Here is a 57,526-nt window from a genome sequence, read left to right as displayed (position 1 = left end):
TCTCACCTAATTCTTTCAATGTGATATCCTGATACTCCACTCGTAAATGTGCAATTTCTTGCAACCTGTCAGGTAACTGTTCCAAACCAATGGTCGATTTGATCAGTTTAATATTTTCGACTTGGCGTTGAGCTGCAGTGATGGTCTTGTTCAGATTCGCAGTTTCACAGTTCACCAACCGATTTACGCTATTGCGCATATCACGGACAATCCGGATGTCTTCAAAACGCATGAGCGCCACATGTGCACCAATGATACTCAAGAAGTCCGCAATTTTTTCCGCTTCTTTCAAATAAGCAACGAATCCCTTTTTACGTTCAATCGATTTCGCATTAAGCTGATAATCGTTCATGATTTCCACTAACGCATCGGAGTGTTCTGCGTACATCGAGAAGACTTCCAGGTGATACGAAGAGGTCTCCGGGTTATTCACCGATCCTCCTGCAAGGAATGCCCCACGTAGATAAGCCCGCTTGCAACAATCATTCGGAATAATTGTCTCTGAGATCGTCTGATTGGACTGAAATGTATTCGTTAATATGTCCAAATCATCTAATAGCTGACGAGCCCCTTCCCGGATTCTACATATATAGACATTGTTTTTCTTGAGACGCATTTTACGGCGTACGAGCAATTCAACTTTATAGTTGTAAAGCTTTTTCAAGTTTGAATAGAGTCTTCTTGCTATAGCTGCATTTTCTGTTTGAACGTCCAAGCTAATGGTCTTATTGGAAAATGAGAGGACACCATTCATGCGGATGAACGCTGCAACTTCTGCTTTTGTACAGCAATCCTCCGCTTCGATTTGTGTCAATTCCTTTTTTGTTTCTGATGCGAAAGACATGAACTCTCCCCTTTCCCGGTGACGATCACGTCTGTTTTGTTTTAGATTCGTCTGTTATGTAAGTTACGAACCATTGTGCTACTTTTTCTGCATCATGCAACACCCGCTCATTTTCTGCGAGTGCAATGTCTTCTTGCCAAATTTGAGGCACTAACTTTTGCAATTCTTCAAGATCCCGTTCAACGGGCCATGAGGTGACGGTCTGCCCTGCTTCAGTTAGAAGTGGCATGATGTCTGTCTTATTCAGCAATACGGCATCTAAAAACGGTTTTCCGACATGATCATATAGCGCAGCAACATGCTCAGAAGCCGTATACCGATACGTTTCACCTTTTTGCGTTGTTAAATTTCCTACGTACACTTTACTCGCTTCACTTTTAAGAACGGCATCCCGAATATCTTGTACAAGCAAGGAAGGTAAAATACTCGTATACAAACTTCCCGGTCCAATGATGATTAAATCTGCCTGCTGGATCGCAACCAATGTCTCTGGTAAAGGCTTAGCATCTTGTGGGGATAAATAGACTTGACGTATTTTACGCGCATACATCGGAATTTTAGACTCTCCTGTTACGATTGTTCCATCATCTAGCTCTGCATGCAACTTAATTCGTTGATTTGCAGCTGGAAGTACTTTGCCCTTAATATTCAGGACTTGTCCTGTTTTCTTAACAGCACTGGCAAAATCACCTGTAATATCTGTCATGGCTGCAAGCATTAAGTTACCTAGTGAATGTCCGTGAAGATCGTCTTTTGTTGTAAAACGGTACTGGAAAAGCTGCTCGATGAGAGGTTCAACATCTGAAAGCGCTGCCATCACCTTTCGGACATCACCGGGAGGCGGGATATCATACTGATCCAACAACCTCCCTGAACTTCCACCATCATCTGCAACTGTTACGACTGCGGTTAAATCGACTGGGTACTTCTTCAACCCTCGGAGTAATGTCGACAAACCGGTACCGCCTCCAAACACCACAATCTTTTTGCGGTTTTTGGATGTTGTCATAGCGTCAGCCCTTTCTCTTTTCGATATGCTGGTGTGTTACATACGTTGTATAGTCATCTTTAAAAAGATTCCCAAAGTATTCGGCTAGGGTGACTGAACGGTGTTGTCCACCTGTACAACCAAATGCAATTACAACTTGCGATTTACCTTCGTTCTTATATTGCGGGATTAAAAACTGAAAAAGATCGGACAGTTTCGTTATCAAGGTTTGTGTATCGTCCCACTTCAGAACGTACTCGTAGACATCCTTGTCGAGGCCAGTCTGAGGACGCATCGATTCTATATAATAAGGATTCGGTAAAAAACGAACGTCAAAAACGACATCTGCATCAATCGGCATTCCATGTTTGAATCCGAACGATATAAAATTCAAAGTGAAGTTCTCACCTTCACCTACTGAGAACTCAGCAATAATTTTATCTCTAAGTTGTTTCGGTTTCATGCTTGATGTATTAAAGATTGAACGTGCACGACCCTTCACATCACTTAGAAGGCCTCGTTCTTTTTGAATTCCCGTTAACGGCTGTCGCCCATTTGCAAGTGGGTGAGATCTACGCGTTTCTTTATAGCGGCTTACTAGTGTTTCATCATCCGCTTCAAGAAATAGAATTCGTGTCGATACATTTTCCATTCGAGTCAAGTTATCTATCGCGTCAAGTAGAGCATCAAATAGTCCGCCACCACGAGTATCGATGACAGCAGCTATTCTCGATTTTTTATCCGCAGATTTCATCATCAAGTCGAGAAATGTAACAAGTAATTCCGGTGGTAAATTATCAATGCAATAGTAGCCCATATCCTCAAAACTTTGCATCGCTACGGACTTACCCGCACCCGACATACCTGTAATAATGACAAGTTCGAGTTCTTCAAAATGTGCGTCAATCTCCATCGGTTCAATCACCTTCCATAGACTTTTGAATTTTTTCGTCAAGTAGCTCAAATTCCTCTGTATACGTGAAAGTTCCATATTGAATACCTGGGCTTGAACTTGCAAATAGCAAGTTTGTCCGATCGCCTTCTGCCATAGGAAGAGTATTCAGTGCTTCTGTCGGATGCCATTCAAGTTCTCCTTCAATCGTTTGTGTTAGAGGAGTTCCTGTTAAGTCTTGAGCGACAAACGTATACAACATCCATTCATCCACGACTTCTTCACCATTACGTATGACCATGGTGAACACACCTTTAAGATAAGGATCTATAGGTTTTGCCCCGGTTTCTTCTGTAAATTCACGAACTGCGGTTTCCATGATCGATTCACCCGCATCCATCTTTCCACCAGGAGCCACATACCATCCTCTACGTGGCTTTTTCAATAATAAGGTTTTGCCATCTTTTACGACGAGCAGGTTTACAATTCTTTGCATAAGCGTTCCTCACTTCTCTTTTGTTCACATAGTAATAAGTATAATCGATTTCCTTGAAAAGCGACACAAAAAGAAGCTGCCAGCATGGTACACTCCGGCAGCCTAAAAGTTTATTAAAAATAGGGGGTCGTTCAACACTCTTAGTATAACCGAACACTATTTCAGTAGCGTTACAGAATTGTTAAAGGTTCGTTAAGAAAAGATTAGATACTCAAACTTGAGCTTCAAGGGAACCGGTCAATTCTTCTACATACTTTTGACAAGATTGTGCAGCAATACTTCCGTCACCTGTTGCGGTAACCACTTGACGAAGTAGTTTTTCACGTACATCCCCAGCTGCGAATACCCCAGGAATTTCCGTTTCCATCACTTCGTTCGTTTTAATGTAACCATTTGCATCTAAGATACCAAGATTTTTGAAAGGTGCAGTGATTGGATCGAGTCCGATGTAGATGAACATACCTTGAGTTTTAAACTCTTGTTCAGCACCATCTTCTGTAGATACCAATGTGACTGAATCGATTTTTCCATCTTTACCGTGCACTTCTTTAACGGTTGAATTCCAGATGAAGTCAATCTTGTCATTGGCAAATGCGCGTTGTTGAAGAATTTTCTGCGCACGCAACTCCCCACGTCTGTGGATGATTGTAACTTTGCTTGCGAAACGAGTAAGGTACGTCCCCTCTTCAACTGCAGAATCGCCGCCACCGATGACGATAATTTCTTTATTTTTAAAGAAAGCACCGTCACAAACCGCACAGTAACTAACTCCTCGGCCTGTTAACTCCGTTTCACCGGGAATGCCCATTTTACGGTATTCCGCACCTGTTGTAATAATGATCGAGCGCGCTTTATACTCTTTTGAACCCGCAATTAATGTTTTATATTCTTTTCCATCAATAATCTCTTTAACATCACCATAAGCATATTCCGCTCCGAATCGTTTTGCGTGATCGAACATCTTAGTAGATAACTCAGGTCCAAGAATCGACTCGAATCCTGGGTAGTTTTCAATTTCTTCAGTGCTTGCCATTTGGCCGCCTGGGACTCCTCGTTCTAACATGAGAGTCGACATATTAGAGCGTGCCGTATATACTGCGGCTGTCATACCAGCAGGTCCTGCTCCAATAATAATTACGTCATAAATTGTTTCAGCTGACATTCTAGTTCCTCCTCTTATTAACTACTTCCGTTCAAATCGTATAAGGTTTCTGACTTTTCTTCAACTTTTCTGCCTACTATTCACGAAGGGAATTAACCACTTTTCACGAGAAATTGGGAAGGAATTCGAACAACTCACCCACATATTTAGTAAGAGTGGGTGTGCTTATTTCATACAATGCGGCAAGTTTTGTTTTGGTGACCCCTTTACTACGGGAAGAGTGGAACATATAGTCTGCGGCTGCAGCAATCGCTTTTGGGTTTTTAAAGGGGTAGTTTTTCGTAATGCCGATTTCAAATAACGTAAACCACATTTGAAATAGATGAGTCCCTTCCTCATCAAGCGGTTTGTGCTTGGCATATAACAGCTCACTCGCTTGCATAGCGCGATTGAACGCTTGATCTGCTACTGACTTTTCAACAAGCTGATAATCCAAACTTGAAGCGAGAACTAGTTTCTCAAGATCCTCCAACTTTTCAACATCGATATAAGCAGGGTGTGCTACGATTTCTTGTTTATGAATGGACTTTCCTAATAGGAAAAAGCCGAACATCTTCTCACTAACATACTCATTGCCTATTTTGTCGAGCAAAAATTGCTTGTCCTGCGTAAAAATAGAAGTATCGATTTGCTTATCCGCATTCTCGTCAGCCCACGGTTCCAGCCCAGCCTTCGAAGGGTCGATTTCTATCAGTCGGCTAAATGCCGTTTCAGCCTGCTGGCGATGTCCTGAAAAGAACGCAGCATGGGCTAGCCAAAAGAAGAATCCAGAATCCCCTTCAAAACCTTTCTTTTGTATGCTTCGTAACCAGTAGTAGGCTTCTTTATGATTTCCAATAAGAGCAAATGTAGCTCCTAATTTGTAGCGATTTTCAAACTGATACGGTCGTATTTTTACGAGCAAGTCAACGAGGGGCAGTAGTTTCTCCTGATCGCCTTCATAATAGTAGAAAACCGCAAGATTACATAAGGCATGGACATTCCCTTTGTCTTTTCGAAGCACATCATACAATAGTTCTCGTGCATCAGACGTTTCGCCTCTATAAAAATAAGCGAGTGCCAGGTTGTTAAAAGAAGACCAAGATTCCGGATAATCCACCACAATGTCTTCAAGAACGGAAACCGCTTTGTCAAACTCTCCGGTTTCCATTAAACGTCTTGACTTTTCTTGTAACAAGTGAAGTTCTTCGTCCGCTGGTTGGTCGTCTGCTAAAAACGCTGCTTCTTGCTCTGCAAATTCAATAATCTCTTTTGCCTCTTCAGAAAGTTCCCCTTCAGGTGCTACATCCATATATTTTTCTGCAAATAACTTTGCTTCACGTAATAATCCTAGATGTGCATGAATTTCTGCAAGGTAGAAGATCACATCGCCATCTGTCGGTTCCAATTCGTACGCTTGAATAAGTAGATCCAGCGCTTCTTCAAAACGCCCTTCTTCCATTACCATAATTCCATATTGCATGACGATCTGGTGGTCTTTAGGATTAAGTTCCACCGCTCGTTTCAAATACTTCAGAGCTTCCGGAAATTGTTCTTTCTTAATTTCTGCAAGCGCTCGTTCATAATAAAAATCACCGTCTGGGACAAATGAAATAATCTTATTGTTTTTGTATTGCTCGTTTTTATCCAAACAGATTCCTCCGAAAAAACAAGAAGGAACGAGGAAAACGCTCCTTCTTGCAATATGTCTACAGTATACCATAACTTCTTTTGTACAACGTTAAACCTTAGGTTGGTTTTCTTTGCGTTCTGCAACCTGTTCAGCTGTGTAAATGATACGCACAGGATTCCCACCTGCAAACGCACCCGCAGGGATATCCCGATTCACCAGTGAAGCTGCAGAAACGACCGCTCCATCACCTATTGTAACACCCGGTAAGATTGTGGAGTTTGCACCGATCATGACTTCGTCTCCAATATCGACATTCCCGATCCGGTATTCATCGATTAAGTATTCGTGGGCTAGAATAGTGGAATTGAACCCTATAATAGAGTTCTTGCCGACTCGAATGCGTTCTGGAAACATGACATCAGGAAAGACCATGAGAGCAAATGCAGTATGCTGACCGACTTCCATCCGCAGAAATGTTTTATATAGCCAGTTCTTCGCTTTAAAGAATGGAATATAACGAGCAATTTGAATGACTAGGAAATTTTTCGCCACTTTAAAAAAAGACACGGATGTGTATAAGTTCCAAAGTGAATTCCCTTCCCCTTTTACCATAAAACGCTCCGTCTTCCTCATTTTACAGCCACACCTACGAGTTCGTAGAGATCTGAAATGTGGGTCAACATGTAGTCTGGGTTAAAAGTAGAAAGAAATTCAGGACCTTTCAGAGACCAGGCAACAGCAGCTGTTCGGACCCCAGCATTTTTACCGCCTTCGATGTCGTGGAAGTTATCGCCAACCATCAGTACTTCTTCTTTTGAAGCATTCAACCGGTCCATCGCAAGTAAAAGGGGTTCAGGATTCGGTTTTGGACGTTGTACATCGTCTAATCCGATAACCGTGTCAAATAAGTGTGTGATACCGAGCAAATTTAATCCTCTATGCACCATATCATTTCGTTTCGTTGACACAATTGCCATCCGGATCCCCTTGTCTGCTAATTGGGTCAATACTTCCGTAACCCCATCAAACTCGGCAGCTAACTGATCATGGTTCGCCATGTTCCATTCCCGATATTCTTGAATCATCCCTTCCGTCCTGGAAGGATCCATCCCATTAAACGTATCTGTTAAAGTCGGTCCTAAAAAAGGCAAAATCTCTTTACGTGTATATTGCCCCGGGTAATGTTTGCCGAGCACTCCCTCAAAAGATTGGATGATCAGTTCATTGGTATCGAGTAAAGTACCGTCCAAATCGAACAGAATTGTTGTAATTGGCTTATCCATTGGCAACAGTAGCCTCCTTTTCCAGCTTCTCATTCAGCTTATGTCTCCAGAAAAACGCAACTGCTATCGTCAACACAAACGCGGTTATGATGCGGATTAGGAGCAGTGGCCAGACTGGAATTCCTAGTGGGATGAATAATAACGTATCTTCTATGACTGCGTGACATGCTACAAGGAAGATGAACGATAGTGTGGCATCCCGGTTACTAACACCGTCTTCTTGAACCGCTTGGATCATCACCCCTGCACCATAAGCAAGACCAATGACCAAGCCAGCCACCAAAGTTAGGGATGCGTTCGGCTGGACACCGATTAGTTTCGTGACAGGTGAAAATTTCGAAGAAAACTTCTCCAGATAGTTTTGATCTTTCAAAAATTGTACAACGAGCATCAGAGGGATGACAATGAGTGCGAGTTGCAGAACTCCGAAAGATGCTTTCTGCAGTCCCAATAAAAAAATATCGACCCAGCCGTTAGGTACAACAGTTGACTCAGGTGAAATTCCATATTGCGCAATCTCTCCACCACCTCGCCAAACGAGATTGATGACTATGCCTGATAGTGCCGCTAAACCGAAGCGTACCACCAAGACAATCCAGAGTTTGACGCCCACTTTCAAAGCAACCCCCGTTTCGATGAACAGGTTGTGTGCAAAACTAAGCATGACCGCGAGGATAAATACTTCTTTCACCGTCAAATCGAGTGACAAGATTCCGGCGATTCCTGCATACAAGTTCAATGCATTTCCGAGGACTAGCGGGATTGCAGCCTCTCCACTCAATCCAAAAAGATTCATGAATGGAGAAATCAGCTTAACAATCCAAGGCAATATCGGAGTATGTTGTAAAATCACTACAAGAATCGTGATGGGGAAAATGATTTTCCCCAGCGACCAAGTAGTTTTCAATCCAGCACCTAACCCATTTTTGAGCGTGGACATACTGTCATTAGTTGTCATTGTACCTCACATCCGTTTTCATGATGAACCTACGATAAATGAGTATTCCAAGAGCTATGAGCACCCCTAAAATCGAAACGACTTGCGCTGCTCGAAGTCCTCCTCCGTACAGGCTATCCGTTCTCATCCCTTCAATGAAGAACCGTCCAACTGAATACCAAATGATGTAGAAGCAAAAAATTTCGCCACGTCTCAAGTTCACTCGTCGCAACAACAAAATGAGTGCAAGCCCTACAACATTCCACAGGGACTCATACAAAAATGTCGGATGATACGTTATTCCATCAATCGTCATCTGATTCATGATCCAATCTGGAATGATGTTGTTCTCAAGGAATGACTGGGACACCGGTCCGCCATGCGCTTCTTGGTTCATAAAGTTGCCCCAGCGCCCGATGATTTGACCTATCAATAAACCAGGTGCTGTAATATCTGCTACTTTCCAGAAAGACACCCCACGTTTTCTTGTAAAGATCAAGGCTGTAATAATCGCTCCGATCAATGCACCGTGGATGGCGATGCCTCCTTCCCAGATTTTAATAATATCTCCTGGATGATCTTTGTAGAAGTCCCAAGAAAAGGTGACGTAGTAAATTCGTGCGGAAATAATGGAGATTGGAACTGCCCAAATGAGCATATCCGTCAAAAAATCAGGATGCATCTTTTGTTTTACCATTTCTTTTTGGACAAGTAAAAACGCTAAAATGATTCCCGTTGCTATTAAAATCCCATACCAACGAACTTCGAATGTACCAAATGAAAACGCAACTGGATCTATCGCTAATAATGTATTCATTTACCGGTGAATCCCCTTTTCTTCTGCCGCAGTAGCCTTTTGACTAATCACTGCATCCAGCTTGTTTGTAAATTCTTCAGCTGCATTGATGCCTAACGTTTTGAGTCGATAATCCATTGCAGCAACTTCGATGATCACAGATAGATTTCGACCTGGACGTACAGGTACGACTAACTTCCGCACTTCGGAATCCATGATTTTCATTTTGTCTTCGTCTACACCTAGACGATCATACATTTTTTCAGGATCCCATATTTCCAAGTCAATGACGAGAACAATCCGCTTATCGTCTTTTACAGAACTCGCTCCGAAAAGGGTCATAATATCGATGATCCCTACGCCTCGAATTTCCAACATATGTTGGAGCAAAGGTGGAGGGCTACCGATTAAGATATTCTTCGCAACTTCCCGAATTTCGACGGAATCATCCGCAATAAGGCGATGTCCACGCTTCACTAGTTCGAGTGCCGTCTCACTTTTCCCAACACCACTCTTCCCAGTAATCAGGACACCAATCCCATAGACGTCCACTAACACCCCATGAAGGGTTTTCATAGGAGCTAACCGTCCAGCTATGAAATTTGTCAGCATACCGGAAAGTCTCGTAGTTGGAACATCGGCACCAAGGACAGAAATCCCCATTTTTTCTGCAGCTACTTCAAGCTCAGGGGGGAGTGCCACACCATGCGCTAGAACAAATGCGGGTGTATCTGGTGTGCATAACAAATCCATGCGCTCTACACGGAGAGCTTCTGGAAGCATTTCAAAAAACGAAATCTCCGTCTTTCCTAGCAGTTGGATGCGTGTTCGTGTATAGAAATCGAAGTAACCAGCCATTTCTAGTCCAGGACGGGAAATATCACTTATCTCAATCGTCCTATCGATTCCACTAGCACCCGCAAGCAATTCTAGGTCAAACCGTTCTTTTATATCCTTCACCGTGACTCCACTCATCTGACAGCCACCTCCATCTTCAATTGTTACCTATGCATCATTCTACCATTGTACAATGGATTTTGAACGGTTTTCTCACCGATTACTGTGCATGTCTCGTATTTTTACACAATGAATTAAAAAGCCTCCTCTCGATTCGTACGAGAGAAGGCCGACTCTATTCATTATTCGTTCTTATCAGGTGAATAACAAACGATTACAGAACCTGTTTTAGATTCCGCAAAAACGTGTAGTGTAGACGGAGAATCTTGTACTTCTTTCTTAAAGTTCATAGAACGATGTAAAAGCTGATCCTGATTGGATGTATTCTCAACATCCGGCAGTTTCAAGTTTAGGCTACCGATCGTTGATGTAATGCTACCTACTAACGAGAGTGAGCTAGGCACATACAACTCTATATTTCCACCTACACTTTTCACATCAACTTTTTCTGGAGTTTCATGGGTAGTTGTCACTGAGATGGAACCATTTAATGTTCGAGCTTGGGTATCTTTCACTTTCCCATCAATGTAGATGAGACCATTCAGTGTTTGCGTTTCGACTTTGGGACTTTCAAGACTGAGCAATCGAATTTCACCGTTAAGGGTTTCGATATCCACTTCCCCAGCTTTGACATAGCTGACATTGACTTTTCCGTTAGCTGTCTTCACACGGAGAACTTCTGCTTCAAGATTGCGCAAGTCGAATCCACCGTTCAACAGTCGCACAGAAATCTTGCGGTAGGTTTTTTTAGGTATAGTAAGGACTGTATTCACTTGAACGGTTTTCGAATTACTTGAAATCCTAAGCGTTTGGTCGTCTTTTACAAAGATAAGCTTTTCCAAGAACTCTTGCTTTGCTTCTTCTTCGGAGCTTGACGTGAACGTCTTAACGGAAAAGACTGCTGAAATTTCGTCTCCTTCACCTGGGACAATCGATAGTTTACCGTTATCGATATCCACAATGAGCTCTTCCAAATCTTTTCCGTCTTTTTGCATTTTGTGCTCAAATGTCGTTGACGCGCCAAATGGATTTTCCATATCGAACTGTTTAACTTTCTGAACTGCACTTTGCATGAATTGCATGAACTGGTCACCAACGTTTGTTAAATCCTTACGAACGTCTTCCATGAATTCTTCGGCAGAAGTTCCCGACCAACCATATTTAGCAGACTGCCCTTTTCCTTTAGACTGTTCTTCTTTTCCAGACTCTGTAAAAGGCTCATCTTTTGGTTCTTTCTGTGCCTGATCTTGTGTTTTAGATGGGTTAACGTCAATAGAAAAATCCGCTGGCTTGTTAGCAGAATCATTTTGAGATAGCGCTTCTAGTAATGTCAATGCCTCGTCCGTTGAAATCGTTCCATTTTCAAGCATAGTTAAAATGCGTTTTCTTTCGTTTTGCATTTCTTTCGCCTCCTGAGTGGAATGATGGTGCATACGTTCTGCTTATCTATACGGTTTACAACCAAAAAAGTTTCATATGACTGGATTTTCAGCTTGTTCAATTCGTGCCATCATACGACCGCGATCCCGGTTCAGAATGGGATTCAAGTACATTCCTGTATACGACTTTTTATTTTCTGCAACCTGTTCTGGTGTTCCTGTAGCGATAATTTGACCGCCTTTGTCGCCACCTTCAGGTCCAAGGTCAATAATATGATCCACGGTTTTAATGACATCCAGATTATGCTCGATCACTAATACCGTATTTCCAGTCTCAACGAGTCGTTCTAATACTTTTAGGAGTTTCGCGATATCATGTACGTGAAGTCCCGTTGTTGGTTCATCCAAAATGTAAAACGACTTTCCGTTTGATCGTTTGTGGAGTTCTGAAGCAAGCTTGACGCGTTGTGCCTCACCCCCGGAAAGTGTCGTTGCAGGCTGTCCTAATTGAACATACCCTAATCCAACGTCAACAATCGTTTGTAACTTGCGTTGAATTTTAGGGATATTTTCAAAGAACAGAGATGCGGATTCCGCCGTCATTTCAAGGACGTCCGCTATGTTTTTACCTTTGTACATCACTTCAAGGGTTTCCCGGTTATATCGTTTCCCATGACACACATCACATGGAACGTAGACATCAGGTAGGAAGTGCATCTCAATTTTAAGAATTCCATCTCCACGGCACGCTTCACAACGTCCCCCCTTCACATTGAAACTGAATCTTCCTTTTTTGTATCCACGCACTTTTGCTTCATTCGTCATCGCAAATACATCTCTGACATCGTCGAAAACACCTGTATACGTAGCTGGGTTGGAACGTGGCGTTCGTCCAATTGGCGATTGGTCGATCTCAATCACCTTTTCTAATTCTTCCAATCCTTCTACGCTTTTATACGCTCCTGGACGTTGTTTTGAACGATTCAACTTTTGTGCTAATATTTTTTGAAGAACACTGTTGATGAGCGTACTTTTACCTGATCCAGAAACACCTGTGACTGCAATGAACTGACCAAGTGGGAAATCGACATTCACTTTTTTGAGATTGTTTTCAGAAGCACCTTTAATGGTCACTTTCCGACCATCCGATTGTCGGCGCTCAATTGGCAGAGGAATGTAACGTTTCCCACTTAAATACTGCCCAGTCAATGAGTTTGGATCCGCCATCACTTCCTCTGGAGTCCCTGCAGAGACGATTTCTCCTCCAGCTACACCTGCTCCCGGACCGATATCTATCAAGTAATCAGCTTCCAACATGGTGTCTTCATCGTGCTCCACTACAATGAGAGTGTTTCCGATGTCTCTCATACTCTTTAACGTACTGATTAGCCGGTCATTATCTCTTTGATGAAGACCAATAGACGGTTCATCCAATATATAGAGGACACCCGTGAGGCGTGATCCAATTTGAGTCGCAAGCCGGATCCGCTGTGCTTCTCCACCGGAAAGGGTTCCAGCTGCGCGAGATAACGTCAAATAATCGAGGCCGACATTGACAAGAAAACCAAGTCTCTCGTTGATTTCCCGGAGGATTAGTTCAGCAATTTTCGTATCCTTTTCAGAAAGCTGCAGACTGTTGAAAAATGATCTTGCTTCAACAATCGATTTCTGAGTTACTTGACCAATATGGAGATTATCCACTTTTACAGCGAGAGATTCCTGTTTCAATCGATAGCCGTTACATGTGGGGCATGGACGTTGTGCCATATATTTCTCCATCTGTTCACGAACATAGTCAGAAGATGTCTCGTTGAAACGACGCTCCACATTGGATAATACCCCTTCGAAGTAGATTGCATTATCACGGGTCTGACCAAACTCATTTGTATACTTAAATCGTATTTTATCTTCTTTTGAGCCTGTAAGGATTTTATCCAAATCTTCTTTCGCCATTTCACTTACAGGTGAGTCCATTGAAATTCCGTAATGTTGAGCAACGGTTTTCAAAAGTTCTGGATAGTATTGTGAACTTGTCGGGATCCAAGGAACAATTGCATTCTCTTTTAATGAAAGAGAGGAATCCGGAATAACGAGTTCGGGATCCACTTCTAACTTCATACCAAGTCCATCGCAATCCGGACATGCTCCAAATGGACTGTTGAACGAGAACATTCTCGGTTCAAGTTCCCCGATAGAGAATCCACATATCGGACACGCATGATGCTCGCTAAATAAAAGTTCTTCCCCATCGATCACATCAACAAGTGCAGCCCCTTCGGAAAGACGAAGAGCCGCTTCAAGAGAATCACTGAGTCTACCTGCAATCCCTTCTTTAATAACAACCCGGTCGACTACGACTTCAATATTATGTTTTTTGTTTTTGTTCAGCTCGATGTTGTCATCTAAATCGAATGTCTCACCATCGATTCGTACGCGGACATACCCTTGCTTTTTCAAGTCTTCCAGCAACTTGACATGTGTACCTTTCCTACCCGAAACGATAGGTGCTAAGATCTGAATCCGTGTCCGTTCTTCCAGCTCAAGCACACGGTCTGTCATCTGCTCCACTGTCTGAGAAGTGATTTCAATCCCGTGAATGGGACAAATCGGCTTTCCAACGCGTGCAAACAGCAATCTTAAATAGTCATATACTTCGGTAACTGTCCCTACCGTGGATCGTGGGTTTCGACTCGTTGTTTTCTGATCTATCGAAATGGCGGGTGATAGACCTTCTATCAGATCTACGTCCGGTTTGTCCATCTGCCCGAGAAATTGGCGAGCATAAGAAGAGAGGGATTCCACATATCGGCGTTGCCCTTCTGCATAGATCGTATCAAAAGCGAGGGATGACTTGCCCGATCCAGAGAGACCCGTCATGACGACTAACTGATCTCGCGGGATGGTGACGTTAATGTTTTTCAAGTTGTGCGCACGGGCACCTTGAATATAGATTTCAGTATTTTTCATGTCTTCTCACCTTTCCGCTTTCAATTCCAATATCGTATCTCTAAGCTCAGCGGCACGTTCAAAGTCGAGCGCTTTTGCTGATTCTTTCATTTCTTTTTCAAGTGATGCAAGCAATGTCGTTCTTTCTTCTTGCGTCAACGTCTTGCCTTTTGTTACTTTATCCACAAACGAGAGGGATTCTTCAGAAGCTTGTGTCGCACGAATGACATCACGAATACCCTTTTGAATCGTTGTTGGTGTAATGTTGTGCTCTTCGTTATAAGCCATTTGTATCTCGCGACGTCGCTCGGTTTCTTCAATCGCTTTGTTCATGGAATCGGTATACCGGTCCGCGTACATGATGACTCGTCCTTTAGAGTTACGAGCTGCACGTCCGATGGTTTGGATGAGCGCACGTTCTGAACGTAGGAATCCTTCTTTGTCCGCATCGAGTATGGTTACGAGTGACACCTCTGGAATATCAAGACCTTCCCTCAACAAGTTAATGCCGATTAAGACATCGTAGGTTCCCAGTCTCAATTCACGGATAATTTCTATTCGCTCGAGGGTTTTAATTTCCGAGTGGAGGTAGTTCACTTTCACTCCAGCTTCTTTTAAGTAATCCGTCAAGTCTTCGGACATTTTTTTCGTAAGTGTCGTCACAAGCACTCGTTCATTTTTTTGAGCACATTCATTTATTTGATCGAGAAGGTCATCAATCTGTCCTTCGATTGGTCGTACCTCAATGATTGGATCGAGCAATCCTGTTGGTCGAATAATCTGTTCAACCATTTTCGGTGTATGTTCGATTTCATATGGTCCTGGTGTTGCGGAAACATAGATGGCCTGGTTCACGTGCTTTTCAAATTCCTCAAACATTAATGGACGGTTGTCCAATGCGGAAGGAAGGCGGAAACCGTGTTCAACTAACACTTTCTTTCTCGCTTGGTCACCGTTATACATGCCTCGAATTTGAGGTAGCGTCACGTGGCTTTCATCCGCCACTATGAGGAAATCATCTGGGAAGTAGTCGATTAGTGTGTAAGGTGTCTCTCCCGCAGAGCGAAGGGATAAATGCCTGGAATAGTTTTCGATTCCTGAGCAGAAGCCCATTTCTCGCATCATTTCCAGGTCGTAGCGTGTTCGCTGTTCAAGTCGTTGCGCTTCCAGAAGTTTGTCATTCTCCCGAAGTGTTTTCAGTTGTTCTTCCAACTCTTCTTCTATTCGTTCAATCGCCTTCACCATTTTCGCTTCACCTGTAACAAAGTGGGAATTTGGGAAGATAGAGACGTGTTCGCGTTCACCAAGAACTTCCCCGGTTAGTGCATCCACTTCACGGATCCGATCGATTTCGTCTCCGAAAAATTCAATTCGTATACAACGTTCGTCTTGTGATGCAGGGAAGATTTCCACGACATCCCCTCTTACACGGAACGTTCCGCGCGTAAAACTTACATCATTTCTTTCATATAGGTTATCCACAAATTTACGTAATAACTGATTTCTGTCGATTTCCAAGCCAGGACGTAGTGAAATCATATGGGCACCATATTCTTCAGGTGATCCTAGTCCGTAAATGCATGAGACAGAAGCGACAATTAAAACGTCTCTTCGTTCAAAAAGTGATGCCGTCGCTGAGTGACGTAATTTATCAATTTCGTCATTTATGCTGGAGTCTTTTTCAATATACGTATCAGTTTGTGGGACATAGGCTTCCGGCTGATAATAGTCATAGAAGCTGACAAAGTATTCAACTGCGTTATCAGGGAAGAACTCTTTAAATTCACTATAAAGTTGCCCCGCAAGCGTTTTGTTATGAGCGATGACCAATGTTGGTTTATTGATTTCTGTTACGACGTTGGAAACGGTAAATGTCTTACCTGTACCTGTTGCCCCTAGTAACGTTTGGTGCTTTTCACCCTTTTCAATACCAGCAACCAATTCTTTGATGGCAGTTGGCTGATCTCCTTGTGGCGTATATGGGGCTTGTAGGTTAAATGTATCTGTCACTGAACGTCACTCCCTAGTATTCCTCTAGTGTTTATTTTATCACATTCCCTCTCTAACCCAAAGCGAAAAGCGAACGTACGTTTTTTTACACGAAAAAACCTGTACGCATTTGCGCACAGGTTGGAATCATTCTTTTTCGTCTACGGTCCGTAACGAGTCAGTCAGTTGCATAAAAGTTGGTTTATCATTACGATCCAGGGCCGCATCAATCTCTTCCAGCAAACGTGTACGAGTTTGTTCACGGTGGATATGACTTAGAAACAAATCGATGTAGATGTCATTCAGCATTTTTTCCGCTTGCATTGAGGAACTATTTTTTCCCACAGCCTTTAGGAACTCAGCATATGAATAATTATTCTCCATCTCTCTCACCTCGGAACCCTTTTAATTATTGTAACGAATCCATCCTCTATTTTGCAAGTACTTTTTCGAATATTCCTACTCTTCTTCTTTGTTCGTCGTTAATCGAATTGTTGCTTCAGAAATGATCAGAACAACAGCCCCCATGATGAACGGTGTTACTGACAGACCATGCATGAACAAACCTGCAAGTAAAACGAAACCTGCTTGCAACCATTGGACACGCTCTGTTAAGCGGAAAATTTCTTTTGGACGTGTCTCTTCCGTATTCGGGAATAACAAATCCATCCGGAATTCATCACCCCCACGCAATGTTTGCAACGTCTGAATCGCAGATGCGAAGGCAAGCGCTCCAATGAAAACAAATGCGACGATTGGGAATGGAATGAATACTACTCCTAAAATAGATAACACAGTTAGCCGGAGCCAAAGCCAAAATGATTCATCCGTCCGGATAAACGTCCGGCGCAGCAAAAAGCTCTGTGCATCTGTACGTTCTACGTGTGCATCGGGCATGAATAAGCCGAGCCAAGACCGTTTACTGATAGACCCTTTCAAATGAGGAACTTCGGTGAAGTAATTTGCAAAACGATAAAAGCCCATCATCCTATTCTGTTCGAGCTCGATGAAATGAGTATAGGGGAATGGTTTCACGGCTGCTTTCTTCATCCACAACGAACCGTATAGAGCATAGGCGATTGCAATGATGACCAGGATAATCCATTGCTGTGATAGGACAGCGTAAAACAGTAGCGTACTTAGTACAAAACGAATGAATCGATCCTGCCACACTCCTTGTCCCTCGTTTGCTTTCCTAAAAAGGAACTCAGTTCGCACACTTACCCACATCGCGGCAATGATCAATAGTAGTAATAAGCCAAATACCTGCTTACTCCCAATCTCATATGCACTCAACATCGGTAGCGCTACGATGAAAACAATAATCGGTAAAGGTAATTTTGAAAAGAACGTCCAATTCAACGCTCTGCCTGTATAAGTCGGTAACTCCTTTTCAAGAGGCAGCAAATAGACAGCATCTGCTGGTTTAAGCAGAGTCACCGGTGTTGCGATGAACGTTGAAGCCGCAAGCAATAGTGCGATCAGCCAAGCAGCGGGTAACTCGGCAGGTACATCTTTTAACCATTCACTGTAAGCATATCCTGCTGCGCCAATGGAAAACAGCAATACAATCGCCAAATGCCCTGTGAACACATATTGTAAGTACCGCTGTAACTCCATCACATATTTACCGAAACGGTTCCCCCACACTTCACGTAAGCTGTTCATAATCAGCTTCCTCTGTCATCGCAATGTATAAGTCATCCAGTGACGCTTCAGGACGCCCTAACGCTTTTCTTAAATCGTCCATCGTTCCGTGTGCCCGCACGCTGCCTTCGTGCAAGAGGATGATTCGATCACAGTGTTTTTCAGCCGTCGACAATACGTGTGTCGACATTAAAACCGACGCGCCATTTTCCGTTCTCTGTGTAAGTTGAGCAAGTAAGGAACGAATTCCTAGCGGATCTAGTCCAACAAAGGGTTCGTCAATAATATAGAGTGCAGGTTCTGCGAGAAATGCACACATGATCATGACCTTTTGTCGCATCCCTTTCGAAAAGTGGGAAGGATACCATTTTAATCGCTTTTCCATTCGGAACTCTTTTAGTAACGCCGCAGATCTTGCTTCAAATACATCCTGAGGGAGTTCGTACGCCATCGCAGTAAGTTCTAAATGCTCGCGTAACGTCAGTTCTTCATACAAGATTGGCGTTTCTGGAATGTAACTGAATGACTTCCGATACATTTCAGTATCTTCGTCAAATGTAACACCATTGATTTCAATGGTACCCCCTTGTGGATTCATCAGTCCGATAATGTGTTTGATGGTTGTACTTTTCCCAGCACCATTTAGTCCAATCAGCCCGACTAATTCCCCTTTTTGAATGTTAAATGATACTTCATGTAGAACAGGTTTTCTTGAATATCCGCCTGTTACGTCTTTTAAGTCTAGTATGGCCATGCGTCATCCTCCATTCTTCTTCTAGTTTACCAAATCTGAAACAACAATGCCTTGTCCAGCTCATGCCGATTATCTGAAAATATGCTACACTAATGACATTCATGAAAGGAAGTGTACAAATGTCCTCTTGTATTTTCTGTAAAATCGCAGCTGGGGAACTCCCTGGAGAAGTTTTGTATGAAGATGAACACGTAATTGCTTTCATGGACATTATGCCAGTCACTAAAGGGCATGTCCTCTTAATTCCTAAAAACCATAGGGAAAATGTGTATGACCTGACTTCCGATGAGGCTTCTCATCTATTTTCAGTTACTCCTAAACTAGCAAGAGCCATTAAGGATACGTTTAACCCTGTCGGGATGAACCTTGTCCAAAATAATGGCGCGGCCGCTGGTCAAGCAGTCTTCCACTTCCACCTGCATTTTGTTCCGAGATATGACGAAACAGATGGTTACCGTCCAACATGGGACCCCAAAACAGAAGAGTTCCCTAGTGAACGAATTCACGAACTTGCAGGAGACATTCAAAAACATCTCCAAACAAACGCATAACAAATCAATTTTAGCGTCATCAGGTTTTAACAATGCAAGACTAGGTAATGAAACAAATAGGAAGGAGTGAGCAATACATGAAAGCATCTACATTTTTTGCAGGACTGGCTGTTGGGTCAGTTGCTGCTGCCATTACAGTTCTTTACTCAACTCCACAGTCTGGAAGCGAGATGCGTTCTTCCGTAGTAACTGCATCTGCTGATTTAAAGGCTAAGCTAAAAGACGTAAAAGGCAGAGTGAATGAGTTAAAAGACTCGGTTTCAGATTTCGCGAGTGAAAACGTTCATCCTGCAATTGAAGGTGTCAAAGATTCTGTAGGCGGCTGGCGCACTGCAGATGAAGGATCGCGGAACCGGTTAGAGAACGAGATTCAAGAAATCCAGTCTGCTATTGAAGAACTTGAACGTTCTGTTGCCGCTCAACAAAGTAATTTATAAGACATCGAAAGCATCCTCATTTTGAGGATGTTTTTTTCATTGTACTTTCATGTTTGAAACGATTTGAATTATTTTTTCAATTCTAACTTTTTTATTTGTTGCTTTCCTGCTATAATGAAAACATCAATAGAATATAGGAAGTAGGTGCTTGCATGTCCGAACAAGATTATTCGTTTAAGGAAGCAATGATTTACACTCAACGCCTTGCCCAGATGTCCAAAGCGTTGTGGAAAGCTGTAGAAAAAGATTGGCAACAATGGATAAAACCTTATGACTTGAATATTAACGAACATCACATACTTTGGATTGCTTATCATCTACAGGGTGCTACGATCTCAGATATTGCAAAATTCGGAGTCATGCATGTATCTACCGCATTCAACTTTTCTAAAAAATTGGAACAACGAGGGTACTTAAAGTTTTTCAAAAAAGAAGACGACCGCCGGAATACATATGTCCTCGTCACAGATATTGGCGAAGAATTGATTAAAGAAATGACCGAAAATTACTTTGTCTCTGATCATTCAATTTTAGATGGGTCACTTCCGATTAAAAATATATACGGAAAGTTCCCTGAGTTTTTGGAAATCATGTCCGTCATTCGCAATGTCTATGGAGAAGATTTCATGGAAATTTTTGAAAAAGGTTTTGAAAGCCTTGGCGAAACTTTCGAAGAAAAAAATGGGCATCTGACAGCGACAACGAATGAGCTGAAACTCGCATCTGGTGAGCATAAATAATTCCCAAATCTCTGCTCAGTCTGCTATGATGGGAAGAGATGTCCAAAGGGGGTATGCACGTGATTTTGATAATAACTGTTCTCTTTTCACTATTCTACTTGTTCCAAATCAACAAAATGACGTTCGCGCTCTGCGAATCACGAGAAATCCCTGAAGAAAAGCAAAAAAAAATATATGCAACTGTAAATGTACTGATTACTATTTTAATGTTGTCACTTTACGTTGAAGTCTTTTTGAAGGTTTAAAAAAACGAAAAGTCCATCCCCCAGAGGGAATGGACTTTTTTTCATGTCTTAGTACAAGTAAGCCGCGCCTACAATGATCAATAGAATGAACAGGACAACCAACAATGCGAATCCAGATCCTGCTCCAGTACCTCCAGCGTATCCACCCATCGAAGCACCCCCTCTCTTCTTTTGTATCTTATGCGAACCCCTTTTCAATAGTTGGGCGATTGTAGTGGGAACTTTTTTGTACTCAATTCGTTTGTATGTTATAGTGGCACTTGTTAATTACATTTACAGAGGAGTATCTAATTATGAAAAAAACAGTCCTATCGCTCACGTTGGCAGCATCAGTTCTTGCACTCTCGGCTTGTTCTGGGAATGCTTCCGATGATGAAGCAATCGTTACATCCAAAGATGGAAATATAACAAAAAGTGAATTTTACCAAGAGATGAAAGATTCTGTTGGTGAGCAAGCGCTACAAATGATGGTTATTGAAAAGGTCCTCGAGTCAAAGTATGATGTATCCGACAAAGATGTGCAGGCAGAATACGATGACGTCAAAAAACAACTTGGCGACAATTTCGACCAATACCTGGCACAGCAACAACAAACAGCTGATGGTTTCAAAAAAGCAATTAAGCTCAATAAATTGCAAGAAGCAGCGCTTACAGATGGTATTAAGGTAAGCGATGATGAACTCAACAAATATCTAGAGCAAAAGAACACAGAACTAAAAGCTAGCCACATCTTAGTTGCAGACGAAGAAACAGCTAAAGAAGTGAAGAAGAAAGTAGACGCAGGTGGCGATTTTGCGAAGCTTGCGAAAGAATATTCTACTGAAGAAGCGGCTCAAGAGTCTGGTGGCGAACTTGGTTGGTTCGGTGAAGGTAAAATGGTTCAGGAATTCTGGGATGCTGCTATAGAAATGAAAAAAGGCACAATCAGCGAACCGGTTAAATCAGAATTCGGATATCACATCATCAAACTAGAAGATACACGTAAAGTAGACGATAAAGAACCATCTAAAGCAGACAAAGAAAAAGCGAAGCAAGAGTTGAAGCTTACAAAAGCAGATACAAGCACAATCGTCGACAAAGTTGCGAAGCTTATGAAAGATGCAGACGTAAAAGTGAAAGACAAAGATTTGAAGGCTTCATTGGATATGTTTAACCAAAGCAAGCCTGAAGCTAAAGAAGACGGCGCAGATGCACCGGCTGACACTGAAGCGGATGTAGAAGACGAAGAGAAGTAATTTTGAATAAGCCACAAGTTCTGTCAGATTTTCTGATAGACCTTGTGGCTTTTTTGTTGAAGGCTTAATGTGGTTTTGGGTGGGGTTTTGGTATGATGATCATCATACCGCTCCCTCCCGCGGCACGTCACCTTCTTCTATTTGTGTTCAAGCTCGCGACCAATTCATCTTTCCCAAATTTAAAAACCAAGCTTAATTGGTGTGCTTCGCATTTAGTGATGTGGAGTGTAGGAGTTGGGATTTATGATCACTTTCCTCCAACACAACACAAAAGGAGCTTACTTGGAAGCTCCTTTTCATTATGCTTATTCAAATGTAGGCTTATAGAATGAGCGGTTTTCCAATGGGAAAATTCGTTCAGAGAACTCTCCGGGCTCTGTTTTACTCATTGCTCGGTTTAACATGTTCATTTTGGCATCGATATTATCGATATAGTGGAGCATTTCTGCTTCTGGTAACATTGGACGTTTCGGGCTACCCCACTCTTCTTTTCCGTGATGGGAGAGCACCATGTGCTGAAGGAGCATCACTTCTTCACCGGATACATCTAGTTCATCTGCAGCCTTAGAAATTTCCGTCACCATGATGCTAATATGGCCAAGTAAATTTCCTTCTACTGTGTAGTGGGCTGCAACCGGTCCGGATAATTCAATGACTTTCCCGATATCATGTAAAATCACACCTGAGTACAATAAGTCCTTGTTCAACGTTGGATACAGATCCGCCACCGCTTTGGCTAGCTTCAACATGGAAACCACATGATCGAGCAATCCCGAAACATAATCATGGTGATTCCGTGTTGCTGCAGGATACATCATGAATGCTTCTTGATGCTTTTTGATCAAATGACGGGTAATCCGTTGAATCTGGGGGTTCTTCATCTCAAAGAAGAATTGCATTAACTCATCCATCAGTTCTTCTTTACTTCTTTCAGCAGAAGGAACGAGATCAGACATTGTAATCCCCTCATCAGCTTTTGCAGGGCGAATGCTCTTAATACGCAACTGGTTTTTCCCACGGTACTCGTGAACTTCTCCTCCTACGCGTACGATAGCAGCGGCAGGATATAACCGTTCTTGCTCTTCTCCCGTTTCCCAAAGCTTCGCTTCCAAGTCACCACTTTTGTCTTGTAGGACAAGTGACATGAAGGGGCTTCCTTGCTGAGTGACCCCCTTTACGGATTGTTTGATGAACAAAAATAAGTCTACCGTTTCTCCGACTTTGTGATCTAATAGTTTTTTCATAATGCAACTCCTTCAGGTGAGTTTCCAATTTCGGAAACATTGATGGTTTTAGCTTTTGGCCAATGAGGAGCTAGCGTCTCATGACATGTAAATACGATAAATTGATGTTTCGACGATAGCTCCGATATGAGTTGAGTCATTTGGGATAGCCGTTTCGCATCGAAATGGACAAACGGATCGTCCATTATTACTGGGAATGGAGCTTGATCCGCTAATTCACTCGCAAGTGCTAGCCGAAGCGCTAAATACGCTTGTTCTTTCGTTGCTTGGCTCAATTCCGCAATCTCAAACGGTTGACCGTCTTTGCGAATTGCTTGAAATTTCCCATCCATATTAATCTCGAGTTGAGCATACTGTCCAGCAGTTAGCTGAGCAAATAAGTTGTTGGCGCGCGTTAGTACGGCAGGTAATTTTTTGTCTTTCAATTCCCCCATCGTTTGACGAATCGCATCAGCCGCTACTTGCCGACTCAACCAAGAAAACGCAAGCGCATTAAATTCGGCCTTTTTGTTTTCATAAAGCTGTTGCGTATGCAGATGCGCATCGTCAGAAAGAAGTGCTTCCGTTTTATGAAGTAAGCCAGCACGTTCATCTGTCAACTCCGAAATTACATGCTCTGCAGTTGCCAATCGTTCTTCAGATAAGACAAGTTGTTGCTCGATCCATCCTTCATCATCGTCAAATCCCTCCGCATGATGAAGCGTCTTCAACTGGTCATTCAATCCGTCTAAACTCAGTTGTAACGTTTGAATATGCTGCCAGCGATCATATGCATCGTAGAACGATTGTTTATCATGAACGCCTGCCCGCTCAAATAATTGTTGCTCTTGTTGTCGATACGCCTGCAATTCAAGCATTTTCTCTTCCATCGTTCTTGAGAGTTCTTTAACTTGCCGTTCATATGTTTCGGCTGAGAGCGAGGCATCACGCAGTTTTCGTGCCTCTTGCCTGATTAAAGTATACAGGTCTGCTTCTGGAACTTCACGTCCAAGCACTGCACGTGAAGACTCAAGATGTTGCTGGATTTTCTTATCCTTTTCTTGCTGATTGTTCAATCGTTCTATTAAGAAGCGGTTTGTTTCTTGCAATTGCCGAACCAATCGGAACAACTCAGGGATCACTTCAATTCCTCCTGAAGCAGGCAACCCACATTCGAGGAGTTCTTCTGCAAGCTGTCTGCGGGCGTTGGTTTCTTCTTGAACCTGGACCGCTAACTTGTTTTGAAGGGAATCTATGTCCATCTCATAACCGTTAGCCGCCATTGTTAACTGCTCCGCTTTGCGGATGAAATCATCCGTCTTCTTGCACAATTCTTCATAAGCCTCTTCTTTTCCTTCATAAGCTTTTACAAGTGCGCTCATTTCTTTCATGCGTTCATCCGATTGCGAAGGTCTTTGTTGTTTCTGCATGAGTCCATAGCCACTTATCGCAGCAATAATAACGCCTAGCAAAGCGATGATCCACTGTTTCTGCAATACCCCGTAGCCCGCCACTACAATCGCCGCTGCTAGCAGAATCCAAATGACTGTTTTAGACGTTGACTGTTGTTCTTTCTTAGCAAAAGAGACATACGCTTTTGCTTCAGAAAGACGCGCACGCACAGACGGCCACTTTGCTGCTTGCGCTTGTTCATCTGGGCTTGGTGCTTCGGCGGACAGCCTCTCCAGTTGCTGAGCAGTTCTTCGTTCCATCTCTTTGACACGCTGCACTTCCAACTGACTCGACTGAACTGCTCGCTCTGTTTGCTGTACCCGGTCTGCCAATTGCTGAAGGAGTTGCTCCTGAGTGAACGAACTATCTAGTTGCAAGAGAACTTCGACTGCAGGTGACTCAGATGCACCGAGAAGACTAAGAAGCCGATGTCGTTCCGTTGTTAACCGTGCAATATCTGACTTTGTGCTGACAAGTTCCTGTTGTAGTACGTGCCAATCAGATTCTTTCGCAAGTAATGCTTCAACTGCCACTTCCCGATCTTTTTGACCTTCTTTTTCCAGCTCGTCCTTCACATTCTGTAATTGAAATGAAGCGCGTGCGTGAACCGCTTCTGCTTCATGTTTTTTACTTTCCAACATTTCTTGGTCACGTATACCGTTCACCGGAAACTCATTCTGACCGAGTTCCTCGATCTCAGAAAGCAAGCGATTTCTATTCACTATAATTGGGATTCGCAACAGGGCACTCTCAAGCTTTTTAGACTCCACTTGGCAACTTTGCACCGTATTCCGCTCTGCTGATAGTTGACGTTCCAGTTCTTCTACACGGTTCAGAGCGGGTTCGTATTCATCCACTTTCGCTCTTTGTATTTTCAATGTCTCTTCTAGTTCGCGGAGTTCTTTTAATAGAACGTTCATTTGAGGATTTTTTCCCGATTTTTTAAACAGCTCCGCTTTTTCTTTTTCAAGTCTTTTCTCTAATTGAAGCAACAAATCAATTCCGGTTGTACCTGATGATAATAACGTGCGGCTCAGCTCGTCCGAATCCATTTGCTCTAAACCTTGTAACTGAAACAAAGAAAACGAAAAGACAGACTCAAAGGCAGTTCGATCATACTGACGCAAGAGGTCATTGAGTTCCGTTTGTCCACCCATTTTCCCATCCTCGAATCGGACGGTTACATCTCCAGCTGATTTCCCTCGAATCCGCTCTACTTCAACGACGCCATACTTTTTATCTTTGAGGACAACTTTCCCACCATAGTGCGAGCCTGTTTTCGGTTCATAACGCAACAGCGCGCTGTTCTTAGGCGGGAACCCAAACAATACTTGTAAAATAAATTGATAAATCGTCGTTTTCCCGGCTTCATTCTCCCCGTAAAAGACAGTGACTCCATCCCCAAGCTCAATCGTCACATTGCTGTGGCGGCCAAATCCATAAATTGTTAGCCTCTCAATCTTCAAAGCACGTCACCTCTGTTTTCATGTCGAGAGCTCATTTGAAATGAGATTCCCTGCTTCTCTTCTCAATTCTTCTTTCATTTCAGTAGTTAGTCTGGGCAAATAAGGTCCTGAGCGTGCATGCTGATACACGTCTTGCAACACCATCTTCCAATCTTCTTCATCCCAAAGGTCCATCTGCTCTTTGACGGATCGAACGAGTGGGGAATCCGGCAACAGCGAACTCTTCAGGTTCGATTCAAATAGGAGCTCCGAGAACCAGACAGTCCGATCCGCCGATTCACGCAATACTTCCAACCATTCCTCGTCTGATGAACCGTTGAACAAATGGGACGCTTCTGCGCTCATCTTGACGTTGCGAACACTGAGAATACTCGAACCATTTCGCTCAACGACTTCAGTCGCTGCATTCTGACATGCCGTCAGCCATTCGTTGGCAAGACCCATTTCGGTACAGTCTATCTCGATTTCATCAAATACAAGAACCGATGTTGGAACGAAGCTTAGTGAAGCTACATTGTCCTCAAGTTCCACTTCGTAAAAGCCTTTAACTCCCTGTTCGTTGCGATGACGTCCTTGCAAGTTACCCGGGTAGACGATAGGCGGCTCGTTATGTAAAAGTTGCCGTTTATGAATATGTCCAAGCGCCCAGTACTGATAGTCCTTTTCTAGCAACGCTTCTTTTGTAAATGGTGCGTAGACTGCATGCGTTTCTTCCCCGGCGATACTGCCATGAAGCATGCCAATGTCAATCGTCTCTAGTTCACGATTCGCTTTTGGGTAGTGACCAATCATCGCTTCTTTAATATGCCGTTCCTTATAGCTGAACCCGTGGATTCTAATACATTGACCCCGGACAATAAGTTCTGCAGTTTCCACCTCTGGACCAAATACTGTCACGTTTGCCGGTAATTGAAATCGTGTCCACTTACCTCCCAGATGATCATGGTTCCCATAGGAAATGAATACTGGAATCCCCGCCTGATTCAAACGCTCAAGTCCTTTGACAAATCTCATTTGTGCGCGCAAACTCCGATCTTCTCCATCATAGATATCCCCTACAATGAGAACAAAATCTGGGATGGCCTTTTCCGCATACTGGATCAGCTTTTCATAGGCTGCAAATGTGCTTTCACGGAGTTCAGTCAATCGGGCTATCGGCATATCCGTAATTCCTTTAAATGGACTGTCTAAATGCAAATCCGCGGTGTGTAGGAATCGAATCATAGATAGTAGACACCTCCTAAAACGAATATTTGTTCTAATTTTACCATATTGCAAGTAGATACGCGACAGCAATCAAGAGATTTCCGCTTTCAAAATGGGCAGCAAAAAGCAGAGGGACTGTGCTTTCCCCTCTGCTTGAACACGCTTTAATCATACAGTCTTATTCTTTTCCTAACTGAATCGCTTTCTTAATATCCTTCAATGAACGGGATGGGCCGTACATGAGGACACCGCCACGATAAACACGCGCTCCAAACCATCCGAGTACAAAGATGGTTACAAGCATAATTGCAATCGCAAGAAGTGGTTCCCACATCGGTAAATCCAACATTCCTACCCGTAAAAACATTACTAGTGGTGTGAAGAACGGGAAGAATGAAGCGTACTTCAAGTACACAAGTTCAGGATTCCCTAGACCTGATGCAGCTAATATGAATGCTGCAACAATCATGAGTGTCATTGGCATAATCATTTGCTGGACGTCTTCTGTACGGCTTACGAGAGAGCCTAGAAGGGCTGCTAGCGTTGCGTATAGGAAATACCCGAGCAAGAAGAACACGACTGCATAGACAAGTGTCATCGGATTAATGTCTGTAAAGTTAAAGAAACTCCCGATTCCCTCTGTTGCTTCTGAAGCAGACGTTTTAAAGGCGATAAACCCGACGATTCCGTAGATCACGATTTGGACAATCCCAAGTGTTCCGATACCGAGCACTTTCGCAAACATGTGCTTTACCGGTGACACACTAGAAATTAGGATTTCCATCACACGGGAGGATTTTTCTGTTGCGACTTCAGTTGCAATCATTCCGGAGTACAAGATGACGGCAAAGTAAATCACAAACATAAGCACGTAAACTAAAATGCGGGCTTGATTCAATTCATCCTCGGATTTCGCCGAAGTGGAGATGTTATTATTCTCAAAATTTACTTGTGTAAAAAGAGAATCCACCTGGTCGCTCGATAAAGAAAGTTCATCTGATTTAATCCCTGCCTGAACGGTTTGCAACGCATTGCGCAACGCCTCCGGCAGGCTCATTTCAATACTACTGAGCGTCGTATATTTCGCTTGGATTGTGTTGGATTCATCCAAAGAAAGTGTCAAGAACGAATCGATGTCTTCAGAACGGACTTGCTTCTCAAGATCCTTTTCACTTTCTTCTGTTGGCTCTATCGTAATATCCGACTCATTCGCTTGAAGGACTGCCGAAAGTGGATCATCTAGTTTCCCACTCGCGTCAATGACTTTCATAGTGGTCGGTTCGTCGCCGCCAATTCCGTCAATCGAATCTAGAATTCTTGGTAAGTTTGACAGTAAAAAGATTCCCGCAACTACTAGTACTGTCGTAATGATGAAGGACTTCGTTTTTGCTTTGGTCATGAACGCTTGTTTAAATATGATCCAGAATTCATGCATGTTCCTTCCCCACCTTTGCAATAAAGATATCTTGAAGTGTCGGTTCTTCAATCTCAAATTGTCGGACTGGTCCTGCTTTTAACGCCTCAGTCAGAAGTCGTTCTGCCGTTTCGTCAGAATCCACTTGATAAATTGCGCCTTCAACCGTCGGTGTTACGGAGGTCACTCCGGAAAGTCCAGAAAGTGCTTCCAACCCATAATCTGAGCGAATGCGCACATTTTGTTGGCCAAATGAGCGTTTCACGTCTTTCAATGTCCCACTGACAATTTGCTTCCCGTGGTCAATAATGCTGAACTGCTCACATAATTCTTCCACGTGATCCATCCGGTGACTGGAAAAAACAATCGTCGCACCGTTATTCCGGATATTAAGAATTTCTTTTTTTAACAATTCCACGTTTACTGGGTCTAGCCCTGAGAAAGGTTCATCCAAAATGATTAGTTTCGGCTTATGTAAAAGAGCTGCAATCACTTGGATTTTTTGCTGATTTCCTTTTGACAGTTCTTCCACTTTTTTGTTCAAATATTGAGGGACTTCAAAACGATCGAGCCAGCCTCCGATTTCCCGCTTCGCATCAGAACGTTTCATGCCTCGTAGCTCTGCTAAAAACAGCAATTGTTCTTCGACTTTCATTTTCGGATACAGTCCGCGTTCTTCAGGAAGATATCCAATTTGAGGGCTTGTCGCATAAGAAATCGGTTTTCCGTTCCAAGTAATGCGTCCTTCGTTCGGCGTCAACAGACCTAGAATCATTCGGAATGTTGTCGTTTTACCTGCACCGTTTGCACCGAGAAATCCATACATCGTTCCTTCTCCAACTGTTAGCGAAAGGTCATTCACCGCTGTAAAGTCCCCGAATCGTTTTGTTACGTGTTCAATTTGTAATGACATAAATGTACTCCTCCCCATTTCCCTTATTCTAAATATACGATTTACAAATCATTCTGTTTCATTTTTCCACAATCTTTTATATTACTTCAATACTTATCTTATAGTTTTTTGTTATAGATAAGAACAGCAACAAAATACGTCACTAACCCAACAACATATAAACTCGCTAGTAACATAGATGCGAGCTTCCACCCCTCTATTACCAACGCTGCAATCGCCAGGATGTAAGTCAGTCCAACGAAAACAATCCATGAAGCTGTACGTGCCTTAATGTGCACTTTTTCATATCGTTCATCAAATAACCGAGCCTTTTTTCCTCTTCGCCAAATAATCAGAATGATAATTGAGACCATCCCAACGCCTGTAATGAACCCTGCAGCAGTTGACAACCAATCCACTTAAACTCCCCCTTTCTATTTTTCATTCCATTTCTTCTGGGTCAAAGATATCTTCAATCGTTCGATTAAACATTTTGGCAATTTTAAAAGCTAAGATTAGCGAAGGATTATACCTTCCTTTTTCCAGGGAAATAATCGTTTGGCGAGATACTTCCAAACTTTCAGAAAGTTCATCTTGTGTGAGACCTATTTCCATTCGAATTTCCCTTATCAAGTTTTTCACTCGACAGATCCCCTCCCTTCCCATCTATCAATTCTAACAAGGGATATCATCCGGTAGTAAAGGTAACTTTACGTAAAGCATACTTTACTATTTTTTCAATGTCAAGCAACGTTTACATTCCATTCGATCGAAAACAAAAGACAGTGACTATTTGAAGGTTTCACTTCTAAATAGTCACTGTCTTAATCTATCGGTGTCGTCCGAGTATTCTGCAATACAAACTTTCTTCCTTAATTGAACGTATTTGTTATCTATTCCCCAACTGTAAAAGCTCTTCACATCGTTCATTCATCAGCTCTTTGTCCATTTCCATGCCAATCAGAATAACAATCGACTCCCGTTCTCCTGAAGATGAAATAGGAGTGAATTTGACTTTGTTTGAAGCGTATTGAAAACTGACCAGTTGCTTCGGTTCATCCAATTGGAGGTAGCCTTTGCCCCGTAGTACAGAAGGCGGTAGCTGTTTAAACCATTTCGTGACTGTAGTTTGGTTAAAAGGCGGCAAGTTTTCCAATGTGATTGTCTGAACTGTTGAGTGATCATGATGGTGATGCTCATGCGTACTTGCGGGAGAAATTGAATTTCCTACAGATAATGAACCTACAGTTTTCTCCATAAGATTATTCGCATCTACTTCCCCGTAAGCGCACTCCACGAGTTTTTTATGCTCCCCAGCGATTTTCAATACTTTTTGTTTCACTTTCTCCAGCTGTTTGTCCGAAACGAGATCGGTTTTGTTCAACAAAATAAGGCTTCCGCAAACGAGCTGTTCCGTCATCAGTTTACGGACTTCAGCTGAGCTCGAAAATACACTTTGGTACTCCGTATAATGACTCGCATCGACTACTGTTAGGATCGACATCAGGTCAAACTGTTCACGATACGGCGTACTGAGGAGGACTTCTTGGATTTCAAGAGGATTCGCGACACCCGTCCCCTCGATGAATAGCACATCAAGCGGTGATTCGGTCATCTCACGAACTAGTTCGTCCATCGTTTCTTTTAAGTCTTCCTGAAGGGTACAGCAAATGCAGCCATTCAGCAGTTCAACGACACGCTGGTTGTCAAAGAGATGTCCCTCTACGTTTGTCTCACCTATTTCGTTCAAAATAATGCCTGGTTGCAGTCCATTGCGTTTACAATGCTCGAGGAAATGGACCAACACGGTTGTTTTTCCACTTCCCAGAAATCCGCTTAGTATATAAACTGGAACTCGTTTTATCATAGGGATTCTCCTTCCTTAGCAATGCAAGTCTTTCAGTTTAATTGGTTCTGTATACATACGGCTCTTCTGGCTCATCCATTGAGATGATTTTTTTCACTTTAAGAACGGGGACTGTCTTTTTAAGTGGCTGATAGTAAATAGAGTCGAGTTTGCCTTCGACGTCAATCCATTCATCATTATCGAATGTTTCACCTTTCGGAAGATCCAAGAGCATACCGAATACGCCGGAATCCGCCACACAGTGAATTAGACCAAAGCGGAATAAGAAAGTATCATCCGTTTCTTCATCCTTGAATGTGAAACCTTTAAAACCAATCGTCTTCCCCATGAAGTATCCGGGATTTTTGTAAATCGTCTCCATCCCGAGTAAATAATCCTCATCATTTAACAGTATAGGATCTCGATCAGCAAATTGTCCCATCGCCTCTTTCATGAGTTCTTCATATCCATCCTGTCCGTAAAAAATACTCGTATCCGGTGCTAGGAACTGGTGGAATCCATTGGGGTCTGCATCCTTGCCAAACATATCAAAGTTAAATCCTTTTGCCGCGACAATACTCGAATCTAAGGTAGCAATGGGTAAAACTAAGGCGGTCACAATAGGGAAAATTAAAATCGGGTACGCAATAAATCGTTTCCATGATTTCTTCTCTTCCGCATGGTCCATGCCACAATCACAAATGTCGTTGAATTCATCTTCATTGCTCTCTTCTTTCCATGCAAAATAGCACTGGGCGATTAAAAAGAACAGGAATACAAAAATCGCGATAAACGAAAGGAACGAGTATTTCAAGTTAATGTACTTCGAAATGTTGCCGGTTACGTGCAAATAGAAAAACAGAAATGTGTAACCTAGCAAAATCCAAATGCGTGTCATCGGTTCATCACTCTCCTTTCTTTCCAATCCAATCCTTGGTTACAGTTGTAAAAATGTAATAATCATCGATCCGATGAATACTAATGCCGCTGTGTAGATAAATAAGTAAAAGACAAACTTCGTTTTAAATACTCCGAGCATCATCATCGTGTTTTTAATATCAAATTTCGCTCCGAACACTAAGAACGCGATAAGCGCACCTGTTGAAAATGTACTTCTGAATGATGCTGCGACAAATGCATCTGCAGATGAACAAAGGGACAATATGAATGCCAGTGCCATCATGACGAGTGATGCAGAAGCATCTCCGTTTCCGATCGAAGTAAATACAGACGTCTTTAAATACGTTTGCATTAACGCAGCGATCAATGCGCCTGCGACTAAGTATTTCCCTACTGAGAAAAACTCATCAATCATATGTTTGACTGTACCGAGTACTTTGTTTTTCGTCGTGCTGTTTTCAGGCATTTTTCTAGACTGCAACGTATGCTTCAGCTGAGATACACCTTTAAATTGGTAGGACAAAATCAGTCCAACCACTAATGCAACGGCGAACGATAACCCTCCACGAAGGAACACCATCTTCCAGCTGTTTCCGAATGCAACATAGGTTGAAAATAGCACGACCGGGTTAATAACTGGGCCGGTTAGCATGAACGCCACTGCTGCATGCAAGGGAACCCCTTTAGCCATCAGCCGCTGGGTGACTGGAATAATCCCGCATTCACACGCCGGGAAGACGGCTCCAAGTGAAGTCGCCGTCAAAACGGAGAGAAACCGGTTTTTCGGAATGAGCTTTGCGAGCATTTCGTCTGTCACCCACAGTTGTATCAAAGCAGAGATGATGACTGCCAGTAAGATGAACGGCAATGCTTCAATCAGAATACTGATAAAAATGGTGTTGAATTGTAGAAATAATTGGGTATTCATTGTTATGGCTCCCTGTAAAAAATATTTCGTCTTCTACTCAAAAGTTGGATGGGTAGAAGATTGCCTCGATAAATAAGACGTGTTAGTTCACTTCTATTAGGATAAAAAAGACGAATTATAGAACACTATCAATTGAATAAGGTCTCATGACATCTAATGGGATTTCTTTATTTTAGCAAACATATTAGTCTACACATAGTAGTAGACATTTAGCGTAACATTCCTCGAGCAATGAATCACTATTCATTTAAAGTAGGATACGTGTATACTAGAGGAAAAGGATGGGAGCGGATGATTGTGAGGACATATAAATTAACGGCATATGAAAAGACAGGGAAAATGATTGCAGACGAAACATTTACTGCCGAAACTGATGAGGCAGCAAAAGTGATAGGTCAATCGCTACTGGAAAAGCAAAATCTGATTGACCAGACTCATCGTCTCGCTTCTCCCGCTGGCAAATTACTATTGTTTCATGTTTAAAGCGTTTTTCTGTACAGTATGCTATTCTTTAATCAATCAGTTAGGAGGCGCGTGCGATGAAGATTGCTCTAATTGCCCACGATGAAAAGAAAGACGAAATGGTAAACTTTACGATTGCCTATGAATCAATATTTCAGGACTATACGCTTTACGCTACAGGAACTACCGGAAAACGAATTATGGAAGAAACCAAGCTTCAAGTGAATCGCATGAATTCCGGACCACTTGGTGGCGATCAGCAAATTGGTGCAATGGTGGCTACTGGAGAGCTGGATCTCATTCTTTTTTTCCGTGATCCACTAACTGCACAACCTCACGAACCAGATGTCAGTGCATTGCTACGTCTTTGTGACGTATATGGTATTCCCCTTGCAACGAACATTGCAACCGCTGAGCTACTTATTCGATCGATTGAAAAAGGCTATTTTCAATGGAGAGATACTGTAGATAAATACAAACAAAAGACGCTTGTCCGCTTTGACCGCGGATAAGCGTCTTTTCCATTTCATAAATAGGATTGCAAAGCCCGTTGTAGCGTACCAAGAGTTTTTGTTTCTCCTTCAAAACGGATGCCGAGCGTCGCCATTTTTCGGACAACATCTGGTCGAAGTCCCGTGATAACCGTCTGGCAGCCCATCAGTTTTGTGCCTTCTATGACCCTGCTTAAATTATCAATGACTTCATGTTCCATATCCTCAATTCCAGATAAATCGAGAATGAGCGTTTGAATGTGAAGGCGGCTAATTTCGGTCAACACTTTTTCTTGTATGACAGTCGTCCTATAATAGTCCAGCATTCCAATTAACGGCAAAATACTTGTTGTCCGAGTAATTGGGATAATCGGAACGGAAAGGTTTTGCACGATATTTTTTTGAGCTATAATTTCCTGATCTTTGTAGGAAGAATAACTAATAAAAAATGCATTCAAGAAGTGATCCAATCTGGAATTGATTTTCTTTTCCAGAACAAAGAAATCCTTCAACGTAAAGTCATCTGTATTAACTTGTATGTATTCTTCTATAAAGTCCCATAATGTACGTCGGATTGCAGAAACCCATTCGAGTTTGAATGCAAGTGTTAGTGAATGCTTTGCCCATGCGATTCCTTCCCTTTTAGCAAAAGATTTCAACTCATCTTCTTTGGCCTCGATTACAAAGGCAACAAGTTTATGTGCATTGTCGATCAAGTCAATATTCCCAATACGTAGAATTTCTTCGATTCTATCATTGACGGTCACAGCCTGAATGAGGAGCTCCCGTTCGAAATTATCCCTATTGTCCACAATAAACTTTTTAACTTTCGGATTAACATGGTTACTAGACATGCTGTTACCTCCTTTGATTGACACAAACAATTGAACAGTTCCCTATTTCTACGATTTTAAACCTTCTTCATGATTTTCACGTAAAAAACAAAGCCAGCATCCTTCTAAATGCGATGCCGGCTTTGTTTATTTAGTTCCCTATGAAGACTGGTTGCCGCTTCTCCACAAATGCACGAATACCTTCTAAATGATCTGCAGTGTTTCGCATCGCCACTTGAGATTCGCTTTCCAATTGAAGCACTTGCTCAAGCTCTGCACGCTTGCTTTCATGCAGAATTCTTTTAGAGGCAATCATAGCAGAAATCGGTGATTCGAGGAATCCATTCGCAAGAAGATTTGCGGCCATTGCTGCTTGTCCGTTTGGAACAAGTTCATCAACAAGACCTGCTGCTTTAGCTGTCTTCCCATCAATGACTTCCCCACCCCAAATCATTTTCTTCGCATTTGTCGTCCCAATGCGTTCTTTCAAGAAGAAGTGTCCTCCGCCATCTGGCACGAGTCCAATGCCGATAAAGTTCATAGCCAGTTTACTATCTTCTTCAGCAACGAGGATGTCGCAGCCGAGCGCTAGACTGAACCCAAGTCCAGCTGCGGAACCGTGAATGACGGCAATCGTGATTTGAGGCAGCATGTAGAGTGTCTTCGCTAGCCGGGTAATATGTTGCATGACTTCCCCCATATCCATCGGTGACTCGGGATCAATCATTTTTTTAATATCGCCACCTGCTGAAAACGTTCGACCTGCTCCCTTGATGAGTAACACCTGGATTTCCTGTTCAGACTTTAGCTCCTCAAAAGCATCAGCCAATTCCTTCATCATCACATCATCCATCGCATTCATTGAATTCGGGCGATTTAGTGTAAGTGTCGCGATCCGTTCGTCTTTTGAAAGTTCGATTGTTTGATACATGATAACTCCCCTTTTCCCCATATAAATTGACCGATAATGAAACTGAATAGTCATTCATTAACTTAATTCGGGGTTAAGGTGAAAACTCCTTTATTTTGGAACGGATTGTGGAAAGATTTCATCCAGCAATTCTAACTTTCTTTCAATGGATTCTTGATACGACAAAATATAAGCGGCTGGATCTTTCGGGTTGTGGAATTGTGTGATTCGGCCAGTCTTCGGGTCACGGAACTTACTAGAAGCACCACAGCCAATACCGATAATAGACTGCACTTCCTCCATAATCATAATATTATAGATGCTCTCTTCACCTGGCTTGGAATACCCAACGTTCTCCAAATTCCCGAGAATATTTTTCTGGCGATATAAGTAATACGGGACATATCCGTTTGCCTCTGTCCACTCTTCACCGAGCTTCATCATTTGCTCAGCAGTCGGACGATCCGCCACTTCATATTTCTTCTTGTTTCGCGTCATTTCAGAAGCGCGTTTAAACGAAAGCGTGTGAATCGTTAAGGATTCCGGTTGAAGCTTTTCAGTTTCCTGTAGCGAATGACTAAACTCTTCAATTCCTTCATTGGGCAGTCCGATGATAAGGTCCATGTTAATATTATTCATCCCCATTGAGCGGGAAAGCTTAAATTTGTCGATAGTTTCTTGAACTGTATGATGTCGACCAATTGCTTTCAATGTTTCGTCTGTATACGATTGTGGATTGACACTAATGCGGTCGATGCCAAACTTTTTAAGTACGTCAATTTTAGCAGGGGTAATTGTGTCTGGGCGGCCCGCTTCAACCGTAACTTCACGCACTTCTTCCATGAACGGGAAGGATTCAACCATGACTTGATACAGCGCATCCATTTCTTCTGCTTCAATCGAAGTCGGAGTACCTCCGCCAAAATAGATTGTTGTCACTTTGACATTTCGTTCAGTAAGCCATTCTCCAAGTTGTCGAATTTCCTCGTGTAAGCCATCTAAAAATGTCTCCACGCGACCGCTTTTCCTGTGGATCGCGTATGCCGGGAATGTACAATACGCACACTTCGTTGGACAAAACGGGATCCCGATATAGATACTCACTTCTTCTTGAACGTTATAAAGATCAGGTACAGCTTTCAATTGAATGTCTGTGATCGTCTCGAGCAAGTTCACTTTTCGTTCGGACACACGGTGTTTATCCATTAACAGTTGCTTTACGTCGTGCGCGCTATGACTTTCCTGGCGATACTTATGGTACAGTTTCGTCGGACGTATGCCCGTCAAAATTCCCCACTCTTGGTTCATGCCCGTTGAGGATTCCAGAACTTCCAATAACACATGCGAATAGAGCCGCTTCCATTGTCGGTTCTGGTCTTTCTCATTACCGCCTTCAGCAGTCTCTTTGAACTCCGCACGATAGTTATTTTCTTGAACAGTAAGTTCCGCTGTTACAATCAGGAGGTCTCCTTGCTGACGTTCTTCGAAGCGTAAATCGAGATCTCCGGTTTCCTCTTTTTTTGCAATTTTTGTTTCTTCAAAAAATAGATTTGACAGGTGGATGAACATTCGTACCCAGTCTTCTTTAAAATTGCCGTGAAGTGCAATAGTTTGCATTGCTAGCCCAACTTTCTCATGGATCTAGGTGATCCGATTGTCTGTGATACTCAGTATAGCAAACCATGAAAAGAAAAAACCAGCCACACTGGGCTGGTTTTGGTGTCAATTCATTGTTTCGTATATTTCTTGAACGGGTTTCATCAGAATGCGGTTAATTTCTTCGATGACTCCACTTAGCTTCATTTCAGCTTCTAGCATTGCCATGATTTTTGGATTTTGTTGTGATAGCTGAGCAGTTTTTTGAGCATGCTCCAGTTCATCAGGCTGAATTTCTTCTCCAGCCATTTGTTTTTGCTGCAATGTAACTTGGATTTCACGGAAGTTGCGGAACATTTCCAGTGCTTCAGGGTCTGCCTTAACGTTTTCTATCGCCTCTTTAACCGCTGAAAATTCTTCCGTCGTGCGTAGTGATTCTTCTAACTTATTAATATCGTCATAAATATTGACTACCATGTTAAATTCCCCCTAAGTAAGATTTGTAAAGTATACAATGAGTCCTTGCACAATTCCAATCATACCACCTAATAGTGCACCAAGGACGGTAATCATTTTAAATTCTCGTTTTGAAATACCTAGGACAAGGTCTTCCAATACTGAAACCGGGAACGTATCGACTTGTTCTTTCACAATTTGGTCCAGTTTCAACCGTTTCAAGGATTGTTCGAGTTGAATTTCCGCCTGCGTAAATGCAAACTCGATTACTTTAGGTGTCAAGTTGGTTGAGGTCCATGCAGCTCCAGTTGGCCAGTAATAGTGAATCGGCTGCGCGAGTCGATTTGCTACATCCAACTCTTTCAGCAGATAGTTGCGCAACGAGAGTCCAAGTCCATCCCAGTCAAATCCACCTACTAGTTCTTCCATTGGTCGTTGCTTCAATTTGGCCCATTCTTTCGTAAGCATCGTTTCAATAAGTTGAATGGTTCCTGGGGCAGCGATGAATTTCTTTGCCTCTCTTTGTACCTTTTCAACAAGAGAGTTGGAATCTCCGAAAAACATTTTGACCATTCCACCAAGTGTTCCTTTAGACTCTAGGAAATCTGTGATCAATCGTTGAAACATCAATTTTCCTTCATAAGAATCCACGAATTGATCCGCTCGGTTCAAAACATAAGAAGTCACAGTTGGGATATGAGTCTCTGCTTCTATCAGCCACTTTTCAGGAACCTTTTCTTCTACAGTTCCCGACAAAATTGCATGTTTCGCTGCAACAAATCGAGAGTCAATGAGCTCACCTGTTTTTCGCTCCAAAACGAGATCCAGATCAGAAACCCCTGCAAGTTCAAGCCACTCTGCAATCGTTCGCTGTGAGTCGAATACTTCCTTCTCCAATCGACTTTGAACGAATAGTTCTGCTTTTTCTGCCATGTCCGGTGTCAATAACCGCTTCCTAAATGTATCCGGTGTCAGTAAGTAATTCGTTACAGTTCGTCCAAGCTGCATAGCAAGTTCGTCACGGCGTTTCGGGATAAGCCCTGGGGTAAATGGAACGCGCCATTTGCCAATATATTTAGCCTCGTGAGGTCGAAATAGCATCTTAATAGCAAGGTGGTTCGTCAAGCCCCCTATGACTGCTCCGATGAGTGCCATAAACAAAAGAATCCATATAAATTGCAATCGCTTCACCTTCTCCTGTTCGATTTCTTTCATCTTATAACAGAACGGCCTGCTTCACCAACTAATTAGGCTGTCTGTCCTGTATGGAGATTCGGCTGATTTTGTTTTGAAAATCCAGTATGATGAACAATAGAAACGTGACTCGAAGAAAGAAAGGATGATTTCATGGAACGAACTGTACAAGACGCACTCGGTAGAACCGTTACCTACACCTATCCACCGAAACGAATCGTATCCCTTTGTCCAGGCATTACAGACACCTTATTTGCATTAGAGTTGCAAGATGAAGTTATAGGAAGGACCCGTTTTTGTATTCATCCCTCTCCAGCTGTATTGGATGTAAAAGCTGTCGCTGGGACGAAGGATATAAAATTAGATGCCATTTTGCAATTGAAGCCCGACCTGATCATTGCCGAGAAGGAAGAAAATACAAGAGATATCGTTGAAGCACTAGAACAACACCTCCCAGTTTACGTAGCAGAAGTCCAAAACGTGCAAGAAGCGTATACTATGATTGAAAACATTGGAGATGTAACCGATCGACGTGACCAAGCCCAAAGCTTGGTATCTGAAATCCAAGAAGGATTCCAGTCTCTTCACGGGCTAACTTCAGGTAGTGCGATGTATGTCATATGGAAAAAGCCCTATATGGCAGCTGGACGTACTACTTATATCGATTCCCTGCTTGAAACACTGGGTTTTTCAAATCCTGTTAGAGAATTTTCAGGAAGATACCCGGAACTTACGACTCATGATTTTCAATCGGCCAATCCAGACTTAGTACTTTTAGCTTCAGAACCATACCCTTTTAAAGAGAAACACATCCCTGAATTCCAAGAAATACTTCCGAATGCATCGATTTTACCTATCGACGGGGAGATGTTTTGGTACGGCCCTAGAATGCTAGAAGCTACGTCTTACTTCAGAGATAGGCTTAACTAAGCCTTTTAGTCACCATCAAAACACTTTTATAATTTTCCCATTATTTACTATGAGGCGACATATTTACACACCACTCATTTAGTGCTATAGTTGTCCTATCGACATACCTTTTATCATGGAAACTGAAATTCCGACAGGGATATTAGTAATGAAAACTTCTTTTCCATCGATACTCTGTCGAATGACATTTTGACAGTGCGCTGTCTCTCAAACTTTGCATTTCTGATTGGCCTCAGGAATTCATTTAGCCTCATATACATACAAAAACCACCTTCCGCATTATTCCGAAGGGTGGTTTTTGTCCGTTCAAGGGAGTGCATTGTAAATGGTGGACATTCGAATTGCATGCTCCATTTCATCATGAAGTGCGATAAACAGAGGATTATATGCTTCTTCAAATGGAATGGTTAACAGCATTTCTTTGTACGTTTCGATGGACTCCAATTCATCGACAAGTGCTTTTTGCACACACTGTTTAGCATCATAACACGGTATCGGTCGCTTCGGATTAGGAACAAACGAACCGGTCAGCATATAATGGAGTTGTTGAAACATTTCGTAATGACTTTTCTCGTCTTCATATGCATGGCGGACAAAGTCTTTCCACATCGGTTCTTTTAATTGTTCGTACAAAGACTTGTAAAAAAAATAGGCTTGGTATTCATCATGAATGGCTTGTTTTAATGTTGAGACAAACACGTCTCTCCCTCCTAAGTAGTTTACTTCAACTATATGCAGGGGTGAATTGAATCATGAAAGGGGTAAATGGTATGTTACAGCATTTTCGAGTACAGCCCATGTTTGAAGGCGGGCAACTACCTGGTTGGACATTTTCCTTCCAACAAGGCGCGGAGCGATTTACAGGAGATTATATGCCTGATGGAACGATTAAATGGACTACCTCCATACCAACTGATGAAGAATCCGTGAAAAAAATGATCCATGAACTAATGACCTTCCACGTGTATGAATAAGGAGTTCTTTTTTGCACAGACTATCTGTACTAATTATTCTTGGAGGGATTGTGCATGGAAGAGAAAACACCAGAGCAATTGGTAAAAGAAAAGCAACAATTGCAGGTTGAAAACCAAAAAACAGAAAATGTCTTCGAAGATAAGAGTCGTATGACCGATGAACAAAACGCATGGAAAGAGACGCAGCCTAAGCGGATGTAGCTGTTATTTGAATCATTATGGTGAACGTTCACACTGAGTAGGTATCAAATTTAAAGGGCTATTCCAAAAGTCAGGTTTATGACTTGTTGGAATAGCCCTTTTTAGTCTGCTGATAGTTTTTGTTTGCCTATCACTACATAATAATAAATTGAAGAAATCACGTAGAGCGCGGCGGTGATACTAAATGCGATTGCATAGCCCCAATAAAAACCACGGGCTACAACGAGTCCTGTTGCGATCGGCGCCATCGATGCCCAGCCAAGTTGAAAGACAGTTTGGTTCATGGAGTTGGCAAGTCCTCTATACTTATCTGAGACGAGTTCCATTGCAACAGCACTTTGAATGGGATTTCCTGCATTCATCAACGCTTGGCGAAGCAAAAATCCGAAAGACGCTAGCATAAGCGAATTCGTGAATCCGGTCAGCAGTAAAAACGGAATGGACAGCAATTGAAAAAGAATAAGTGCCTTCACTTTCCCTACCTTTTTCACAAGAAGTGGACCTATTAGTGCCGCCACTGCGGTCATGGCAGAACCAAGAGATAGAATGAGTCCGATATACGAGTTGGAAGCACTAAACCGATTAGCAAAATACAAGTTCAAATAAGGTACAACCAGACCAGACCCGATACCAATCAGCAATCCTGCAAACGAAAAGTGGAGAATGAGGATGAAGTTCTTTTTAAAACTAGTGTCTCTGTGTTCCTCGGAACTTACTTTAGGTTCTTTTTGAACTATTTCACGTACTTGCACAGGGATGGGTGGCTTGTCTTTCAACGCAAACAATGGGGGTAGACCTAAGGCGAATACTCCGGCGCCGATGTATAGGGACCATCGAATTGCATCCACTGCACCCATCTTAAAGAACAGTTGCAACCCATCTGCTAACAATCCGCCAGCAAGACTACCGACCACTTGCGAAACTGTAATAAGCGCAAACTGGATACTGAATAGCTTGACCCTTTCAGAAGGAGCTGAGTTTTCTGCAAGGAAGGGAATCCCGGATACTTGTACAAATGCCATGAAAACTCCTGTAAGTAAAGATACGTAGATAATGGATTCTTCCATTACGGATGCACTTCTCCAAAACAAGGTGACGACCGTAATAGCGGCTCCCCCTGTAATCATCCACTTGCGGCCGAACTTGTCACTCAAAAATCCAGCAGGAACGAGCATGATAGCAGTAGCGAGTGCGGTCATGGAAATCACTTTTCCATTTACCGTTTCAGGCATACCCAGTTCACGGATATACAAATTGTACATGACCATGAAAACGCCAAGCCCCATTTGGATGAATATGTTTGCGAGCAAGAAAAATTTCACGTTTCGATTAAACAATAAGAACGTTTTTTTCCAATCATGCACCAGGTTCAAATAACACCCTACTTTCTTATCCGGAAATTTCGATACTCTAAATATATGTGTTTTCTAGTGAGTACGCAATCTTTTTTAGAATTATGAAACGTATTGACATGTCTTGTATCATCGTGCATTTCTTCCACATTCCGATTATTCACACCTAATTTCGAACTCTGTGGATGATCATCCCGATTCTTTTCTCCATATTTGGGATAGTTGCCTGAGAATTTCCGATTCCTCTCTCCATAATTCCGATTCCCCTATACCAGCCCCCACCCCAAAAATCCTAATAAAAAAGCCGAAGCTCAATGGCTCCGACTTTTTCAACATTATACAGAAATTCCTGATTGCAACTTATACATTTGTGCATATTGACCATCTAGTTGAACCAACTCATCATGCGTTCCACTTTCAGCAATCTCTCCACGATCTAACACTAGAATCTTGTCTGCGTTTTTAATCGTAGAAAGTCTGTGGGCAATGATGAACGTAGTCCGCCCTTTTTTCAATACATCCATTGCGTGCTGAATAATTTCTTCGGTCTCTGTATCAATATTAGACGTGGCTTCATCCAATATTAAAATCGCAGGGTCGAACGCCAATGCACGCGCAAACGAAATAAGCTGTCGTTGTCCACTTGAGAGAGTGCTTCCTTTTTCTACAACAGGCTCTTCAATCCCTTTCGGTAAATGCTCGAGAACTCGTTCTCCACCAACTGCATCGAGAGATTCTTGTACCTTTTCCTTAGATATCCGTGCATCGCCAAGACTAATGTTCGATTCAACTGTCCCTGTGAACAAATAAGGATCTTGCAAGACGATACCCATATGATTGCGGATCGTCTGGCGTGGTAGGGACGTAATATCGTGGCCATCAATCATGATCTTGCCTTTAACTGGATCATAGAAGCGGAACAATAAATTCATGATCGAACTTTTCCCTGAGCCCGTATGACCGACAAGTGCGACCGTTTCTCCACGTTTCGCTTCAAACTTAATATCCTTTAGAACGTACTCTTCTTCTTTGTAAGCAAACCAAACATCTTCAAATGTCACATTTCCCTCGTAACGCTCCATTCGTTCATCACTCACAGGTTCTCCAGATCGATCCATCAGCTGGAATACCCGCTCTGCAGCGACTAACGAGTGTTCAAGGCGCGCAAACTGATTCACGATACCCGTTACAGGGTTAAACAGACGTGTAATGTAGTCAACGAATGCGTACAGTAAACCGACGGATACAACGCTTCCTGTTGTAATTGAAGATCCAGCGAAATACCAAATGAAAATAACGAACGTCATTGAGCGTATCGCATTGACCAAGTTATGGGACGTTGCCGCTTCCACTTTGAGCAATTTTGTTTGGTAGTCATAATGTGTCGTATTCAGTTCTTCAAATTCGTCTTCCATCTGCTTTTCGCGTCCAAATGCCTGGATAATCGTCATCCCGTTAATGGATTCATTGATCATCCCATTCATATCACTGACCTTTGCACGGATGACGTGATTGACTTTGGAAGCAAATTTCCGATAAAGAATCATCCAGATATAGAGTAGTGGTAGGACAAAAAGCAAAATTGCTCCCATTTTCGGATCCAAACTGAATAATGCGATATAGATTCCAATAATGTACATGCCACTAATCGCAAATTGAGATACGACCGTAACGTACAAATGGCGGATAGCTTCGGTATCGTTTGTCACTCGTGCCACAACCTTACCTGCAGGCAAGTTATCAAAATAACTGATTGGCAACGTTTGGATATGTTGATATAGCTCGTTTCTCATTTTCTGGACAATTCGGTTTGCTGTTGACTGCAACATTAAATACTGACCGTATCTAAAGATTGCGGTGACAACTGCTAGACCGAAAAAGATTGCGAGAAGTTTAGCTATCGGTTCAAAGTCAATTCCACCTGTTGCTGCACCCGCTATATGATTATCGATGATTTGTTTCGCAATGATCGGTCCAAGCAAATCCGCTCCTACCGCTATCGCAAGGAGTGCCATGCCGCCAATGAAATACCCTTTGAATTGTAGGGCATAGTTCACTAATCGTTTACCTGTCGTCATTATTCTCCCCCTCCGATCTGCTGGCGATCATATTGTTCTTTGTACCAGCCGTTCATCGAGAGCAAATCTTCATGATTTCCTTCTTCAGTCACACGGCCATCCTCAAGGACAATAATCCAATCCGCATGCTGAATTGCTGATAATCGGTGCGTCGTAATGATTGTCGTTTTCCCACTACGTTCGTTTTGGATGTTTTCAATGATCCGAGTTTCTGTTTTTGCATCCACTGCTGATAATGAATCATCCAAAACTAAGATCTCTGGATTTTTCACAATCGCACGAGCGATGGAAATCCGTTGTTTCTGTCCGCCTGATAGGGCGACGCCTTTTTCACCGACAAGTGTTTGTAACCCTTCAGGCAATAGTTCCAAGTCCTTTTCGAAGTGGGCAAGTCGAATGGCTTCTGCAACATCATGATCATCTGCATCCGGTTTGCCGAACAAAATATTGTCGCGAACTGAACGTGAAAATAACACATGATCCTGTGGCACATAGCCAATCCAGTTCCGAACTTGCTCTTTCGTCATCTCCTCGAGACGATTTCCTTCAAACGATAGCAAGCCTTCACCTGCAGGATATTCACGCAGTAACTGTTTGACAAAAGTCGTTTTCCCACTACCCGTTTTACCAACGATACCCAGTGTTTGCCCGGCGGATAGCTTCACTTGGATCTGATCCAAGTTTTTACGTCCTGACGTTGGATACGTAAAGCTGACATCTTCAAAACCGATTACTCCAGGACGTTCCATCTGCACAGGCATCGACGGATCTCTCACGTCTTCAATCGCATCCAATGTCTCTTGGACACGGTCGAGTGATGCATTCCCGCGTTGCATGACATTGATGAGTTCCCCAATGGCAAACATGGGCCACACAATCATCCCTAGGTAGACGTTAAATGTTACCAAACCGCCTAATGTCATTTCCTCGATTGAAACTAGATAGGCTCCATACCCGAGACCAATCATATAAGAGAGGGATGTCATAATTTTTGAAATCGGAGTAAACAGTGCATCAATGCGCTCGACTTCCATATTTTTGCGATAGACGTCTTCTGTCGCCTCTTCAAAGCGCTTCTCTTCAGCACGTTCCTGTACGTATGCACGCACCACTCGGACACCCGCCACTGCTTCTAACACGTCATCATTCAAATCACCGAATGCTTTTTGCGCGGTTACGAATTTAAGATGGATACGTTTCCCTAATACTTGCATAAGGTATGCGAGTATTGGCAAAGGTAAAATTGCCGCGAGTGTCAGTTTCCATGATACAAGGAATCCCATCATAACAATGAGAGTGGACAAGTATACTGTGGAGTCAATCAACGTCATGATTCCAAAGCCAGCTGTTTCAGAGATGGCTTGCAGATCATTCGTCGATCGCGCCATGAGATCCCCTGTTTTGTTACGTTGATAAAACGTTGGAGTCATTTTTAGGAAATGACGCATTAAATTGCCGCGCAATTTCCGTTCAATTACATTGGCACCACCAAAGAGCTGGTATTGCCAGACGTAATCACCAATATATCCAATCACGATAATAAGTAGCATAATGCCGATATATGTCCAAAGTAATTGAGCATTTATAGTATTCAAGTGGATCCCATCGATTGCCTTCCCTATAATCCATGGTGGGATGATCGCAAGGATACTTGTCATGATCAGCAAGACTAGTGCAATTGTGTACCTTTTTTTATTCTCTTTAAAAAACCAACTTAATTTCCCTAAAACCGAAAACATACTATTCTACGACCTTTCTTGGAGCAACTTCGGCTATCCGCCTTCAGGTGTCTCCTTTTTAAGCAATTTTATAGGTTGTGTCGTTTCGTTCATCACATCGATAGCTCCCCTTTCCTAGTAGTTGTATATGCAACACGCAATGCGTGAAAACATCTTATTTTAGTGAACATAAAAAGACACACGCTCCTCGTTCAGAGACGTGTGTCTGAAAAGGGAACGGTGCCCTGTAACCTAACGATTTTAGAGTCAATCTACTATAATCGCGGTGCGAAGGGCCAAGCTTGAAGTTGAGTGAGTTTGTGCGTTATACGTTTGTTCATGTCTTAGCCCTCCCTTTCCTTTCGAGTTTCGAATAATATTAGATTATCATGCCCTTTTCACTAATGTCAATCCCTTTTATGAAATCTTTTGAAAATTTAATAGGTTCTTACAAGCAACTCTTAAGGAAAAATCATTGTATTTCTCTCATTAACCATTTATGATTAATTTAACTACCTAATTTCAAATCACAGGAGGTGTACGCTTTGTTTCCCCCTTTATTGGCATGAAACAAAGCACCCATTTGGATATTCCCATACGCTTGGCAGCTTTTGCTGCCTTGATCGCCCTCACTGCATTTTTTGTTGCAGCTGAGTTTGCAATAGTGAAAGTCAGAATGACACGAATTGATCAGCTTGCTTTAGCCGGTAACAAAAAAGCAACAGATGCTAAACGAGTTGTTGATAATTTAGATGAATACTTGTCTGCCTGTCAGCTCGGAATTACGATTACCGCACTTGGACTCGGTATGCTTGGTGAACCGACTGTTGCGCTAATGCTTGAGCCTTTGTTTACCTATATGCAGTTATCAACTAGCATGACAGTCTTCCTTTCTTTTTCTGTCGCACTTGTTGCTGTAACGTTCCTTCATGTTGTCATCGGAGAACTAGCTCCAAAGACAATAGCAATTCAGAAGGCGGAAACGATAACACTCTTACTTGCAAAACCACTCATCATCTTTTACCGCACGATGTATCCGTTCATTAAGATCTTGAATGGTTCAGCAAGGCTAGTGACTCGATTGTTTGGCTTTCGAACAATCCATGCAGCAGATGTAGCACATACAGAAGAGGAATTGCGAATGATTTTGTCCGACAGCTTGAAAAGCGGGGAAATCAATCAATCTGAATACAAATATGTGAACAAAATATTTGAATTCGACGATCGGATTGCAAAAGAGATTATGGTTCCTCGAACGGAAATGATGACAATTGAAAAAGAAATGACTGCCGCTGAAATCTTCAACATGCCAGGTATCGAGCAATTCACTCGCTACCCTGTCATCGAAGGCGATAAAGATCACGTGATTGGTCTCGTCAATATGAAGCATTTGCTCACAGCGTACATTAAAAACCCAAAAAACGGAGAGTTACCGGTTACTGCATATATGCAGCCTATTATCCGTGTCATTGAAACGATGGCAATTGGAGACTTACTGTTAAAAATACAACGGGAACGCATTCATATGGCGATTCTTATGGATGAATACGGTGGAACTTCCGGGTTAGTGACAATCGAGGACATTCTGGAAGAAATTGTCGGTGAGATCCAAGATGAATTCGATAAAGACGAATTACCAGACGTTCAGATTGTTGGCGAAGGGCACTTCATCCTCGATGCAAAAATGTTATTGGATAATGTTAATAATACACTTGGCATTGAGCTTGATGAAGAAGATATCGATACGATTGGCGGCTGGTTCATGTCCCAACGTTTTGAAGCTATTCCTGGTGAAAAGATAATTGAGCAAGGCTATGAATTTTCCATTAAGGATGTGGAAGGTCATCATATTCTCTATCTAGAAGCTGAGAAGCTGGAAGAGGAAGAAGCAGACTTGGAAGAAGAAATGGTCTAACAAAAAAAGATGATTCCCAATGGGAATCATCTCTTTTTGTTATTGCTCAGGATTTTTACAGAAATATTCTACGCTGTAGATGTCTCGACGACGATCTTTCAACTGCTTAACTGTGCCATCTTGACGTTGACGTTTCAAAACTTCTAAGTCTACATCCCCGATTAAAACAGTTTCCAGGTTTGCGTTTGCTTCCCCAACAATGCCATCTCTTGCAAATTCAAAATCTGATGGTGCAAAGATAGCAGATTGTGCATACTGGATGTCCATATTAACCGCTTGAGGCAAGTTCCCTACCGTTCCAGAAATCACTGTATAGATTTGGTTTTCGACAGCACGTGCTTGTGCACAGTAGCGTACCCTCAAATAACCTTGACGGTCCTCTGTACAGAACGGCGTGAAAATGATGTTAGCACCCTTTTCTGTTGCAATACGAGCAAGTTCCGGGAATTCGATGTCATAGCAGACTTGAATCGCAATTTTACCACAGTCCGTATCAAAGACCCTCACTGAATCTCCAGCACTGATCCCCCAGTATTTCTTTTCGTTCGGGGTAATATGAATCTTATATTGCTTATCAATCGAACCGTCCCGTCTAAAGAGGTAAGAAATGTTATAAATCTCCTCGTTCTCTTCTTCAACGAAGTGGGATCCACCAATGATATTGACGTTATAACGAACCGCCAAGCTGTTGAACAGTTCTATATACTCTTCAGTGTACTCGGAAATCTTTCGCACAGACTGACTTGCTGATGGTTCATCCAAGAAGGACATCAGTTGTGTCGTAAAAATTTCAGGGAATACGACAAAATCGGAATTTGCATCTGCTGCAACATTTACAAAGTATTCCACTTGCGATGCGAGCTCGTCAAAGCAAGAAATTTTACGCATCAAGTACTGAACAACACAAATTCTTACAGGATAGCTCGTTTTATAATGACGTTTTGAAACGGCTTTGTAGTCGATATTATTCCATTCCATTAGCGTTGCATAACGCTTGGACGCCTTATCATCCGGCAAGTAGTTCGGGTTGATGCGCATCAGAGTGAAGTCATTCATGAGCTGGAACGTTAAAACTGGGTCATAGATGCGATGTTTCGCAACCGAGTTGACGTATTCTCTCGGCGACATCTCTTCTGAGTGCTTATGATAGTTCGGAATACGACCACCAATGATGATGGATTTTAAATTCATTTCGCGAGCAAGTTCTTTTCGTGCCTCATAGAGTCGTTCGCCGACTTTCATGCGTCTGAATTCAGGATGGACCATCACTTCAATCCCATACAAATTGTACCCTTCAGGATTATGGTTCGTTATGTAGCCATTATCGGAAATATCGTCCCATGTATGGCGATCATCATATTCTGCAAAATTCAAAATCAGACTAGAGCATGAACCAATTATTTGTCCATCCAGCTCAGCAACGAACTGACCTTCTGGAAATATAGTCAAGTGACTCTTCAAATGTTCAGTTTCCCAGGGGTCCATTCCGGGAAAGCAAGCCGATTGCATTGCTATTATTTCAGGGATATCCGACATTTCCATTTGTCGAACCACCATGCTTATTTCAAATGACGATAAATCAAATTCTTCGCTCAACACAAATCACCTCTTAACCTTGAATACCCTCTTTTTTGAAGTTTATGCCCAACAATAGCAAAAAAGTTGGTTTCCCTTTATAATAAGGAGTTGAAATCGCTGAGAGGAGCACAAGATATGAACAAGCGTTTAGAAAATTTGTTACTCCTAATTTGGACTGTTGCGTTAGTCGCAACATTGGGTTCCTTATACTATTCAGAAGTTAAAGGGTTCACCCCATGTCTATACTGTTGGTACCAGCGAATTTTGATGTATCCGATTGTTCTAATTGCGGGGATTGCACTCATTCAGAAGAACGGACGTATCGCGCTGACAACTGCGACATTTAGCCTCATCGGAGCTTGCCTATCCGCCTATCACTACGCTACACAAAAGCTTAGCATCTTCCAAGAACATGCAGGCACATGTGGAGATGTCCCTTGCACAGCACAATACGTGAATTATTTAGGATTTATCACGATTCCATTTATGGCATTCGTTGCATTTGCTCTAATTTTCATCGCAAGTGTCCTGATGTCAAAACAGTTAAAGGGGACCAAGTAAACTATGAAGAAACTATTGATCATCGGTGGGATTGTCGTTGTATTTTTTGTTGCAATTTTCGCACTTACTAACGCTTCAAACAAATCGAAGCTTGCTGACAATCCCTATGGAACTGACGATTTAGAACCGTCTACGATCGACTTGATTGGCAATGAAAATTACAACAGCATCGTACTGCCTGATGCAGTATCTAAAAAGATTAAATCTGGGGAACCTACTACTGTCTACTTCTTCCATCCGCGATGTCACTTTTGCATGGAAATGACCCCAGTCCTCATGCCGATTGCAAAAGAAGAAGGCGTGAAAGTTAACCAGTTCAATATGCAGGAATTTGAAGATGATGCTAAAGAAGCCTATGGTATTACAGAATGGCCAGCACTTGTTCAGTTTGAGAATGGCAAGGAAGTCGGCCGACTTGTTGGACTACAGCCAGAAGAAAATATCCATGCATTTTTTAACGAATATTACAACAAGTAAGTAACGGAAAAGAGGACGAATTAATGACATCATTTACGTACACAGTGAAAGATTCTGACGGTACACTTGAACAATTATTGCGGGATGACTGGAAAGCAGGAAAGAAAAATATCCACGAATTGCGGATGGCAAATGCTGTTATGGATTCAGAGGGAGTTCCTGTCATATGGCGCACTCCGCTAGTAGCAGGAACTGAGTTAACGTTTCAGTTGCCTGAAGCCCATTCAGAATACGCACCATTAGATGTTCCAGGAGTGAAAGTTCTCGCAGAAGATAATCACTTCATGGCTGTTTTCAAACCTGATGGCATTGCCGTCCATCCTGACGGGACAAGCCGTGAAGCGACAATGATGAATGCTGTGATTGCGCACGTTCAAGCTTCAGGTGGGACGTATGCAGAGCATATCCAACGTCTTGATAAAGGAACTTCAGGAATAGTCATTGTTGCAAAGCATCCAATGGCAAAAGCCATGTTTGACCAAATGATTGCTTCCAACGAGATTACCCGACTCTACCATGCTGAAGTGGAAGGCCGATTGAAACGTTTGAAAGGTAGTGTCAATATGCCGATTGGTCGTGATCGACATCATCCAACGCGTCGACGAATTTCAATGTCAGGTCAATCAGCGGTCACTCATTTCAAAGTGATTGAGCGAAAAGAACAAACGACGATGATCGAAGCGACTCTCGACACAGGACGTACACACCAGATCCGTGTCCACATGGCGCATTTGGGCCATCCCGTTGTCGGAGATAACTTGTATGAAGCAGCAGCTCTTCCTGACGGCACCTATCGTCTAACTGCTTTAGAAACTTCTTTCATTCATCCATTTACGGGTGAAAAGATTGTTATCACTATTTAAAGAATAGCTAAAAGCGGTATGGGAAAACTATCCCATACCGCTTTTTATTTTATCCAATTGTATCTGGGTCTGTACCTGTTCTCTCGTTACGGTTTAATTCATCAATCATTTTCATCTCTTCTGCAGTTAACACAAAGTCCCCGATTTGACTGTTTTCCAAAATCCGTTCTGGTGTAACCGATTTCGGAATGACGATTAAATCATTCTGCAGATGCCAACGTATGATCACTTGTGCAGCCGACTTTTGATGTGTTTTAGCGATTACTCCTAGAACGGCGTTATCTAATAACTGGCCCCGTGCGAGTGGTGACCAAGACGTGACCGCAATTTGATGTTCCGCGCAATAATTGCGTAAAGGGATTTGGGTTAGTAAAGGATGCAGTTCCACTTGATTAACCATAGGTGCAATATTCGCGGTAACAGCTAGTTTCTCAAGATGATGGATATGATGATTGGAAACACCCGGAACTCGAATCATCTTCTCTTCATACAATCGTTCGATAGCACGGTACGTATCGACGAATGTCCCGCTAACCGGCCAATGCGTCAAGTATAAGTCCAAATAATCGAGCCCAAGTTTTTTTAATGACGATTCAAACGCACGTAAAGTTTGATCGTACCCTTGGTCGGTATTCCATACTTTCGATGTGATGAAAAGCTCATCACGGGCAATTCCTGAAGCACGGATTGCTTCCCCTGTTTCAGTCTCGTTTTCGTATATTGCCGCCGTGTCAACCGCACGATACCCGTGTTCCAATGCATAAGTAATCGCTTCAACTGTTTGCTTGGAATCCGTCATTTTATAGACACCCAAGCCAAATCGAGGCATAGGCACGCCGTTCGCAAGTTCTTTCGTTTCTGTATAGGTCGCTGACATAATAGTTCCACTCCTTCGTTATCGCGTATTTCATATCTCAATAGTACCATTCGATGGGAGTAGTGAAAACGAATATGCTGTTAGATTTGTCAGACACATGTCACATATTTTATAGTGAGTCATTTCCTTTTTGTTGTGAATCCGGTATAATGATGTTAGAACAACTGATTCAACAGGAGGGTATCTGATGAGACTAATTCTAATCTTAGGTGTCTGCTTCGCATTCCTATCCGCAATCTTCACAGGCGGTTATGCTGACAAGCCAGGCAAAGTGAAAAAATAACACAGTAAAAAGGATGCAGCTCAATTGAGCTGCATCCTTTTTTTAGTGCAAACCAGGGTAACCTTGTTGACGCAACGCTTCGTATACAAGTATCGCTGCTGTATTAGATAGGTTCAATGATCGTATATGATCATTCATAGGAATTCGAAGACACGTATCTAAATGCGCTTCTGTCACCTCAGAAGGCAATCCAGTAGTTTCTTTCCCAAATACAAAGAAGATATCTTGATCAACAGTTGAAAAGTCGAAATCAGAGAAAGTCTTTGTCCCAAACTTAGTAATGAAATAAAATATTCCTTCAGGAAACTTCTCAAACAATTGATTGATATCACCGTGATACGTAATATCAACATGTTCCCAATAATCAAGACCTGCACGCTTCAACATTTTATCGTCTGTTGAAAAGCCAAGCGGTTCAATTAAATGTAGTTTTGCTCCAGTACCTGCACAAGTTCGTGCAATGTTGCCAGTGTTGGCAGGAATAAGCGGTTCAAATAGCGCTACGTGTATTGGCATAACTCCACTTCCTTCTATTCAGTTACAGTCATCTTCATGACTGCCTTTTTTATTTCCTTAACTACAGTTTCTTCTGTTTCTGTTTCTAATACACGTTCAAGCGCCAAACGACCAGTTTCGGATCCTATCTCACCTATGGCCCAAGCACATGTATTACGAATCATAGAACGTGGATCTGTTTCAAGTAGATTCACTAAATCTGGGATTGCTGCTTCTTCTTTAAAATGTGCTAACGCTAAGATCGCATTTCGTTGAATGGGATTCTTCCCGCGCCAAGAGCCAGACATATGGCCAAAGGTTTCTTTAAATTGACGATTTGATAACTTTAAAATCGGTTGAAGCAAAGGCTTTACGAGTTCAGCATCAGGTACGAACGATTCTTGGTCTAAATTATATTTCCGCTTGTTTTTCGGACATACAGTTTGGCACGTATCACACCCATAGATGCGATTCCCTACCTCTTTACGGAATTCTTCAGGAATAGGTTGCTTCGTTTGCGTCAAGAAAGCAATACAGCGCTGCGCATTCAATTGCCCTCCTTGTATTAAGGCTCCTGTTGGACAGGCATCCAGACACAGTGTACACTCCCCGCATTGATCCTCCATTGGCACATCGGGTTCAAAAGGTAAATTCGTAATCATCTCACCTAAATAGACATACGAACCGAACTCTGGCGTAATAATGGAACAATTTTTCGCAGACCATCCGATACCTGCACGTTCTGCCACTGCCCGATCAGCTAGTTCCCCTGTATCCACCATCGATCTAGTTTTCACTTCGGTTGAATTCTCATGTAAAAACTTTTCTAGTAAAGCTAACTTCTCACGTAAAACAGTATGATAATCAGTCCCCCAGGAAGCTCGGCAAAACATACCGCGCCTTTCCCCTCTTTTCCCCTTTGGTGCATCAGTCATCTTGGAAGGATAGGCTACTGCTATGGAAATGATGCTCTCCGCACGATCTAATAGCAAAGTAGGTTCAGTCCTTTTTTCAACATCACTTTCTTCAAATCCTGATTGATAGCCAAGATCCTGTTGACGTTTCAATCGATTTTTCAACTCTAAAAAAGGGGCTGCTGTTGTAAACCCTATTTTATCGATACCAATTTTCGCTGCATAGGCGACTAAGTCTTGTTGCAACTGAGCGATATTCACCATCTGCCACCTCCCTTATGATAAACTTGAGAAAAATAGGAACAGGGTGATTTTATGAAATTTCATATAGAACCTGCAATATTTGAAGAAGTTCCTGATTTTAAAGTAGCCATCATCCATTATAACAGCACTACTGTGTCAGATTCCCCTCAAATGCTAAAAGGTAGACTTCAATTATTTCAAGAACAACTCTTTTTTGAACTTGAGGAACTCTCAATGAATGAGATTGAAGGAATCTGGGAATGGCGAAATATTTGGAAAGCACTAGGTGCAGATCCTACACGCTACCGTCCTTCTGCAGAAGCATTGTATCGACGTGTCAGTAAACAAGATTACTTGAAAAGCCATTCCAGTGCAATCGATTTGAATACCTTATTTAGTCTTCAATATGGAATTCCTTCTGGCATGTATAACCGAGAAATACTTATTGGGGATATCCGTATAACAACGGGACTTGCAGAAGATGGCTACGATGGGTTAAACGGTAGATTCAATTCATTACATAACATCCTAATTTTGAAGGATGGGTACAGCCCTTTCGGCAGCCCCTATGTGGACTCTGTCCGGAGTGCAATCACGGAAGAGACAACAGAAATACTTCACGTATTGTTCCTCAGGCCTACTATGAGTGTTGAAGAAGCACAAAGCTTAGCGAATGCATGTGGAACCATGTTTACCAGCATTAATGGGGGCGAAGCATCAGCAACCATTCTATACGCTGGAAACCCTTCAATTGAGGCTGCAGATCTACCACCTCGCAAGAGTGCTAGGTATTAACTGCTGCCCCTACAATCGATGCTTTAACCCGCTGAATCTTCACAGAGCGGGTTTTTGTATGCAATGAATTCAGATTAGTAGGGGGCCCAAAAGAAATAGTTAACACAAAAAAAGAACAACCGAAGTTGTCCTTTTCTGAGATACCCGAGGCCGGACTTGAACCGGCACGCCTTACGGCATCGCATTTTGAGTGCGACGTGTCTGCCATTCCACCACTCGGGCAAACTATAAAAATAAATTGAACGGAAACCAAATAATGGAGGCGGCAACCGGAATCGAACCGGTGGTAAGGGTGTTGCAGACCCGTGCCTTACCGCTTGGCTATGCCGCCGTAGAATAAGTGGAGCGGAAGACGGGATTCGAACCCGCGACCCCGACCTTGGCAAGGTCGTATTCTACCACTGAACTACTTCCGCTAATAACTGGGGTAGCTGGATTCGAACCAACGAGTGACGGAGTCAAAGTCCGTTGCCTTACCGCTTGGCTATACCCCAAAACTAAAAAAGGGGCGGCTGAGGGGAATTGAACCCCCGAGTGCCGGAATCACAATCCGGTGCGTTAACCACTTCGCCACAACCGCCATAATAATAATGTTTCACTTCAAGAGACAAGTAAGATAAATGGCAGGGGCAGTAGGAATCGAACCCACACCAAAGGTTTTGGAGACCTCTATTCTACCGTTAAACTATGCCCCTGTAAAAAATGGTGGTGGGGGACGGATTCGAACCGCCGAACCCGGAGGGAGCGGATTTACAGTCCGCCGCGTTTAGCCACTTCGCTACCCCACCAAAGGGAATTTCATGGTGCCGGCGAAAGGAATTGAACCCTCAACCTACTGATTACAAGTCAGTTGCTCTACCAATTGAGCTACACCGGCATATTAAGATGGCTCAGGACGGAATCGAACCGCCGACACAAGGATTTTCAGTCCTTTGCTCTACCGACTGAGCTACTGAGCCATATTGTTTTAAAGAAAATGGCGGTCCCGACCGGGATCGAACCGGCGATCTCCTGCGTGACAGGCAGGCATGTTAACCGCTACACCACGGGACCATTTGGTTGCGGGGACAGGATTTGAACCTGTGACCTTCGGGTTATGAGCCCGACGAGCTACCACTGCTCCACCCCGCGATAATACTATTTAACAAAGAAATAATGGTGGAGGATGACGGGCTCGAACCGCCGACCCTCTGCTTGTAAGGCAGATGCTCTCCCAGCTGAGCTAATCCTCCACAATACTATGTGCTGCTGGTATATCTTATTCGTAATGATGTAAATGGTGACCCCTACGGGATTCGAACCCGTGTTACCGCCGTGAAAGGGCGGTGTCTTAACCGCTTGACCAAGGGGCCATACTATTTTAATGTTGAGAAGTTAACTGGCGGAGAGCAAGGGATTTGAACCCTTGAGACAGCGTTAGCCGTCTACACGATTTCCAATCGTGCTCCTTCGGCCACTCGGACAGCTCTCCATTATGGCTCCGCAGGTAGGACTCGAACCTACGACCGATCGGTTAACAGCCGATTGCTCTACCACTGAGCTACTGCGGAATAGATAAACTATTAAAGGATTTTCACTTAAAAGTGAAAGCCTAGCGACGTCCTACTCTCACAGGGGGAAGCCCCCTACTACCATCGGCGCTGAAGAACTTAACTTCCGTGTTCGGTATGGGAACGGGTGTGACCTCTTCGCCATCATCACTAGACATTTTCACAACACAATAATTATTATACCATATTCAAGTTGTAAATGCAAGCGTTAATTTCAATTTCTTTTTAAAAGATTTTAAAATTAATCACTCAAAACTAGATAAAACCAACATTGATAATTCAAGACAGCCTTACGGCTCTTTAACTTATGCGGTAGCTGCAATCCAGCTCCGACTCCCTGATGCTCTAGGTCATAAGTCAACTCGTCTACGTGGCAAAGATCGCCACTTCGTCGATTCGTCTTATGCTTGTCGCATCAAAACGGTCGTCTCCGCTTTTTGGGAAAGTCCTCGATCGATTAGTATCTGTCAGCTCCACATGTCGCCATGCTTCCACACCAGACCTATCCACCTCATCATCTTTGAGGGATCTTACTTACTTGCGTAATGGGAAATCTCATCTCG

The 57,526-nt window shown here is 42.7% G+C and carries 56 protein-coding genes, 15 tRNA genes and 2 rRNA genes (1 of these 73 cut by a window edge); 15 read left to right on the top strand and 58 right to left on the bottom strand.

The genetic code is table 11. The annotated features are described in order from the left end of the window. The 17 genes from whiA to DVB69_RS16695 form a co-directional block, all read right to left on the bottom strand. On the bottom strand, positions 1-844 hold the 5' portion of the coding sequence (gene whiA / locus DVB69_RS16775; protein WP_116020256.1) for a DNA-binding protein WhiA. 101 nt of this gene lie to the left of the window's left edge; the window shows 844 of its 945 coding nt (coding positions 1-844); its start codon is at positions 842-844; its stop codon lies off the left edge, out of view. A 25-nt stretch (positions 845-869) separates the two neighbouring features. After that, entirely contained in the window at positions 870-1,853 is a 984-nt protein-coding gene (locus tag DVB69_RS16770; RefSeq protein ID WP_116020255.1) for a gluconeogenesis factor YvcK family protein, read from the bottom strand. A gap of 4 nt (positions 1,854-1,857) precedes the next feature. Beyond that, complete coding sequence (gene rapZ / locus DVB69_RS16765; protein WP_116020254.1) at positions 1,858-2,745, bottom strand: RNase adapter RapZ; 888 nt, start codon at positions 2,743-2,745, stop codon at positions 1,858-1,860. A gap of 4 nt (positions 2,746-2,749) precedes the next feature. Beyond that, positions 2,750-3,220, bottom strand: a complete 471-nt coding sequence (locus tag DVB69_RS16760) for an NUDIX domain-containing protein (RefSeq protein ID WP_116020253.1) — start codon at positions 3,218-3,220, stop codon at positions 2,750-2,752. A 211-nt stretch (positions 3,221-3,431) separates the two neighbouring features. Next, complete coding sequence (gene trxB / locus DVB69_RS16755; RefSeq protein ID WP_116020252.1) at positions 3,432-4,382, bottom strand: thioredoxin-disulfide reductase; 951 nt, start codon at positions 4,380-4,382, stop codon at positions 3,432-3,434. 103 nt (positions 4,383-4,485) lie between these two features. Beyond that, complete coding sequence (locus tag DVB69_RS16750) at positions 4,486-6,012, bottom strand: tetratricopeptide repeat protein (protein WP_116020251.1); 1,527 nt, start codon at positions 6,010-6,012, stop codon at positions 4,486-4,488. Positions 6,013-6,102: 90 nt separating this feature from the next. Beyond that, positions 6,103-6,627, bottom strand: a complete 525-nt coding sequence (locus DVB69_RS16745) for an acyltransferase (RefSeq protein WP_116020250.1) — start codon at positions 6,625-6,627, stop codon at positions 6,103-6,105. Beyond that, positions 6,624-7,277 carry a pyrophosphatase PpaX gene (gene ppaX / locus DVB69_RS16740; RefSeq protein WP_116020249.1) on the bottom strand — a complete coding sequence of 218 codons (654 nt, stop codon included), beginning with the start codon at positions 7,275-7,277 and terminating at the stop codon, positions 6,624-6,626. Before ppaX ends, DVB69_RS16745 begins: the two co-directional genes overlap by 4 nt. Beyond that, positions 7,270-8,217, bottom strand: a complete 948-nt coding sequence (locus tag DVB69_RS16735) for a nucleoside recognition domain-containing protein (RefSeq protein WP_116020374.1) — start codon at positions 8,215-8,217, stop codon at positions 7,270-7,272. Before DVB69_RS16735 ends, ppaX begins: the two co-directional genes overlap by 8 nt. A 7-nt stretch (positions 8,218-8,224) precedes the next feature. After that, positions 8,225-9,031, bottom strand: coding sequence for a prolipoprotein diacylglyceryl transferase (gene lgt / locus DVB69_RS16730; protein ID WP_116020248.1), 807 nt, complete (start codon positions 9,029-9,031; stop codon positions 8,225-8,227). Then, positions 9,032-9,985, bottom strand: coding sequence for an HPr(Ser) kinase/phosphatase (gene hprK, locus DVB69_RS16725; protein WP_116020247.1), 954 nt, complete (start codon positions 9,983-9,985; stop codon positions 9,032-9,034). It lies immediately after the preceding gene. Positions 9,986-10,149: 164 nt separating this feature from the next. Further along, entirely contained in the window at positions 10,150-11,367 is a 1,218-nt protein-coding gene (locus tag DVB69_RS16720) for a DUF4097 family beta strand repeat-containing protein (RefSeq protein ID WP_158541118.1), read from the bottom strand. A 72-nt stretch (positions 11,368-11,439) separates the two neighbouring features. Continuing rightward, on the bottom strand, positions 11,440-14,313 hold the full coding sequence (uvrA, locus tag DVB69_RS16715) for an excinuclease ABC subunit UvrA (protein ID WP_116020245.1): 2,874 nt from the start codon (positions 14,311-14,313) through the stop codon (positions 11,440-11,442). 6 nt (positions 14,314-14,319) lie between these two features. Next, positions 14,320-16,302 carry an excinuclease ABC subunit UvrB gene (gene uvrB, locus DVB69_RS16710; protein ID WP_116020244.1) on the bottom strand — a complete coding sequence of 661 codons (1,983 nt, stop codon included), beginning with the start codon at positions 16,300-16,302 and terminating at the stop codon, positions 14,320-14,322. A 126-nt stretch (positions 16,303-16,428) separates the two neighbouring features. Further along, complete coding sequence (locus DVB69_RS16705; protein WP_116020243.1) at positions 16,429-16,665, bottom strand: IDEAL domain-containing protein; 237 nt, start codon at positions 16,663-16,665, stop codon at positions 16,429-16,431. A gap of 75 nt (positions 16,666-16,740) precedes the next feature. Continuing rightward, positions 16,741-17,949 carry an ABC transporter permease gene (locus DVB69_RS16700; protein ID WP_116020242.1) on the bottom strand — a complete coding sequence of 403 codons (1,209 nt, stop codon included), beginning with the start codon at positions 17,947-17,949 and terminating at the stop codon, positions 16,741-16,743. Further along, positions 17,933-18,682, bottom strand: a complete 750-nt coding sequence (locus DVB69_RS16695; protein WP_116020241.1) for an ABC transporter ATP-binding protein — start codon at positions 18,680-18,682, stop codon at positions 17,933-17,935. Before DVB69_RS16695 ends, DVB69_RS16700 begins: the two co-directional genes overlap by 17 nt. A 119-nt stretch (positions 18,683-18,801) precedes the next feature. Here DVB69_RS16695 and DVB69_RS16690 point away from each other — a divergent pair, with 119 nt between their 5' ends. The 4 genes from DVB69_RS16690 to DVB69_RS16675 all read left to right on the top strand — a co-directional run bounded on the left by DVB69_RS16690 (position 18,802) and on the right by DVB69_RS16675 (position 20,655). Continuing rightward, a complete protein-coding gene (locus DVB69_RS16690) occupies positions 18,802-19,233 on the top strand; it encodes an HIT family protein (protein ID WP_116020240.1) in 432 nt (143 codons plus the stop codon). A gap of 77 nt (positions 19,234-19,310) precedes the next feature. After that, positions 19,311-19,670 (top strand): YtxH domain-containing protein, encoded by a 360-nt coding sequence (locus tag DVB69_RS16685; protein ID WP_116020239.1) that lies wholly within the window; start codon positions 19,311-19,313, stop codon positions 19,668-19,670. A 152-nt stretch (positions 19,671-19,822) separates the two neighbouring features. Beyond that, a complete protein-coding gene (locus DVB69_RS16680) occupies positions 19,823-20,410 on the top strand; it encodes an HTH-type transcriptional regulator Hpr (RefSeq protein WP_116020238.1) in 588 nt (195 codons plus the stop codon). Positions 20,411-20,463: 53 nt separating this feature from the next. After that, positions 20,464-20,655, top strand: coding sequence for a hypothetical protein (locus tag DVB69_RS16675; RefSeq protein ID WP_370453000.1), 192 nt, complete (start codon positions 20,464-20,466; stop codon positions 20,653-20,655). A 48-nt stretch (positions 20,656-20,703) separates the two neighbouring features. On the opposite strand, the gene DVB69_RS16670 is transcribed toward DVB69_RS16675, so the two are convergent. Next, entirely contained in the window at positions 20,704-20,805 is a 102-nt protein-coding gene (locus DVB69_RS16670) for a YjcZ family sporulation protein (RefSeq protein ID WP_116020236.1), read from the bottom strand. 143 nt (positions 20,806-20,948) lie between these two features. Here DVB69_RS16670 and DVB69_RS16665 point away from each other — a divergent pair, with 143 nt between their 5' ends. After that, a complete protein-coding gene (locus DVB69_RS16665) occupies positions 20,949-21,890 on the top strand; it encodes a peptidylprolyl isomerase (RefSeq protein WP_116020235.1) in 942 nt (313 codons plus the stop codon). Between the two features lie 305 nt (positions 21,891-22,195). Here the strand turns inward: DVB69_RS16665 and yhaM are convergent, their stop codons facing one another. The 10 genes from yhaM to DVB69_RS16615 form a co-directional block, all read right to left on the bottom strand. Further along, positions 22,196-23,134, bottom strand: coding sequence for a 3'-5' exoribonuclease YhaM (yhaM, locus tag DVB69_RS16660; RefSeq protein ID WP_116020234.1), 939 nt, complete (start codon positions 23,132-23,134; stop codon positions 22,196-22,198). Then, complete coding sequence (locus DVB69_RS16655) at positions 23,131-26,031, bottom strand: ATP-binding protein (RefSeq protein ID WP_116020233.1); 2,901 nt, start codon at positions 26,029-26,031, stop codon at positions 23,131-23,133. Before DVB69_RS16655 ends, yhaM begins: the two co-directional genes overlap by 4 nt. 18 nt (positions 26,032-26,049) lie before the next feature. Next, on the bottom strand, positions 26,050-27,255 hold the full coding sequence (locus DVB69_RS16650) for a metallophosphoesterase family protein (RefSeq protein ID WP_116020232.1): 1,206 nt from the start codon (positions 27,253-27,255) through the stop codon (positions 26,050-26,052). Between the two features lie 160 nt (positions 27,256-27,415). Then, positions 27,416-28,672 carry an ABC transporter permease gene (locus tag DVB69_RS16645; protein WP_116020231.1) on the bottom strand — a complete coding sequence of 419 codons (1,257 nt, stop codon included), beginning with the start codon at positions 28,670-28,672 and terminating at the stop codon, positions 27,416-27,418. Next, a complete protein-coding gene (locus DVB69_RS16640) occupies positions 28,665-29,564 on the bottom strand; it encodes an ABC transporter ATP-binding protein (RefSeq protein ID WP_116020230.1) in 900 nt (299 codons plus the stop codon). Before DVB69_RS16640 ends, DVB69_RS16645 begins: the two co-directional genes overlap by 8 nt. 98 nt (positions 29,565-29,662) lie before the next feature. Continuing rightward, a complete protein-coding gene (locus DVB69_RS16635; RefSeq protein ID WP_116020229.1) occupies positions 29,663-29,962 on the bottom strand; it encodes a DUF2178 domain-containing protein in 300 nt (99 codons plus the stop codon). Between the two features lie 22 nt (positions 29,963-29,984). Continuing rightward, positions 29,985-30,185: a helix-turn-helix transcriptional regulator gene (locus DVB69_RS16630; protein ID WP_116020228.1), complete on the bottom strand. Its 201-nt coding sequence runs from the start codon at positions 30,183-30,185 to the stop codon at positions 29,985-29,987. Positions 30,186-30,432: 247 nt separating this feature from the next. Beyond that, on the bottom strand, positions 30,433-31,410 hold the full coding sequence (locus DVB69_RS16625; protein ID WP_116020227.1) for a CobW family GTP-binding protein: 978 nt from the start codon (positions 31,408-31,410) through the stop codon (positions 30,433-30,435). Between the two features lie 37 nt (positions 31,411-31,447). Further along, positions 31,448-32,287 (bottom strand): TIGR03943 family putative permease subunit, encoded by an 840-nt coding sequence (locus tag DVB69_RS16620; RefSeq protein WP_116020226.1) that lies wholly within the window; start codon positions 32,285-32,287, stop codon positions 31,448-31,450. Between the two features lie 39 nt (positions 32,288-32,326). After that, entirely contained in the window at positions 32,327-33,217 is an 891-nt protein-coding gene (locus tag DVB69_RS16615) for a permease (RefSeq protein ID WP_116020225.1), read from the bottom strand. Between the two features lie 297 nt (positions 33,218-33,514). Here DVB69_RS16615 and DVB69_RS16610 point away from each other — a divergent pair, with 297 nt between their 5' ends. Both DVB69_RS16610 and mgsA read left to right on the top strand, forming a co-directional pair. After that, positions 33,515-33,700, top strand: coding sequence for a YhzD family protein (locus DVB69_RS16610; RefSeq protein ID WP_116020373.1), 186 nt, complete (start codon positions 33,515-33,517; stop codon positions 33,698-33,700). Positions 33,701-33,756: 56 nt separating this feature from the next. After that, positions 33,757-34,191 (top strand): methylglyoxal synthase, encoded by a 435-nt coding sequence (gene mgsA / locus DVB69_RS16605; RefSeq protein WP_116020224.1) that lies wholly within the window; start codon positions 33,757-33,759, stop codon positions 34,189-34,191. 14 nt (positions 34,192-34,205) lie between these two features. Here the strand turns inward: mgsA and DVB69_RS16600 are convergent, their stop codons facing one another. From DVB69_RS16600 to DVB69_RS16580, 5 genes are all read right to left on the bottom strand, one after another. Beyond that, positions 34,206-35,024, bottom strand: a complete 819-nt coding sequence (locus tag DVB69_RS16600) for an STAS domain-containing protein (protein ID WP_116020223.1) — start codon at positions 35,022-35,024, stop codon at positions 34,206-34,208. Between the two features lie 130 nt (positions 35,025-35,154). Then, positions 35,155-35,934 (bottom strand): enoyl-CoA hydratase, encoded by a 780-nt coding sequence (locus DVB69_RS16595; protein WP_199562892.1) that lies wholly within the window; start codon positions 35,932-35,934, stop codon positions 35,155-35,157. A 90-nt stretch (positions 35,935-36,024) separates the two neighbouring features. Then, positions 36,025-37,530, bottom strand: a complete 1,506-nt coding sequence (locus DVB69_RS16590) for a coproporphyrinogen III oxidase (protein ID WP_116020222.1) — start codon at positions 37,528-37,530, stop codon at positions 36,025-36,027. Positions 37,531-37,635: 105 nt separating this feature from the next. Then, complete coding sequence (locus DVB69_RS16585) at positions 37,636-37,986, bottom strand: YlbF/YmcA family competence regulator (RefSeq protein ID WP_116020221.1); 351 nt, start codon at positions 37,984-37,986, stop codon at positions 37,636-37,638. Between the two features lie 12 nt (positions 37,987-37,998). Further along, positions 37,999-39,156: a DUF445 domain-containing protein gene (locus DVB69_RS16580; protein WP_370453003.1), complete on the bottom strand. Its 1,158-nt coding sequence runs from the start codon at positions 39,154-39,156 to the stop codon at positions 37,999-38,001. 156 nt (positions 39,157-39,312) lie between these two features. On the opposite strand from DVB69_RS16580, the gene DVB69_RS16575 reads away from it, so the two are divergent. Continuing rightward, positions 39,313-40,089 (top strand): ABC transporter substrate-binding protein, encoded by a 777-nt coding sequence (locus DVB69_RS16575; protein WP_116020220.1) that lies wholly within the window; start codon positions 39,313-39,315, stop codon positions 40,087-40,089. Positions 40,090-40,395: 306 nt separating this feature from the next. On the opposite strand, the gene DVB69_RS16570 is transcribed toward DVB69_RS16575, so the two are convergent. Continuing rightward, the gene (locus DVB69_RS16570) at positions 40,396-40,788 is read right to left on the bottom strand and encodes a ferritin family protein (protein WP_116020219.1); all 393 of its coding nucleotides are present in this window, start codon (positions 40,786-40,788) and stop codon (positions 40,396-40,398) included. Positions 40,789-40,859: 71 nt separating this feature from the next. Between DVB69_RS16570 and DVB69_RS16565 the strand changes: the two genes are divergently transcribed. Together DVB69_RS16565 and DVB69_RS17630 are read left to right on the top strand one after the other, a co-directional pair. Further along, positions 40,860-41,063 (top strand): DUF5342 family protein, encoded by a 204-nt coding sequence (locus DVB69_RS16565; RefSeq protein WP_116020370.1) that lies wholly within the window; start codon positions 40,860-40,862, stop codon positions 41,061-41,063. A 54-nt stretch (positions 41,064-41,117) separates the two neighbouring features. Then, positions 41,118-41,264: a hypothetical protein gene (locus DVB69_RS17630; protein WP_158541117.1), complete on the top strand. Its 147-nt coding sequence runs from the start codon at positions 41,118-41,120 to the stop codon at positions 41,262-41,264. Positions 41,265-41,365: 101 nt separating this feature from the next. On the opposite strand, the gene DVB69_RS16560 is transcribed toward DVB69_RS17630, so the two are convergent. From DVB69_RS16560 to DVB69_RS16550, 3 genes are all read right to left on the bottom strand, one after another. Beyond that, the gene (locus DVB69_RS16560) at positions 41,366-42,628 is read right to left on the bottom strand and encodes an MFS transporter (RefSeq protein WP_370453002.1); all 1,263 of its coding nucleotides are present in this window, start codon (positions 42,626-42,628) and stop codon (positions 41,366-41,368) included. A gap of 323 nt (positions 42,629-42,951) precedes the next feature. Continuing rightward, the gene (locus DVB69_RS16555; protein WP_116020217.1) at positions 42,952-44,694 is read right to left on the bottom strand and encodes an ABC transporter ATP-binding protein; all 1,743 of its coding nucleotides are present in this window, start codon (positions 44,692-44,694) and stop codon (positions 42,952-42,954) included. Beyond that, on the bottom strand, positions 44,694-46,433 hold the full coding sequence (locus tag DVB69_RS16550) for an ABC transporter ATP-binding protein (protein ID WP_116020216.1): 1,740 nt from the start codon (positions 46,431-46,433) through the stop codon (positions 44,694-44,696). The genes DVB69_RS16555 and DVB69_RS16550 overlap by 1 nt, the downstream gene beginning before the upstream one ends. A gap of 544 nt (positions 46,434-46,977) precedes the next feature. On the opposite strand from DVB69_RS16550, the gene DVB69_RS16545 reads away from it, so the two are divergent. Further along, a complete protein-coding gene (locus DVB69_RS16545; RefSeq protein ID WP_116020215.1) occupies positions 46,978-48,327 on the top strand; it encodes a hemolysin family protein in 1,350 nt (449 codons plus the stop codon). A gap of 39 nt (positions 48,328-48,366) precedes the next feature. Here the strand turns inward: DVB69_RS16545 and DVB69_RS16540 are convergent, their stop codons facing one another. Beyond that, complete coding sequence (locus tag DVB69_RS16540; RefSeq protein ID WP_116020369.1) at positions 48,367-49,923, bottom strand: bifunctional GNAT family N-acetyltransferase/carbon-nitrogen hydrolase family protein; 1,557 nt, start codon at positions 49,921-49,923, stop codon at positions 48,367-48,369. Positions 49,924-50,040: 117 nt separating this feature from the next. On the opposite strand from DVB69_RS16540, the gene DVB69_RS16535 reads away from it, so the two are divergent. From DVB69_RS16535 to DVB69_RS16525, 3 genes are read left to right on the top strand one after another with little or no spacing between them, the layout of a single operon-like run. Further along, entirely contained in the window at positions 50,041-50,466 is a 426-nt protein-coding gene (locus tag DVB69_RS16535) for a disulfide oxidoreductase (RefSeq protein ID WP_116020214.1), read from the top strand. A 3-nt stretch (positions 50,467-50,469) separates the two neighbouring features. Beyond that, complete coding sequence (locus DVB69_RS16530; RefSeq protein WP_116020213.1) at positions 50,470-50,943, top strand: thioredoxin family protein; 474 nt, start codon at positions 50,470-50,472, stop codon at positions 50,941-50,943. A 23-nt stretch (positions 50,944-50,966) separates the two neighbouring features. Beyond that, positions 50,967-51,806, top strand: coding sequence for an RluA family pseudouridine synthase (locus DVB69_RS16525; RefSeq protein WP_116020212.1), 840 nt, complete (start codon positions 50,967-50,969; stop codon positions 51,804-51,806). A gap of 49 nt (positions 51,807-51,855) precedes the next feature. Here DVB69_RS16525 and DVB69_RS16520 read toward each other — a convergent pair whose 3' ends face one another. The 3 genes from DVB69_RS16520 to queG form a co-directional block, all read right to left on the bottom strand. Continuing rightward, positions 51,856-52,683, bottom strand: a complete 828-nt coding sequence (locus tag DVB69_RS16520; protein WP_233505445.1) for an aldo/keto reductase — start codon at positions 52,681-52,683, stop codon at positions 51,856-51,858. A 325-nt stretch (positions 52,684-53,008) separates the two neighbouring features. Continuing rightward, positions 53,009-53,482, bottom strand: a complete 474-nt coding sequence (gene trmL / locus DVB69_RS16515) for a tRNA (uridine(34)/cytosine(34)/5-carboxymethylaminomethyluridine(34)-2'-O)-methyltransferase TrmL (RefSeq protein ID WP_116020211.1) — start codon at positions 53,480-53,482, stop codon at positions 53,009-53,011. A gap of 14 nt (positions 53,483-53,496) precedes the next feature. Beyond that, positions 53,497-54,636: a tRNA epoxyqueuosine(34) reductase QueG gene (gene queG, locus DVB69_RS16510; protein ID WP_116020367.1), complete on the bottom strand. Its 1,140-nt coding sequence runs from the start codon at positions 54,634-54,636 to the stop codon at positions 53,497-53,499. Between the two features lie 54 nt (positions 54,637-54,690). Here queG and DVB69_RS16505 point away from each other — a divergent pair, with 54 nt between their 5' ends. Next, positions 54,691-55,413, top strand: a complete 723-nt coding sequence (locus tag DVB69_RS16505; protein ID WP_116020210.1) for a B3/B4 domain-containing protein — start codon at positions 54,691-54,693, stop codon at positions 55,411-55,413. 141 nt (positions 55,414-55,554) lie between these two features. Here the strand turns inward: DVB69_RS16505 and DVB69_RS16500 are convergent. From DVB69_RS16500 to DVB69_RS16420, 17 genes are all read right to left on the bottom strand, one after another. Beyond that, positions 55,555-55,635 (bottom strand) — tRNA-Leu (locus tag DVB69_RS16500). A gap of 35 nt (positions 55,636-55,670) precedes the next feature. Then, positions 55,671-55,744: transfer RNA gene (locus DVB69_RS16495), tRNA-Cys, on the bottom strand. 10 nt (positions 55,745-55,754) lie between these two features. Next, positions 55,755-55,829 (bottom strand) — tRNA-Gly (locus DVB69_RS16490). A 6-nt stretch (positions 55,830-55,835) separates the two neighbouring features. Further along, positions 55,836-55,907: transfer RNA gene (locus DVB69_RS16485), tRNA-Gln, on the bottom strand. A 13-nt stretch (positions 55,908-55,920) separates the two neighbouring features. Beyond that, positions 55,921-55,993: transfer RNA gene (locus tag DVB69_RS16480), tRNA-His, on the bottom strand. 41 nt (positions 55,994-56,034) lie between these two features. Next, positions 56,035-56,108: transfer RNA gene (locus DVB69_RS16475), tRNA-Trp, on the bottom strand. Between the two features lie 8 nt (positions 56,109-56,116). Then, positions 56,117-56,201, bottom strand: a tRNA-Tyr gene (locus DVB69_RS16470). 13 nt (positions 56,202-56,214) lie between these two features. Continuing rightward, positions 56,215-56,290 (bottom strand) — tRNA-Thr (locus DVB69_RS16465). 9 nt (positions 56,291-56,299) lie between these two features. Next, positions 56,300-56,372: transfer RNA gene (locus tag DVB69_RS16460), tRNA-Phe, on the bottom strand. An 18-nt stretch (positions 56,373-56,390) separates the two neighbouring features. Next, a tRNA-Asp gene (locus DVB69_RS16455) sits at positions 56,391-56,466 on the bottom strand. A 3-nt stretch (positions 56,467-56,469) separates the two neighbouring features. After that, positions 56,470-56,544: transfer RNA gene (locus tag DVB69_RS16450), tRNA-Met, on the bottom strand. A gap of 25 nt (positions 56,545-56,569) precedes the next feature. Beyond that, a tRNA-Val gene (locus DVB69_RS16445) sits at positions 56,570-56,645 on the bottom strand. Positions 56,646-56,690: 45 nt separating this feature from the next. After that, positions 56,691-56,765: transfer RNA gene (locus DVB69_RS16440), tRNA-Glu, on the bottom strand. Between the two features lie 27 nt (positions 56,766-56,792). Then, positions 56,793-56,884, bottom strand: a tRNA-Ser gene (locus DVB69_RS16435). 4 nt (positions 56,885-56,888) lie between these two features. Continuing rightward, a tRNA-Asn gene (locus DVB69_RS16430) sits at positions 56,889-56,963 on the bottom strand. A 39-nt stretch (positions 56,964-57,002) separates the two neighbouring features. After that, positions 57,003-57,118 (bottom strand): 5S ribosomal RNA (gene rrf, locus DVB69_RS16425). Between the two features lie 282 nt (positions 57,119-57,400). After that, positions 57,401-57,526: ribosomal RNA gene (locus tag DVB69_RS16420) — 23S ribosomal RNA — on the bottom strand; the annotation flags it as partial.

Source organism: Sporosarcina sp. BI001-red, from assembly GCF_003384035.1.
In the GTDB taxonomy this organism is placed as follows: Bacteria; Bacillota; Bacilli; order Bacillales_A; family Planococcaceae; genus Sporosarcina.
Note: the sequence above shows the minus strand (reverse complement) of the source record. Positions and strands in the feature narration are given on the sequence as shown.

Excerpts from the sequence above, each read along its gene's own strand:
- DVB69_RS16760 (WP_116020253.1), bottom strand. The coding sequence starts at position 3,220 with ATGCAAAGAATTGTAAACCTGCTCGTCGTAAAAGATGGCAAAACCTTA.
- DVB69_RS16505 (WP_116020210.1), top strand. The coding sequence starts at position 54,691 with ATGAAATTTCATATAGAACCTGCAATATTTGAAGAAGTTCCTGATTTT.
- DVB69_RS17630 (WP_158541117.1), top strand. The coding sequence starts at position 41,118 with ATGGAAGAGAAAACACCAGAGCAATTGGTAAAAGAAAAGCAACAATTG.
- DVB69_RS16645 (WP_116020231.1), bottom strand. The coding sequence starts at position 28,672 with ATGCATGAATTCTGGATCATATTTAAACAAGCGTTCATGACCAAAGCA.
- DVB69_RS16670 (WP_116020236.1), bottom strand. The coding sequence starts at position 20,805 with ATGGGTGGATACGCTGGAGGTACTGGAGCAGGATCTGGATTCGCATTG.
- DVB69_RS16745 (WP_116020250.1), bottom strand. The coding sequence starts at position 6,627 with ATGAGGAAGACGGAGCGTTTTATGGTAAAAGGGGAAGGGAATTCACTT.
- yhaM (WP_116020234.1), bottom strand. The coding sequence starts at position 23,134 with ATGAAAAAACTATTAGATCACAAAGTCGGAGAAACGGTAGACTTATTT.
- DVB69_RS16615 (WP_116020225.1), bottom strand. The coding sequence starts at position 33,217 with ATGAATACCCAATTATTTCTACAATTCAACACCATTTTTATCAGTATT.
- DVB69_RS16675 (WP_370453000.1), top strand. The coding sequence starts at position 20,464 with ATGCACGTGATTTTGATAATAACTGTTCTCTTTTCACTATTCTACTTG.
- hprK (WP_116020247.1), bottom strand. The coding sequence starts at position 9,985 with ATGAGTGGAGTCACGGTGAAGGATATAAAAGAACGGTTTGACCTAGAA.
- DVB69_RS16640 (WP_116020230.1), bottom strand. The coding sequence starts at position 29,564 with ATGTCATTACAAATTGAACACGTAACAAAACGATTCGGGGACTTTACA.
- trmL (WP_116020211.1), bottom strand. The coding sequence starts at position 53,482 with ATGCCAATACACGTAGCGCTATTTGAACCGCTTATTCCTGCCAACACT.
- DVB69_RS16625 (WP_116020227.1), bottom strand. The coding sequence starts at position 31,410 with ATGATAAAACGAGTTCCAGTTTATATACTAAGCGGATTTCTGGGAAGT.
- DVB69_RS16680 (WP_116020238.1), top strand. The coding sequence starts at position 19,823 with ATGTCCGAACAAGATTATTCGTTTAAGGAAGCAATGATTTACACTCAA.
- rapZ (WP_116020254.1), bottom strand. The coding sequence starts at position 2,745 with ATGGAGATTGACGCACATTTTGAAGAACTCGAACTTGTCATTATTACA.
- DVB69_RS16520 (WP_233505445.1), bottom strand. The coding sequence starts at position 52,683 with ATGTCAGCGACCTATACAGAAACGAAAGAACTTGCGAACGGCGTGCCT.
- DVB69_RS16530 (WP_116020213.1), top strand. The coding sequence starts at position 50,470 with ATGAAGAAACTATTGATCATCGGTGGGATTGTCGTTGTATTTTTTGTT.
- DVB69_RS16770 (WP_116020255.1), bottom strand. The coding sequence starts at position 1,853 with ATGACAACATCCAAAAACCGCAAAAAGATTGTGGTGTTTGGAGGCGGT.
- DVB69_RS16735 (WP_116020374.1), bottom strand. The coding sequence starts at position 8,217 with ATGTCCACGCTCAAAAATGGGTTAGGTGCTGGATTGAAAACTACTTGG.
- DVB69_RS16545 (WP_116020215.1), top strand. The coding sequence starts at position 46,978 with ATGAAACAAAGCACCCATTTGGATATTCCCATACGCTTGGCAGCTTTT.
- DVB69_RS16575 (WP_116020220.1), top strand. The coding sequence starts at position 39,313 with ATGGAACGAACTGTACAAGACGCACTCGGTAGAACCGTTACCTACACC.
- DVB69_RS16720 (WP_158541118.1), bottom strand. The coding sequence starts at position 11,367 with ATGCAAAACGAAAGAAAACGCATTTTAACTATGCTTGAAAATGGAACG.
- DVB69_RS16550 (WP_116020216.1), bottom strand. The coding sequence starts at position 46,433 with ATGTTTTCGGTTTTAGGGAAATTAAGTTGGTTTTTTAAAGAGAATAAA.
- DVB69_RS16665 (WP_116020235.1), top strand. The coding sequence starts at position 20,949 with ATGAAAAAAACAGTCCTATCGCTCACGTTGGCAGCATCAGTTCTTGCA.
- DVB69_RS16690 (WP_116020240.1), top strand. The coding sequence starts at position 18,802 with ATGTCCTCTTGTATTTTCTGTAAAATCGCAGCTGGGGAACTCCCTGGA.
- DVB69_RS16700 (WP_116020242.1), bottom strand. The coding sequence starts at position 17,949 with ATGAACAGCTTACGTGAAGTGTGGGGGAACCGTTTCGGTAAATATGTG.
- ppaX (WP_116020249.1), bottom strand. The coding sequence starts at position 7,277 with ATGGATAAGCCAATTACAACAATTCTGTTCGATTTGGACGGTACTTTA.
- DVB69_RS16595 (WP_199562892.1), bottom strand. The coding sequence starts at position 35,934 with ATGTATCAAACAATCGAACTTTCAAAAGACGAACGGATCGCGACACTT.
- DVB69_RS16685 (WP_116020239.1), top strand. The coding sequence starts at position 19,311 with ATGAAAGCATCTACATTTTTTGCAGGACTGGCTGTTGGGTCAGTTGCT.
- DVB69_RS16535 (WP_116020214.1), top strand. The coding sequence starts at position 50,041 with ATGAACAAGCGTTTAGAAAATTTGTTACTCCTAATTTGGACTGTTGCG.
- DVB69_RS16705 (WP_116020243.1), bottom strand. The coding sequence starts at position 16,665 with ATGGAGAATAATTATTCATATGCTGAGTTCCTAAAGGCTGTGGGAAAA.
- uvrA (WP_116020245.1), bottom strand. The coding sequence starts at position 14,313 with ATGAAAAATACTGAAATCTATATTCAAGGTGCCCGTGCGCACAACTTG.
- DVB69_RS16600 (WP_116020223.1), bottom strand. The coding sequence starts at position 35,024 with ATGTCTAGTAACCATGTTAATCCGAAAGTTAAAAAGTTTATTGTGGAC.
- trxB (WP_116020252.1), bottom strand. The coding sequence starts at position 4,382 with ATGTCAGCTGAAACAATTTATGACGTAATTATTATTGGAGCAGGACCT.
- DVB69_RS16565 (WP_116020370.1), top strand. The coding sequence starts at position 40,860 with ATGTTACAGCATTTTCGAGTACAGCCCATGTTTGAAGGCGGGCAACTA.
- DVB69_RS16555 (WP_116020217.1), bottom strand. The coding sequence starts at position 44,694 with ATGACGACAGGTAAACGATTAGTGAACTATGCCCTACAATTCAAAGGG.
- DVB69_RS16525 (WP_116020212.1), top strand. The coding sequence starts at position 50,967 with ATGACATCATTTACGTACACAGTGAAAGATTCTGACGGTACACTTGAA.
- lgt (WP_116020248.1), bottom strand. The coding sequence starts at position 9,031 with ATGAATACATTATTAGCGATAGATCCAGTTGCGTTTTCATTTGGTACA.
- DVB69_RS16620 (WP_116020226.1), bottom strand. The coding sequence starts at position 32,287 with ATGACACGCATTTGGATTTTGCTAGGTTACACATTTCTGTTTTTCTAT.
- DVB69_RS16585 (WP_116020221.1), bottom strand. The coding sequence starts at position 37,986 with ATGGTAGTCAATATTTATGACGATATTAATAAGTTAGAAGAATCACTA.
- DVB69_RS16590 (WP_116020222.1), bottom strand. The coding sequence starts at position 37,530 with ATGCAAACTATTGCACTTCACGGCAATTTTAAAGAAGACTGGGTACGA.
- mgsA (WP_116020224.1), top strand. The coding sequence starts at position 33,757 with ATGAAGATTGCTCTAATTGCCCACGATGAAAAGAAAGACGAAATGGTA.
- DVB69_RS16695 (WP_116020241.1), bottom strand. The coding sequence starts at position 18,682 with ATGGCCATACTAGACTTAAAAGACGTAACAGGCGGATATTCAAGAAAA.
- DVB69_RS16650 (WP_116020232.1), bottom strand. The coding sequence starts at position 27,255 with ATGATTCGATTCCTACACACCGCGGATTTGCATTTAGACAGTCCATTT.